The sequence below is a fragment of the Quisquiliibacterium sp. genome (genome assembly GCF_982640115.1).
This window is the reverse complement of the sequence record NZ_CEXFHW010000006.1, coordinates 1-48,390: the sequence shown is the minus strand read 5'-3', so window position 1 is coordinate 48,390 and position 48,390 is coordinate 1. Positions and strand designations below refer to the sequence as shown.

The window sequence follows — 48,390 nt, the reverse complement described above, 5'->3', positions numbered from 1 at the left end:
ACCGCCGCGAGCAGGTGCAGGCCGACGGCGAGGCTGTGCAGCCAGCGCCGCGCCACCCGGCGCGCCAGCAAGGGCATGGCGAGCACGGTCAGCAGCGAGCACACCCCCACCGCGAGATAGACCTGCGAGACCGCGACCGCATCCTGCGAGAGGCGGTAGAGCACCAGCGGGAACACCGACAGGGTGGTGCCGCGGACGATCGCCTCGAAGCCGCCGACGATCGCGAAGTCCCGGACCGAAGGGCCCGCCATGCGGCTAGCCCGCCGGCGCAGGCACCGCCGGTGGCGGTCGCTGACCCAGCCCCGAGATGAGCTGGATGGTGCCCATGGTGAGGCCCATGCCCACGCCGATCTGCCAGGCGAGCTGGTAGTTGCCAAAGGCGTCGAAGAGCCAGCCACCGCCGAAGGCACCCACCGCGCTGCCGAGCTGGTGGCTGGTGAAGGCCAGACCCTGGATCATGGCCTGCCAGCGCAGCCCGAACATCTCGGCCACCAGGCCGGACACCAGCGGGCTCACGCCCAGCCACAGGAAGCCCATGAGCCCGGCGAACACCAGGGTGCCGCCGGCGGTGGGTGTGGACCCGAAGTACCAGGCCAGCACCAGCGAGCGTGCGATGTACAGCCCCCCGAGCAGTGCGCCCTTGGACCAGCGACCGCCGGCCCAGCCGAAGAACAGGCTGCCGGCGATGTTGAAGGCGCCGATCATGGCCAGGGCCTGCGCCCCGAGCATGGGATCGAGACCGCAGAAGGCGATGTACGAGGGCAGGTGCGTGGTGAGGAACACCAGCTGCAGCCCGCACACGCAGTAGGCCAGCGACATGACGAGGAAGGGCCGGTAGCGCAGCGCGATGCGGGCCGCCTCGCGCGCGCTGCCGGCACGGCCCGCGGCGCCACCGGCCGCCGGCGGCGGCAGGGCGTCAACCCGGCCGGCCAGCCAGGCCATGGGCAGGATGGCCAGCGCGATCAGCACGAAGCCGAACACGCCGGCGCGCCAGCCGAAGGCGAGCGAGAGCGACTGTCCGATCGGCGCAGAGATCATGGCGCCGAGCGAGCCCACCGCCGAGACCAGGCCCAGCACCGTGCTGCGCAGCGCCGCGGGCACCGGACGCGAGGCCACGGCATTGGCCATGCCCGAACCGCTGCAGGCCAGGGCCAGCCCGATGAGCAGACCCGCGCCCACCACCACCCCGCCGATGCCGGTGGCAGTGGCCAGCGTGGCCAGACCGAGCACGAAGGACAGGCCGCCAACCATCAGCACCGGGCGAAAGCCGACGCGGGCCGCCCAGGCGCCGGCGAACGGCTGCAGCACGCCCCAGGCGAGGTTCTGGATGGCGATGGCCAGGGTGAAATCGGCCACCGTGATGGACAGGTCACGCACCGCCGGCGGCACGAACAGGCCGATGCTCTGGCGCAGACCCATGATCAGGGTGAGCATCAGCGCGGCGCCGAGCAGAATGGGAGCGACCGGGCGCAGCACGAGCAGGGATTGCATGGACCGATGGTACGCCGCCCGACCGCCCGAGGCGCATGCCGGTGTCACTGCCGCTGGCCCGTGCGGGCGGATGGTGTCGGGCGCTGAAACCCGGCGCGACGACGCTCGTGCAGCGGCCGGCGGAACGAGACGCGCGACGCGGCGCGCCACCGTCGGCCACGGCGCGGCGCCGCGCCGCCGGTGCACCATGCGCGACACACCACCCTCCGGAATCCGCCTCATGAGCGACCGTTTCGAACGCATCGGCTTCATCGGCCTGGGCGTGATGGGCGAGCCCATCTGCCGCAATCTCGCCCGCAAGACCGGCCTGCCGGTGACCGGATTCGATCCCGATCCTGGCCCGCTCGCCCGCCTGGCCGCCGAGGGCGTGAACAGCGCGGCGTCGGTGGCCGAGGTGGCCGCGGCCGCCGATCTGATCTTCCTGTCGCTGCCCTCGGGCGAGGTGGTCGAGGCGGTGTCGCGCCAGCCGCAGGGCCTGCTCGCGCTGGCGCGCCCCGGGCAGGTGGTGGTCGATCTCAGCACCTCGGCGGTGGCCATGACCCGGACCCTGGCCGCCGAGTTCGCGGCCCGCGGCGCGCTGCTGGTCGATGCGCCGGTGGCCCGCACCCGCGCCGCAGCCGAGGCCGGCACGCTGTCGGTGATGGTCGGCTCCGAGCCGGCCGATTTCGAGCGGCTGCGCCCGCTGATCGCCGCCTTCGCCACCGAGATCTCGCTGTGCGGGCCGGTGGGCTGTGGCCAGGTGGTCAAGATCCTGAACAACATGATCCTGTTCGAGACCGTGGTCGCGCTGTCCGAGGCCAAGGCGATCGGCGAGCGCGCTGGCGTGCCGGTCGACCGGCTCTTCGAGGTGCTGTCCAAGGGGTCGGCCGACAGCTTCGCGCTGCGCAACCACGGCATGAAGGCGATGGTGCCAGGCGACTTCCCCGAGCGGGCCTTCTCGGTGGCCTATGCCCGCAAGGACCTGCGCTATGCGCTCGAACTGGCCGCCGCCGAGGGCGTGGACGCCAGGGCCGCGCAGCTGGTGGACGCGTGGTTCGGGCGCGCCATCGCGGCCGGCGACGGCGACCGGTATCACCCGGTGATCAGCCGCCTGATCGGGGGCTGATCACCGTCGCGGCGGCATCGGGCCGGTGCAGGCCTCAGCCCGGCGGCTCGTCCAGCGAGCGCAGCCAGCGCAGCTTCTCGCCGATCCGGCTCTCCAGGCCGCGATCGGTGGGCCGGTAGAGCGCGGGCTCGGCCAGGCCCTCGGGCATGTAGTTCGCGCCGGCGGCGTAACCATGCGGCTCGTCATGCGCGTAGCGGTAGTCGCGGCCGTGGCCGAGCGATTTCATCAGCTTCGTGGGCGCATTGCGCAGATGCGGCGGCACCGGGTCGGAACCGTGACGGCCGACGAAGTCGCGGGCCTGGTTGTAGGCCACATAGGCGGCATTCGACTTGGCGGCGCAGGCCAGATAGATGACCGCCTGCGCGAGCGCCAGCTCGCCCTCGGGCGAGCCCAGACGCTCGTAGACCTCGGCCGCATCGAGCGCCAGGCGCAGCGCCCGCGGGTCGGCCAGGCCGATGTCCTCGATCGCCATGCGCACCAGCCGGCGCGCCAGGTAGCGCGGATCGGCGCCGCCATCGAGCATGCGGGTGAGCCAGTAGAGCGAGGCGTCGGGATGCGAGCCGCGCACCGACTTGTGCAGGGCCGAGATCTGGTCGTAGAAGGCGTCGCCGCCCTTGTCGAAGCGGCGCAGGCTCTGCGAGAGCATCTGCTCGAGGGCGGGCACATCCACGCGGGTGATGCCCTGGGTCGCGGCGGTGTCGGCCACCAGTTCGATGGCATTGAGCAGCCGGCGCGCATCGCCGTCAGCCCAGGCCACCAGCCGGTCACGGGCATCGGCGGCCACCGCAGGCGCGGCCTGGCCATCGGCGGCCAGACGGGCTAGCGCACGGTCGAAAAGCACCGTGAGCGCAGCGGCATCCACCGGCTGCAGCACATGCACACGGGCGCGCGAGAGCAGCGCCCCATTCACCTCGAAGGACGGGTTCTCGGTGGTGGCGCCCACGAACACGAACAGCCCGCTTTCCACATGCGGCAGGAAGGCATCCTGCTGCGCCTTGTTGAAGCGGTGGACCTCGTCGACGAAGACGATGCTGCGACGGCCCTGCCCGGCCGCCACCTCGGCCTGGGCCACCGCCTCGCGGATGTCCTTCACGCCGCCCAGCACCGCGGAGATGGGGATGAACTGCGCCTCGAAGCCCTCGGCCATCAGCCGGGCGAGCGTGGTCTTGCCCACGCCCGGCGGGCCCCAGAGGATCATGGAATGCGGCCGTCGCGATTCGAAGGCCACCCGCAGCGGCTTGCCCGGCCCGAGCAGATGCGCCTGGCCAACCACCTCATCGAGATGGCGAGGCCGCAGGCGCTCGGCCAGGGGGGCGGCGGGTCCGGGCAGCATCTCAGGCCGCCCGTGGCGCGGCGCGCCCGGTGAGGTGGCCGATGTTCAGCGCGCTGCCGATCAGCAGCAGCTGAAAAGCCGCGATGCCCGCCCACACCAGTCCGAAGCGGCCGGCGTCCATCATCAGGCCGAAGAGCGAGGGGCTCAGCGACATGCCGATGTCCAGGCCGGAGTAGACCATGCCGTAGACCCGACCGGTGGCGCCCGCCGGCGTGGCGCGCTTGACCAGCAGATCACGCGAGGGCCCGGCCAGGCCCATGCCCAGACCCATCAGCGCGAACAGCACCGGCACGGTCCAGGCTGGCCAGTCGGTGAGGCCCACCAGCAGCGCCAGCAAGGCCGAGACGCCGAGCGACACGGCCACCACCTGCGGCGCGCGCTCGGGGCGGGTGAGCAGCATGCCGCCGGCGAGCATGCCCGCCGCGCTGCCCAGCATGAAGACCGTGACGCAGGAGGCCACCCAGCCCACTGGCAGCGCGTGGAGCTGGCGCGCCGCCTCCGGGCCGAAGGTGAGCACGCCACCGAGCGCGGCCGACCACGCGAAGAAGAAGCCGAAGCTCATCCAGACCGCGGGCAGGCGCAGGAAAGCGAAGGTGCCGTCGAGCGCGCCGGAAGCCGGCCGCAGCGGCCCGGCCGAGGAGGCATCGGCGATGGCCGGGGCCGCCCCGGGCGCCGCGCCGCCCACGGGCTGCGGATCAGCCGCACGCGACACACCGCCCACCCCTTGCATGAGCACGCGCCAGCGCCACACCGCAGCGAGCACGGCCAATGCCACCAGCGCCGCGCAGACGAAGGCCGCGCGCCAGCCCAGCCACTGCGCGGTGCCGGCCAGCAGCGCCGGCGCCGCGGCCCAGCCGAGCGAACCGCTCACCCCGTGCACCGCGTAGGCCTTGCCCAGCCGCGTGGGCCCCACCCGGGCATTGAGGATGGAGTAGTCCACCGGATGGAAGGGCGCGTTGCCCACGCCGCAGAGCACCGCGCCGGCCATCAGGCCGGCATAGCCCGAGGCCCCGGCCAGCACCAGCGCGGCCAGCACGAAGGTGGCCAGCGCCGCCATCATCACCGGCCAGGCGCCGACGCGATCGACCAGGAAGCCCGACAGCGCCTGCCCCACCGCCGAGACCACGAAGAAGACCGTCACCAGCAGGCCGAGTTCGGCATAGCTCAGCGCGAACGCGTCCTTCAGCCAGGGGAAGAGCGGCGCCAGGGTGAGATGGAAGAAGTGCGAGCTGCCGTGGGCCAGGCCCACCAGCGCGATGGTGGCGCGCTCGCGGCTGGCGTCGCCGGGAGCCGCCGCGCCGATCACCGCCTGGGCGGGCGCCGACATGCCGGCCGCTCAGGTGAGCGCGCCGCGCGCGTCCACCGGCCACACCGCCTCGACCCGGCCGGCGCGATGCGCCACCAGATGGTCGTGCAGGTTGACGGTGGGGTCGCAGTGGCCGGGCACCACCTGCAGGGTGTCGCCAAGCCTCAGCGTCGCGCGGGCGCCATCAGCGCTCGGGCGCAGCACCAGATGCTCATCGGAGATCGACACCGCGCGCCAGCCCTCGGCCAGCGGCACCGGCAGGCCCGAGTCCACCGAGAAGGCCTTCAGGCCGGCATCGAGCACCACCTGGCCGGGGCGCTCGCTGATCACCTGGCAGTGCAAGGTGAGGGCCTGGCGCAGCGCTGGCGCCTGCGGATCGGGCTGGTTGGCAAAGTAGTCGGCATCCATCAGCACATACGAACCGGGCTGCACCTCGGTGTAGACCCCGGTGGCCGCCTCCAGCGGATAGGTGCCGGTGCCGGCACCGGTGATCACCGGACAGTCATGGCCGGCCGCGCGCAGCGCGTCGCGGGCAGCGGCAGCTGCCGCCGCTGCCGCGGCGATCGCCTCGCGCCGTTCCTCGGGCGTACGCCGGTGCTGGGCGCGGCCGTGATAGGCCTGCAGACCGCGCAGCCGCAGCGCCGGTGCGTGCGCCGCCACCAGCGCCGCCAGCTCGAGCACCGCCGCCTCGCCGATCACACCACAGCGGCCGCCGCCGACATCGACCTCGATCAGCACATCGATGCAGCCGCCCTCCTGAGCCAGCGCGTCGGCCAATGCCCGCACCTGCTGCGGGTGGTCCACGCACACCCCGATCAGCGCCCGTTGCGACAGGCGCGCAAGGCGGCGCAGCTTGCCTGCGCCGATCACCTGGTTGCTGACCAGCACATCCCGGATGCCGCCGGCCACGAAGACCTCGGCCTCGGCCACCTTCTGGCAGCACACGCCCACCGCCCCGGCCGCCACCTGCCGGCGGGCGATCTCCACGCACTTGTGGGCCTTGCCATGGGCACGCAGCGCCAGCCCGCTGGCCGCAACCGACGCGTGCACCGCCCGCAGGTTGGCCTCGAACGCATCGAGATCGAGCATCAGCGCGGGGGTGTCCACGGCGGCGATCGGGTCACCGACCCGGGCGGGTGCCTGCATCTCACTGCTCCACGACATCGGCACCGCGCGGCGCGGTGAACCGGAAGAGATCGGCCTCCAGGCGCGGATTGCGCTCCAGCGCCGAGAACGCGAACACGGTGGTGCGCCCGAACGCATCGCGCACCTCCATCTGCTCGGGCTGGCCGGCGCGCAGGCCGATCAGGATGCGATCGAAGCCGGCCTCGCGGCTGCGCGGCACCGCCAGCACCCAGTCGAGGCCGTCACGCGCACCGCTCTCGCTCAGCGTGAAGGCGCGGTCGAGCTCCGGGCCGCCGAAGAGCAGCGCGGCCGGGCTGGCGCCCACCGCGTCGCCCAGCCGACGCACCGTGACCTGGTTGAGGTCGCGATCGAGGAAGTGCAGCTTCTCGCCGTCGGCGACCAGCAGCTGGTCATAGGGTTTGCGCACTTCCCATCGGAAGCGGCCGGGCCGCTGGAAGGCGAACACCCCGGTGACCGTCTCGACGCCGCCGCCACTGCGCGCGGTGCGCTGGGTGAAGGCGCCGCGCGCCGACTGCGTGCCCGCGATGAAGGCGCGCAACTGGGTGAGTGCGTTGTCGGCCGCCGCAGCGCGCCCGGCCGCGAAGGTGGCCAGGCCGGCTGCCAGACCGGCGAGCAGGCGGCGCCGCGCGCGCAGGAGCCGGGCCATGGCCTCAGGACTCGTCGCGTTTGGGAACGAGGATGTCGCGGTTGCCGTTGGTGGCCATGGCCGAGACGAGGCCGGCCTTCTCCATCTGCTCAAGCAGACGGGCGGCGCGGTTGTAGCCGATGCGCAGGTGCCGCTGCACCAGCGAGATGGAGGCACGCTTGTGCTGCACCACCACCGCCACCGCCTGGTCGTACATGGCATCGGACTCGCCATCGACGCCGGCCTCCGACAGGGTCTGCTGCAGGCCGCCGAAGCCGACCGCGCTGCCGGTGTCGGCCTCGGCGGGCACGCCGCCCTCGAGCACGCCCTCGACATACTGCGGCTCGCCCAGCGACTTCCAGTGCGCGACCACCTTCTGCACCTCCTCGTCGCTGACGAAGGCGCCATGCACGCGCACCGGCACGCCACCACCGGGCATGAGGTAGAGCATGTCGCCCTGGCCGAGCAGCGACTCGGCGCCCATCTGGTCAAGGATGGTGCGCGAGTCGATCTTGGAGGACACCTGGAAGGCGATGCGGGTGGGGATGTTGGCCTTGATCAGGCCGGTGATGACATCGACCGAGGGCCGCTGGGTGGCCAGGATGAGGTGGATGCCGGCGGCGCGCGCCTTCTGGGCAAGCCGGGCGATGAGTTCCTCGACCTTCTTGCCGACCACCATCATCAGATCGGCCAGTTCGTCGATCACGACCACGATCTGCGGCAACCGGCCGAGCGGCTCGGGCGCGTCGGGCGTGAGCGAGAACGGATTGGCGATGGGTGTCTCGCGCTTCTCGGCCTCGGCGATGCGCGCGTTGTAGCCCGAGAGGTTGCGCACGCCGAGCTTGCTCAGCAGGCGGTAGCGACGCTCCATCTCGGCCACGCACCAGTTGAGCGCGTTGCCGGCGTGCTTCATGTCGGTGACCACCGGCGCGAGCAGATGCGGAATGCCCTCGTAGGAGCTCATCTCGAGCATCTTCGGGTCGATGAGGATCATGCGCACATCGGAGGGGTCGCTCTTGTAGAGCAGCGACAGCAGCATGGCGTTGATGCCCACCGACTTGCCCGAGCCGGTGGTACCGGCCACCAGCAGGTGCGGCATGCGGGCGAGGTCGGCGCACACCGGATGGCCGGCGATGTCCTTGCCCAGCGCCAGCGTGACTGCCGAGGTGCTCTCGGCATAGACCTGCGAGCCGAGGATCTCGGAGAGCCGCACCGGCTGGCGTCGCGGATTGGGCAGTTCCAGGCCCATGAGGTTCTTGCCCGGGATGGTCTCGACCACCCGCAGCGACACCAGCGAGAGCGCGCGGGCCAGGTCCTTGGCCAGGTTGACCACCTGACTTCCCTTGACCCCGGTGGCCGGCTCGATCTCGTAGCGGGTGATCACCGGGCCGGGATAGGCGGCCACCACGCGCGCGGCGACATTGAAGTCGGCGAGCTTCTTCTCGATGAGCCGCGAGGTGTATTCGAGCGTATCGGCCGGCACCGACTCCTGCAGCACCGGCGGCGGGTCGAGCAGCGAGAGCGCCGGCAGCTGGGTGTCGGCCGGCAGGTCGAAGAAGAGCGGCACCTGACGCTCGGCGCTGGCGCGCACCGAGGGTTCGATCGGCGGCGCGGCGGGCTCGATGCGCACCGGCTCGGGGTCTTCCTGGATGATGCGGCGCAGCTCCTCGACCTGCTCCTCGCGGGCTTCGGCGGCCACCTCGCCGATGCGCCGGTCGCGGCGTGCCGCGATCGCACCGGCCGCGCGCAGCCAGGCGGTCTCGAGCACCGTGCCCACCGACTCGGCAGCCTGGATCCAGGACAGCCCGGTCCAGAGACTGAGGCCGGTGGCGATCATGGCCAGCAGCAGCAGGGTGCCACCGACCGCGCCGAGATGCGTGATCACCGGATCGCCGAGCAGTCGCCCGAAGAGCCCGCCCGGGGCGAGCGGCAAGGCCATCGTCAGGGAATGCAGCCGCACCGACTCGAGCGAGGCGCAGCCCAGCAGCAGCAGCAGAAAGCCGCTCCAGCGCTCCCAGGGAAAGCGCGATGCACCGTCCTGCCCCCCCTCGGTGGCAGCGGGCGCGCGCGGCGACAGGCGCAGGCTGCGGCGGCCGGCCGCCGTGAGCGCCGCCGGCGGCGCCGGGGGCAGCGGCTCGCGCAGACGACGCCAGTCGCGCCACACCAGCAGGCCGAGCAGCGCCACGAAGAGGTAGGCGGAAACGCCGAAGAGATAGAAGAGCAGATCGGCGCACCAGGCCCCGACCCGGCCCCCGGCATTGACCACGGCCTGCCCCGAGACCGCATGGGACCAGCCGGGATCGACCCGGTCATAGGTGAACAGGATGAGCGCGAGCAGGGCCGCACCGGCGACGGTGGCGATCCAGCGGGCCTCGCGCAGCAGCCGGCGCGCCCGCTCGGGCAGCGCCAGCGCGATCGGCGGCAGCGGCAGCGGCGCCGGCGGACGGCGCGCGGCGGTGGCGGCTGCGGCGAGACGGGACATGCCGGCGCAAGCCTCAGCTGATGTAGGTGCTCAGCTTCTCGCGCAGCACCAACTGCCCGCCCGCCATGGGCACGATGTAGCCGTCGATCTCGAGCCCCTTCATCACCCGCGACACCATCTCGCGCGAGGCGCCGATCATCTTGGCGATCTCCTGGCGCGGCAGCTTGTTGCGCACCACGCGCTCGCCGTTGACCAGTTCGGAGAAATCGAGAAGCACCCGCGCCACACGCCCGTAGACATCGAGCAGGGCCAGGGTCTCGATCTTCATGTCGGCCTCGCGCAGGCGACGCACCAGCCCTCGCATGACCGCCATGCACAGCTCGGGACTCTGCATGAGGATGGTCTTGAAGGTGTCCTTGCCCACCGCCATGAACTCGCAGGTTTCCAGCGTGATGACGCTGGCCGAGCGCGGCGCGTCATCGATGAGACTCATCTCGCCAAAGAACTCGCCCGCGCCGATCACCGCCAGGATGACCTCCTTGCCCTCGGAGTCGGAGCGCTGCACCTTGGCGCGGCCGGCGAGCAGGATGTACATCGACTGCGATGCCTCGCCCTCGGCCACGATGGTGCGACCTCGCGGGTAGCTGCGACGAGCGCTGCCGGCAGCCACGCCCTCGAGCTGCGCCTCGGTGAGGCTCGAGAAGAGCGGCACCCGTCTGAGGAACGCCTTGTTTTCTTCATGCGCCATGACCACCTCGGATCCTGAGAAACCCTATAATTTTGCACCATCTGCGAGCAATTCAGAAACCCCTACTTCAATAAATCCGCCTAAGTTGATGATTTGTTGAAATTTTTACAACGGATCGAGAACCCATGCCAGCGCCCAGCCACCATCGCCTTCTCATTCTCGGCTCTGGCCCCGCCGGCTACACCGCCGCGGTGTATGCCGCCCGCGCCAATCTGAAGCCGGTGCTGATCACCGGTATCGCCCAGGGTGGCCAGCTGATGACCACCACCGAGGTCGACAACTGGCCGGCCGACGCGCAGGGCGTTCAGGGCCCCGATCTCATGGCCCGCTTCCAGGCCCATGCCGAGCGCTTCGGCACCGAGATGATCTTCGACCAGATCCACACGGCGCATCTCGACGAGCGGCCGGTGCGGCTGGTGGGCGATTCCGGCGAGTACACCGCCGATGCGCTGATCATCGCCACCGGCGCCTCGGCGCGCTATCTCGGGCTGCCCTCCGAGGAGGCCTTCATGGGCAAGGGCGTGTCGGCCTGCGCCACCTGCGACGGCTTCTTCTACCGCGGCCAGGATGTCTGCGTGATCGGCGGCGGCAACACCGCGGTCGAAGAGGCGCTGTACCTGTCGAACATCGCCCGCAAGGTCACGGTGGTGCATCGGCGTGACCGGTTCCGCGCCGAGCCGATCATGATCGACAAGCTGATGGAAAAGACCCGCGGCGGCAATGTCGAGATCCGCTGGCACAGCGAACTGCACGAGGTGCTCGGCGATGCCAGCGGCGTCACCGGCGCGCGTCTGCGCGATGCCCGCGACGGCGGCCTGAGCGACATCGCGCTGCAGGGCGTGTTCGTGGCCATCGGCCACACGCCCAACACAGGCATCTTCGCCGGCCAGCTCGAGATGGCCAACGGCTACATCGTCACCCGCAGCGGACTGCAGGGCCAGGCCACCGCCACCAGCGTGCCGGGCGTGTTCGCGGCCGGCGATGTGCAGGACCATGTCTACCGTCAGGCGATCACCAGTGCGGCCACCGGTTGCATGGCCGCCCTCGACGCCCAGCGCTACCTCGAGGCCCAGGAAGGCCACTGAGGGCTCGCGGCGCGTCATGAAGCAGTTCAGCGAGCTGGCGGCGCTGCGCGAGCGGCTCGCGCAGCAGGCCCGAGACGAGGCCGAGGCGCGGGAGGCGCGCCGCCGCGAACAGGCCCGGCTCGCCCGCGAAGCGGCGGTCTTTCGCGAGGCCATGGCCGACGCGGTGCCGCTCAGGCCCGCACCGCGCGCGGTGGCCGTGCGCGAGCCGGTGGCCCCCCGGCCGCTGCAGCGCGAGGCCGACGAGCGGCTGGCGCTCGCCCAGTCGATGTCCGACGAGATCGACATCGAGCGTCTGCTCGACACCGATGAGAACCTCTCCTACCGCCGCGAGGGCGTGGGCACCGATGTCGTGCGCCGGCTGCGCCGCGGGCAGTGGACGGTGCAGGGCCAGATCGACCTTCACGGCAAGCGGGTGGACGAGGCCCGCGTTGCGCTCGCCGAGTTCCTGGCCCAGGCCGTGCGCGAGCAGCGGCGCTGCCTGCGGGTGATCCATGGCAAGGGGCTCGGATCGGTCGCCCGCGAGCCGGTGCTCAAGGGCAAGGTGCTGCGCTGGCTGGTGCAGCGCGACGAGGTGCTGGCCTTCTGCCAGGCGCGCCCCAATGACGGCGGCGCGGGCGCGCTGCTGGTGCTGCTGCGCGGCGGCTGAACGCCACGCGCCCGATCCTTGCCAACGGGGCGGCCGAGCGCCGGATGCTCGGCGAGGGGAGACTGCGCGCCTTCGGCACAACCCGGAAGGCCGCGCTCCCGCGGCGATCGCCCGGACGGCGGCGGCTCAGCCCCGCAGGCCGCTCGCGGCCCGGCCTGCGCCATGCCCCGAGGCCCAGGCCCACTGGAAGTTGTAACCGCCCAGCCAGCCGGTCACATCCACCACCTCCCCGATGAAGTGCAGACCCGGCTGACGCCGCGACTGCAGGCTGCGCGGGTCGAGTTCGGCGGTGGCCACGCCGCCGACCGTGACCTCGGCCTTGCGCCAGCCCTCCGAGCCGGTGGGCGCCAGCGTCCAGCGGCGTAGCGCATCGGCCAGGGCCTGCAGGTCGCGGTTGCCAAGCTCGGCCAGGCGGGCCTGCGGGGTGAAGCGCGGATGCGACCGTGCAAGATCGTTCAACCACTGCGCGACCACCCGCTTCGGCAATCGCTGCGCCAGCACCGTGGCGAGCTGGCCGCGGGTATGTTCGCGATTGCCGCGCAGCCAGCCGAGCAGGTCCATGCCTTCGGTGTCGGGAGCGAGATCAATCTCCAGCGGTTCGCCGGGACGCCAGAAGGTCGAGGCCTGCAGCACCGCCGGGCCCGACAGGCCGCGATGGGTGAAGAGCAGATCCTCGAGGAAGGCCGGGCTGTCGGGCGCGGCCGGGCAGCGGATGCCCACCGCCTGCGAGACCCCGGCCAGCCCCGACCAGGGCGCCCATTGCTCGGGCGCGAAGGTGAGCGGCACGAGGGCCGGCCGGGGCTCGACCACCCGGTGCCCGAAGCGGCGGGCGATGCGGTGGCCGATGTCGGTGGCACCGATCTTCGGGATGGAAAGCCCACCGGTGGCCACCACCAGCGAGGCGCAGCGCACCGCCCCGGCGGCGGTCTCCACCCGGAAGCGCGCACCGACGGGATCGTCGGCAAGCGTCTCGATGGTGCCCGCCGTGCAGCCCAGCCGCCAGCGCACGCCACCGGCATCGGCCTGCGCGCGCAGCATGGCCACGATCTGCGTGGCCGGCCCGTCGCAGAAGAGCTGGCCGCGGTGCTTCTCGTGGAAGGCGATGCGATGGGCCCGAACCAGCGCGATGAACTCGGCGGGCGGATAGGCGCGCAGCGCATGCCGGGCGAAGCCGCGGTCGCTGCTCTGGTAGCGCTCGGGCAGGCCGGCATCGACATTGGTGAAATTGCAGCGGCCACCGCCCGAGATGCGGATCTTCTCGCCGGGATCAGGGCTGTGGTCGAGCACCATCACCCGCAGGCCCCGGCGCGCTGCCACCCCGGCGCAGAACAGGCCGGCCGCGCCCGCGCCGAGAACCAGGACATCGATGTCGCTCATGATCGGCGTGCCGCGCTCAGGGCAGGCGGATGCGCGGCGCCCCGGGCATGGCCTTCAGGGTTGCGACATCGGCCAGGGTGTCGAGGTCGGTGGTGAAGCCGGGATGCGCGGCCTCGAACCGGGACACCGCCCCGGCATGCGATGCGATCCAGTCACGCGGGCCGCCCGGTTCGGCGAGAAGTTCGGGCATGAGGGATGCCTCGAAGAGCACCGGGTTGCCGCGTTCGCCCGCGTGGCGCGGCACCAGGCAGCGGGCCGCGCCGCGACCGGCGAAGGCCTGCGCGAGCTCGCGCAGGTGGGCGGGCTGCAGCAGCGGCAGATCGGAGAGCGCCACCGCCACTCCGGCATGCGTCCCGGTGGCCAGCACCGGCGCAAGCGCCGCCAGCCCCGCCCGCACCGAGCCCTGCTGGCCCTCCTGCCAGGCCGGGTTTTCGATCAGGCGCAAGGGCAGCCCGTCGAGCAGCGGACGGATGCGCTCGGGCGCATGGCCGAGCACCACCAGCACCGGATCGAATCCGGCCGCCAGAAGCGTGCGCGCCGTGCGGCGAACCAGCGGCTCGCCGTCGAGTTCGATCATCAGCTTGTTCGGCCCGCCCATGCGTCGGGACTCGCCGGCCGCCAGCAGCACCGCCGCCAGCCGCGGCAGCGCACCGGCCTGCCCGGGGGTGGGGGAAACCGCGTCCATGCCCGGCTCAGCCCCAGGCCGCGAGCACCCGCTCGCGGGCCGCACCGATGCCCTTGTAGGCCACCACCGCGTCGCTCATCGAGCGCAGGCTCGCCACCAGCAAGGCGCGACGCGTGGCGTCGTGGGCCACCGTCGCGAGCGGCGCATTCATCACGCGGATGAGAAAGAGGCTCGCCTCGAAGGCAGGCAGCGGCAGCGTGACCTGTCGCTCGCAGCGCAGCCACAGTCCGGCCACCGGCCCCGCGGGATCGAGCGGCTCCCCCTCCCCCGGCCATCGGGCAAGCCGGTCGTCGGGGGCGAGAGTCCAGATGAAACGCAGGAAGGGTCCCTTGGCGAGCATGGCCTGCGACAACGCGGATGAAGCCTGCCGCAGGCGCTCGCCATCGGCCACCGGGCCATGGATGGCGCGCAGCGGCAGCCCCAGCCGCGTGAGCGGGTCCCAACCGCTGGGGAAGACCACCGAGAGGGCGAGCGCACGCAGATCGTCATCGGCCACGCCGTCGCGGCCCATCAGCACCAGGTCCTCCTGCAACCCCAGCGAGAGGGCGGCAAGGCAGCGCCGGGCGGGATCGAACCCGGCAAGCCGCTGCGCCAGCGGCTCGGCCTGCGCGCACAGGGCGCGCACCGCCTGGTCGGCGCGCCGCAGGGCGAGGCCGGCGCGCAGGATGCGCAGCTCCTCGGCGGGCTCGGCACTGGCTGCATCGGGTGAGCGCGCGAGCAGATCGGGGTGGGCTTCGGCCAGTCGGGTGGCCGCCTGCCAGATCGCGCTGACCACCCGTGGCGCGATGCCCTCGGCATCCCAGCACGCTGCGAGCGGCCGCGCCGGATGATCAAGGTGGGCGAGCTTCAGCCGCGCCGCGTGCGGGTAGTGCTCATCGGCAACCAGCAGCGGCCCTTCCAGGCGGACGAGGTCGGGCGCGACCCGGAAGGGCGCGGTGACCGGAAACGGGAATGGCTGGTGGCCCACGCAGGGCCAGCCGCCGGTGGCCGGGCCTGCCGGCGAGATCCGCGATGAGGACGGGCCGGTCGGGGGCACCGGCCATGCCCGGGATGCGGGGCTGTCCGCAAGGCCGCAGGCAGCTGCCGGGCCGGAAGGGATCAGACCGCAGCCTCGCCGGTCTCGCCGGTGCGAATGCGGATCACCTCTTCGACGTTGGAGACGAAGATCTTGCCGTCGCCGATACGGCCGGTGCGCGCCGCCTTGCAGACCGCATCGATCGCCGGCTCGACCGAGCCGTCAGCCACGATGACTTCGATCTTGACCTTGGGCAGGAAATCAACCACGTACTCGGCGCCACGATAGAGCTCGGTATGGCCCTTCTGGCGGCCAAAGCCCTTGCACTCGGTGACGGTGAGGCCGCTCACGCCGATCTCGGCCAGCGCCTCGCGGACCTCGTCGAGCTTGAAGGGCTTGATGATCGCGGTGATTCTCTTCATGGCTGTCTCCTGTTGAGCCGACGGACTGCCGCCGCCTGTTGGTGCCTGCCCGCGGATCAGTCGCGGAACCGGGAGGTGATCGGATAGCGCCAGTCGCGGCCGAACGCGCGACGGGTGACCCGGATGCCCACCGGCGCCTGACGCCGCTTGTACTCGTTGACCCGGATCAGCCGCACCACCCGCTCGACCGCCTCACGCGGGTAGCCTGCCGCGAGGATGTCGTCGCTGCTGCGGTCTTCCTCCATGTACATCCGCATGATGCCGTCGAGGATGTCGTACTCGGGAAGCGAATCCTGGTCTTTCTGATCCGGGCGCAACTCGGCGCTGGGCGGCCGGGTGATGATCCGCTCCGGAATCACCGGCGAAACCCCGTTGCGGTAGGCGCACAACCGGTAGACCAGGGTCTTGGCGATGTCCTTGATGACCGCGAAGCCGCCGGCCATGTCGCCGTACAGGGTGCAGTAGCCCACCGCCATCTCGCTCTTGTTGCCGGTGGTGAGCACGATGGAACCATGCTTGTTCGACAGCGCCATGAGCAGGGTGCCGCGGATGCGCGCCTGGATGTTCTCCTCGGTGGCATCAGGCTGGCGACCGGCGAATTCCGTGGCCAGGGTGCCGAGGAAGGCATCGAACACCGGCGCGATCGGGATCTCGTCGTAGCGCACGCCCAGCCGCGCGGCCATGTCGCGGGCATCGATCCAGGAGATGTCGGCGGTGTAGCGCGAGGGCATCATCACGGCGCGCACCCGGTCGGCGCCCAGCGCATCGACCGCCACAGCCAGCACCAGGGCGGAGTCCACCCCGCCCGAAAGACCGATGAGCGCGCCCGGAAAGCCGTTCTTGCCGAGGTAGTCGCGCACACCGAGCACCAGTGCCTGGTAGACCTGCGCCTCCAGGGAAGCCACCGGCTCGCAGCGGCCGGGCATGGCGTCGGCGGGCTCGCCCGCGCCGCCGGTGATGCCGACCATCAGCAGGTCGGGCTCGAAACCCTTCGCCTGCGCGGCGAGTTCGCCGCTGCGGCCCAGCGCGAAGGAAAAGCCGTCGAACACCAGTTCGTCCTGACCGCCCACCAGGTTGGCGGCGATCATGGGCATGCCCTGCGCGCTGACATGGGCGCGCGCCACATCGAGCCGCAGGTGCTGCTTCTCGAGGTGGTAGGGGGAGGCATTGAGCACCAGCAGCGCCTCGGCGCCAGCCTGACGCGCGGCCTGCGGGGCAGCGGCGAACCAGAAGTCTTCGCAGATGACCACCCCGAACCGCACGCCATCGACTGCGAACACCAGCGGCTGGACGCCGGGCTGGAAGTAACGCTGCTCGTCGAAGACATCGTAGTTGGGCAGCTCGCGCTTGTGGTACTCGCCCACCACGCGGCCGCGATGCAGCACCAGCGCGGCATTGCGCCGAGCACCCTCGCGGCGCAGCGGCGCACCGACCACCAGGTGCAGATCGAGGTCCTGGCACTCGGCGAGGATTCGGTCCAGCGCAGCCTCGGCGCTGGCATAGAATGAGTCGCGCAGCAGCAGGTCTTCCGGCGGATAGCCGCACAACGAGAGCTCGGGCGTGAGCAGCAGCCGCGCGCCCTGCGCCGCGGCGGCGCGGGCGGCCTCGATGATGCGGCCGGCATTGCCGCTGAAATCACCGACGATCTGATTGAGTTGCGCGGCCGCGATGAGAACGGTCATGGAGCGGGTGTGCCTGGAACGGGTCGCAAGGAACAGCGGGGAATCGGTGGCCGGGAGCTGTGCCCCCCATGAGCGTCCACTCGCCTGATTATCGCACGCGCCTGCTGGCCGGCATTGACGAAGTCGATGCCGCGCAGTGGGATGCGCTGCTGCCACCCGACCCTCCGCCCTTCGTGCGGCACGCCTTCCTGGGCGCGCTCGAGGCCACCGGCTGCGTGGGCCCGGGCACCGGCTGGACGCCCTGCCACCTGGCCCTGTTCAGCCCCGACGGCCGGCTGGCAGGCGCCACCCCGCTCTATCGCAAGACCCACTCCTGGGGCGAGTACGTGTTCGACTGGGCCTGGGCCGACGCCTACGAGCGGCACGGCCTGCGCTACTTCCCCAAGCTGCTCGGCGCCATCCCCTTCACGCCGGTGACCGGGCCGCGCCTGCTCGGCCGCGATGCCCCTGCTCGCCAGGCCGTGGCCGAGGCGCTGATGGCCCACGCCCGCGGCTCGCGGCTGTCGTCGCTGCATGTGCTCTTTCCCGACGAGGCCGAGGCGGCGCTGCTCGCGCAGGCAGGCTGTCTGGTGCGTCAGGCGGTGCAGTTCCATTGGCACAACCACGGCTATCGCTGCTTCGACGATTTCCTCGCGGCGCTCTCGCAGCCCAAGCGCAAGAAGATCCGGGCCGAACGACGCAAGGTGGCCGAGCAGGGCATCACCCTGCGCCGGCTGACGGGCGCGGCGATCACCGACGCGCACTGGCGCTTCTTCGATCGCTGCTACCAGTCCACCTACCAGGCGCACGGCTCCTCACCCTACCTGAACCTGGCGTTCTTCCAGACCCTCGGACGGCTGATGCCCGAGGCACTGGTCATGGCGGTGGCCGAGCGGGCCGGCGAGCCGATCGCCGCCAGCCTGCTGATGCGCAGCCGCGATCGCCTGTACGGCCGCTACTGGGGCGCGGTGGCACCCGCGCCCTTCCTGCACTTCGAGTGCGCCTACTACCAGGCGATCGAGGCCGCCATCGAACTGGGCATCGGGGTGATCGAGGGCGGCGCCCAGGGCGAGCACAAGATGGCCCGTGGCTTCCTGCCGGTGGCCACCCGGTCGGCGCACTGGCTGCGCGAGCCGGCCTTTGCCGACGCCGTGGAGCGATTCCTGGCCCGCGAGGGTTCGATGGTGGATGCGTATCTCGACGAACTGAACGAGCGTTCGCCGTTCGGCCGCGCCGGAAACCCGACGGGCAGCGCCGGCTAGAACCGCGGCTTCTCGTCGGCGCGCCGGTAGGCGCGCACGCCGTTCATGATCTCGGCGTGGGCTTCCTCGGGACCGCCCCAGCCCAGCACCTTGACCCACTTGCCGGCCTCGAGGTCCTTGTAATGCTCGAAGAAGTGCTGGATGGTGGCCAGGCGCTCCGGTGCGAGGTCATCGTGCTTGCGCCAGTGCTTGTAGATGGGCAGGATCCGGTCGATCGGCACCGCCAGCAGCTTGGAATCGCCGCCCGCCTCGTCCTCCATGCGCAGCACACCGAGGGCGCGGCAGCGGATCACCGCGCCCACCGCCACCGGAAAGGGCGTGATCACCAGCACATCCACCGGATCGCCGTCATCGGCGATGGTGTGCGGGATGTAGCCGTAATTGCAGGGGTAGTGCATGGAGGTCATCATGAACCGGTCCACGAACAGCGCCCCGGTCTGCTTGTCGACCTCGTACTTGATCGGGTCGGCCGCCATCGGGATCTCGATGATCACGTTGAAGTCGTTGGGGATGTCGCGGCCGGAATCGACCCGATCGAGATTCATGGCAGGGCTCCGCTCAGATGTGCTCAACCGGGCATGATAACCCGCCCGCCCAACCACCCGAATCCGCCATGACCCCAGACACCCTCCACGGCCAGCACCTCATCGACAACCAGCGGCGCGCCGCCGTGAGCGGCGAGACCCTGCCGGTGATCGATCCCTCCACCGGCCAGACCTGCGGCAGCATCGCCCGCGGCCAGGCCGCCGACATCGATCTGGCCGTGGGTGCGGCAAGGCGCGCTGCCGACGGCGAGTGGGGCCGGATGGCACCCGCCACACGCTCCCGGCTGCTGCTGCGCCTGGCGGCGGTGGTGGAATCGGAGCGGGAATCGCTGGCCCAGATCGAATCCCTCGACACCGGCAAGCCGATCGGCCAGGCCCGCGCCGATGCCGGCGCGCTGGCGCGCTACTTCGAGTACTACGCCGGCGCGGCCGACAAGCTGCATGGCCAGACCATTCCCTACCAGCCGGGCTACACCGTGCTCACGGTGCGCGAGCCGCACGGGGTCACCGGCCACATCATTCCCTGGAACTACCCCATGCAGATCTTCGGGCGTTCGGTGGGCGCGGCCCTGGCCACCGGGAACGCCTGCGTGGTCAAGCCCGCCGAGGATGCCTGCCTGTCGCTGCTGCGGGTGGCCGAGCTCGCCGCCCAGGCCGGTCTGCCGGCCGGCGCGCTGAACATCGTCACCGGGCTGGGCGCCGAGGCCGGCCAGGCGCTGGCCGAGCACCCGGGCGTCGACCACCTCTCGTTCACCGGCTCGACCACCACCGGCCGCAAGGTGGCCCAGGCCGCGGCCCAGCATCACTGCCCGGTCACGCTCGAGCTCGGCGGCAAGTCGCCGCAACTGGTGTTCGAGGATGCCGATCTCGATGCCGCGCTGCCGGTGCTCGTGGCCGCCATCATCCAGAACGCCGGTCAGACCTGCTCCGCGGGCAGCCGGGTGCTGGTGCACCAGTCGCTGCACGAAACCCTGGTGGAGCGCCTCGCGCAGCGCTTCGCCGCCCTGCGTGCCGGTCCGGCCCACGCCGACCTCGACCTCGGTCCGCTGGTCTCGCGCCGGCAACTGCAGCGGGTATGGGACTTCCTGTCCGACGCCCAGAGCAGCGGCCTGAGCGTGGCCGCCCAGGGCACGGTGGTCGAGAGCGCGCCTGCCGGCGGCTTCTACCAGGCGCCGGTGCTGCTCGACCGGGTGCCGGCCAACAACCGGCTCTTCCAGGAGGAGATCTTCGGGCCGGTGCTGGTGGTCACGCCCTTTGCCGACGAGGCGCAGGCGCTGGCCCTGGCCAACGCCACCCGCTACGGGCTGGTGGCCGGGATCTGGACCCGCGATGGCGCCCGCCAGCTGCGACTGGCGCGGGCGCTGCGCGCCGGCCAGGTCTTCATCAACAATTACGGCGCCGGCGGCGGCGTCGAGCTGCCCTTCGGCGGGGTGGGCGCAAGCGGCCACGGCCGCGAGAAAGGCTTCGAGGCGCTCTACGGCTTCACCGCCCTCAAGACCGTGGCCATCCGCCACGACTGACCCGCCGGCGGCTGGCCGCCGGTTTCCCTTCCGATCAAGGATTGCCCATGAGACTCAGCAGCAAGGTCGCGATCGTCACTGGTGCCGGCTCCGGCTTCGGTGAAGGCATCGCCCGGACATTCGCCCGCGAGGGCGCGCGCGTGGTGGTCAACGATGTCGATGTCGCCAACGGCGAGCGGGTGGCCGCAGCCATCCGCGCCGAGGGCGGGCAGGCCTGCTTCGTGCGGGCCGATGTCGCCAGCGGCGACGACATGCGCGGCCTGCTCGAGGCCACGCTCAAGGCCTGGGGCGAGCTGCACATCATGGTGAACAACGCCGGTGTGTCGCACCGCAACCAGTCGCTGCTCACCGTCGAGGAAGACGAGTTCGACCGCGTCTACCGGGTCAATGTGAAGAGCCTGTACTGGAGCGCGCGGGTGATGACCCCGTACTTCAAGGAACGCGGCGGCGGCGTGTTTCTGACCATCGCCTCCACCGCCGGCGTGCGGCCGCGGCCGGGACTGGTCTGGTACAACGGCAGCAAGGGGGCGGCGATCGTCACCTCCAAGGCGATGGCCGTGGAGCTTGCGCCCTTCGGCATCCGGGTCAATGTGATCAACCCGGTGGCTGGCGAGACGCCGCTGCTGGCCACCTTCATGGGCGAGGATACGCCCGAGATCCGGGCCCGCTTCGTCAGCAGCATTCCGCTGGGCCGCTTCTCGCAGCCGCGCGACATCGCCAATGCCGCGCTGTTCCTGGTCTCGGATGACGCCGACTTCATCACCGGCGCCTGCCTGGAGGTCGACGGCGGCCGCTGCGTCTGAGACGGGGCTGCGGCGCGGCCGCTGCGTCTGGGGGGCGGGTGCCGCGCAACCGCCACCGGACGGCGCAGCCGCAAACCGTCAACGGCCATGCCGACCGGCTGCCTTCAGTCGGCGGGCGCTCGCCAGAGCGCCGCGGCTCGGTAGTGCCGGGCAGCCTCGTCGGCCTCTCCCGTGCGCTCGGCAAGCTCGGCCAGCGCGAGGCGCACCGCACGGTCGTCGCGCGCAGCCTGGCTGCGACCGAGATAGTCGGCCGCCTTGCCCCAGAGGGACTCGGCCGTGCACAGACGCCCCAGCGCAAGGGTGATGTCGGGATCATCGCCGTGCTGCTCGCGCCAGCGCTCGGCCTGCTGCAGGCGTTCGAGCGCAGGCACTTCGGTGAGCCCGGCATGGGCGTGGAGCAGGCGGGCCGAGAAGCCGGCCGCGAGCGCGCTTTCGAGCAGGCGCCGGGCATAGGCCGCGTCGCCCGCGCGGGCGAAGGCCAGCGCCGCCGCTTCGGCCACCTCGGGCAGTTCGCGCTCCTCGGCGCGCAGCTCCTGCCAGAAGGCGCGCACGCCTTCGGCGTCATCGCCACGCAGGCCGATCAGGGTGCGGCAGGCGCGCACCCGCAGACCGCGGATGGCCGCCGGATGCAGCACATCGCGCTTTTCGAGCTGGCGCAGCACCCGCAGCACCCGGGGCCAGTCGCCGGCCTGCTCGTAGGCGCGCAGCGCCACCCGCAGGGCATGGATGTGCCGCATGCCGCGCGAATGCAGACGCTCGATGCCATGGATGGCGCGGGCCGCATCCTGCTCTTCGAGGGCGAGTTCAGCGCCCGACATGAGACCGGCATGCAGCGTGCCGCGATCGGTTTCGGCCAGCGCGAGCCAACGGTCTCGGCGCTCGAATTCGCGCATGCGATGCGCCGCGCGGGCCGCCACCAGGGCCGCCGGGCCGGCAAGGCGTTCATCATCGCGGGCCTGCTGAGCCAGCCGCTCGGCGCGGCCGAATCGGCCCTCGTAGAGCGCCAGCACCGACTCGCGCAAGGCCACCACGGCGGCATCGCGCAGCCGGCGCTCACGGTACTCGCGCACCCGGGCCGGGAGATCGAGCGCGTTGGCCAGGGCCACCAGCAGCAGATGCAGGGCCGCGAAGCCGGCCACCAGCACCACCAGCGCAAGGTTGACCGAGACATCGAGCCGGTACGGCGGCCAGAAGATGGCGACATTGCCATGGTTGACCCGCATCAGCAGCGCCAGACCGACCGCAGCGCTGACCAGCAGCAGGGACCAGATGATCGCGCGCACGACAGCGTTCCGTGAGGCAGCCCGACCGGTCGACGGTCAGGGATTGTTCTCGAGGGCGGTGCGCGCGGCGCGAACCGCCGCCAGCGTGTCGCCCAGCGATGGGATGTCGGGCGCGATGCGTGCCGACTGCAGCTGGCGCAGCGCCGCGATGGCATTGGCCACCGAACGCTGATCACGGTCGTAGTGGGTGCCGAGCCAGGACAGGGCCCGTTCGAGGTCGCTGCGATAGACCGCCTCCAGGCGCGACAGCAGCGACACCCGCACCGAGAGCAGCAGCAGCCGCAGGTTCTGGCGCAGGAAGTACTGCTGATCGGGGGCGAGCAGCAGGGTATCGGGCGTGTCGGCGCGGTTGACCCGGAAGAGCTGCGAGAGCTCGGCGAGCAGCGCATCGAGGCCGCGCCGCCCGGTGGAGGCCAGACCCTCCAGGCTGAACCGGCGCTCGGCCTGGGCCGGCGCGGGATCGGCCACCCGTGCCGCGGGCGGCGCGGCGCTGGCCATCAGCGGCAGCTGGTCGACGACGGCCGTGATGGTGTCCAGGCGCAGGGCCAGACCCACCAGATCGACCGCGGGCAGCGCCTTCAGCCGATCGATGTCCCGCTGCAGCAGACGCCGCAGCCCGATCGCCTGCGGCTGGCGGATGCGCGCCAGGCGGCCGTCGGCATCGGCGAGCGCCACCAGCGCGCCCTGCACATTGCCGCTCACCACCAGCTGCTGCGAGGCGATCGCGAGGGCGTTCTCGACCTCGGCCAGCACCGAGTCGAGCGAATCATGGGAGATGCTGCGATAGAGGCTCTCGAGCTGCGCCTGCCGGCCCAGGGCCTCCGTGAGCTTGCCCTCGAGCACGGCGGCGCGCGCCTGCAGATCGCGGGCCTGATCCTGGGTGAGCCGCAGCTGGGTGTCGAGCTGCGCGGCCCGTGCGTCGGCGCTCTGCAGCCGCCGCGCCGCTTCCTGGGCGATGCCGCCGGTACGCTGCCATTGCACGAGCACCAGCAGCAACGCGAGCACCGCCAGCCCCAGCGCGATCCACGCCGGGCGGGCACGCGCCTGCGACAGGCCGGCGCGCAGGCCGGCGAGGACGCGGGAGAGCACTGGCGAGGCCACGACGCGGGCGGCCGGCTCGGGTCCGCCGGCGACGGGCGCGGGCTGACCGGCGACCGGATCGGTCGGCGTCGGGGATGGCTCGGGTGCTTGCGACAAGGCAGGAGACGAAGAATTCAGGAAGACCGGGCCGAACCGCCGGCGTCGATGCCTTCCCGAGCTCCCGATTCTAACGCGGCCAGCAGGCCGGCCTCACCCGGTTCGATCAGCCGCACGCGGGCCCAGCCCCGTTGCCGCAGCCCCTCGGCCAGTCGGGGATGCACCGTGAGCGCCAGCGCCAAGGCCCTGCCCGCCTCCGGCAGGGCCTCGGCGAGCTGCTCGATCGCGTCGCGCGCGGTGAACACGAACACCGCCGGCGGACCGTCTGCCGGCCTGACCAGCCAGTCGGCGGCGCGGCTCAGATCGGCGCGTGGCAGGCTCAGGGCCGTTGCCTGATGCACCGCCACCACGCTCAGCTGCGCGCCGCGAGCGCGCAGCGTGTCGATCCAGTCGTCGCGGCCGCGCTCGCCGCGCAGCACCATCATGCGCAGGCCCGCCGGCCGATCGAAGGGTGGCTGGGCGATCAGCGCACCGGCATCGAAGGGCGGGCTCTCGGGCAGGCACCACCGGAGCGCCAGCGCCTCGGGATCGAGCCCCCGGTCGCGCAACGCCGTCGCGGTGCCCGGTCCGATCATCGCCAGACCGGCCCGCGGCTGCCAGCCGCCGGGCTGGGCAAGCAGCACCGGCAGGGCGGCCTCGACCGCACCCGGACTGACGAAGATCAGCCAGTCGGCTTCGCGGCTGGCGGCGAGCGCCTCGGCAGCGGGGGATTGCGCCGCCAGCGGCGTCAGATGACGGACCGGCAGCGCCACGACCTCATGGCCGCGCGCGCGCAGCGCCTGCGCGAGCGCTGCGCAGCGCGGCTGCGGCTGGGTGAGGACTATCCGCACGCCCCTCACCCGCCCGCCCGCGGTCGCGCTCAGGCCGGGGCAGGCAGCAGGGCGCGGGCGCCCTGCGCGGTGAGCAGGTCGGCCACCTCGCGGCCGAGCGTCTCGGCACTGTCGATGTCATTGCCCGTGCAGCTGCGCTCGGCCTCGACCAGCTGGGTGCCATCGGTGCTGGCCACGCAGGCCCGCAGCCTGAGCCCGCCTTCGGGGCGGGCCACGCAGTAGGCGGCCAGCGGCACCCGGCAGCTGCCGCCGAGCAGGCGCGAGAGCATGCGCTCGGCGCTGACCTGGGCCCAGGTGGGCGGATGCGCCAGCGCCTGAACCCAGCCGGCGACATCGGTGCGGGCACTCAGGCACTCGATGCCGAGCGCGCCCTGACCGGCCGCCGGCAGGCTGGCCGTCTCGGGCACGATGGCGCGGATGCGATCGGCCAGGCCCAGTCGCTTGAGGCCCGCGGCCGCCAGGACGATGGCGCCGTACTCGCCGCGGTCGAGCTTGGCGAGCCGGGTATCGAGATTGCCGCGCAGGGGCTGCACATCGAGGGCCGGAAACCGGCGACGAATGAGCGCCGCCCGGCGCAGGCTGGAGGTACCCACCCGCGCACCGGCAGGCATGGCCTCGAGGCCGGCATACCGGGTGGACACGAAGGCGTCGCGCGGGTCTTCGCGCTCGAGCACCGCCGCCAGCATGAAGCCCGGCGGCAGCTCCATGGGCACATCCTTGAGGGAGTGCACCGCGAGGTCAGCCCTGCCCTCGGCCAGGGCAACCTCGAGCTCCTTGGTGAACAGGCCCTTGCCACCGATTTCGGAGAGCGCGCGGTCGAGGATGCGGTCGCCCTCGGTGGTCAGCCCATGGATGTCCACCTGTGTGCCGGGATAACGGGCCTGGAGCAGCGCCTGCACATGGCGGGCCTGCCACATGGCCAGCCGGCTCTCACGGGAGGCGATGACGAGGCGGGCGGGCGCGGCAGCGGGAGGGTTGGCAGATGGCATGGAAGACCAGGGAAGGACTGTCGCGCCCCGAGGGGATCAGGTGACCAGGTTCTTGACGGTGGACCACTGGCGCCGGCTGACCGGCAGGCGCTCGGGGATGTCACGCAGCACCACCTGCCAGTAGGGATCACCGCCCTCCTCGTCGCCCGTGGGCGTGACCCGCTCGAAGCCGGCGATGGAGGGCCGTGCGACCAGCGCATTGCGGTGGATGCGCACGAATCGGTCGATGAACTCCTCCTCGAGCGAGGTCAGCGACTCTTCGATCAGGAACTCGCGCTCGCGGGTGCGCACGGTGATGTACTTGAGCTCGGCCTTGAGATAGACCACCTGGTCGAGCGGCACCAGGATCACCCGGCCACGCTCATGCACGCTCAGGTGCCGGCGCCGGATGTTGGCCGCGCGCGCGAGCTGGTCGATGGCCTGGATCTGGTCGGCGGGCAGGCGGGTCATCGCGCGCTTGAGCGCTTCGAGGAGGCGCTGCGCACGCACCGGCTTGAGCAGGTAGTCGATGGCCCGAACCTCGAAGGCATCGACCGCGAACTCCTCGAAGGCGGTCACGAAGATCACCAGCGGCATCGGCCTGGGGGTCTCGGAGGCCGCGGCACGGGCGGACACATGGCGTGCCAGCTCGATGCCCGTCATGCCGGGCATCTGCACATCGAGCAGAACCAGCTGAGGGTTGTAGAGGTCGATCTGCGAGAGCGCCTCGGGCGCGTTGGCGGCCTCGGCCACGATGCGATGGGGAAACTCGGGGGCGAGGTCAGCCAGCAGTTCGCGCAGCCTTGCGCGAGCCACGGGCTCGTCATCAACGATAAGGACTGAAATGGCGTCGGACATCGCGGCGTCGCCTCTCTTTTCGGTAGGGGAATTCAAGCAGCACGCGGAACTGACCGTCGGCTGCGCCAGTCTTGAGTTCGGCCTCCATATCGTACAGCAGCATCAGACGCTCCCTGACATTGGAGAGCGCCATCTGGTTTCCGGATCGGGTGGGAGGCCGGTCGGGGATGGGATTGAGGATCTCGACCCTGATGCGCTCGCCCACACGGGCGATGCTGACCGAGATGAGGCCGGGCTCGGAACTCGGCTCGATGCCGTGGTGAACGGCGTTCTCGATCAGCGGTTGCAGCAGGAGCGAGGGCAGCAGCGCGTCGCCGGGCATGTCCTCGAGATGCCAGTTGACCTGCAGGCGCTCGCCAAGCCGCAACTCCTCGATGGCGATGTACTGCTGGCAGGTGACCGCCTCCTCGTCAAGAGGAACCAGTTCGCGGGTGTCGCGCATGAACACACGAAAGAGGTCGGCGAGATTCTCGAGCGTGTACTCGGCGCGGCGCGGATCGCTGCGCATCAGGCCGAGCACGGTGTTCAGGCTGTTGAAGAGGAAATGCGGCCGGATGCGCGCCTGCAGCGCCTGCAGTCGCGCATCGGCAAGCGATGGCGCGAACGACAGCGAGCGCAGCCGGAAATACTCGAAGGCCAGTGCGCTCACCGCCACCGCCGCCAGACCGCGCAGCGCCAGCCAGCCCAGCAAGCCGATGCCGCGCAACTCGGGCACGAAATAGGGCGAGGCGATCAGGCCGGCGGCCATCACGAGCACCGCGGGCACCGCCAATCCGACCATCCATTGCACCCGCAGCGATCGGCCGCTGACCACCCGCCGCACGCCGCACAACGCGATCAGGCAGGCGATGGCCACCGGTTCGAGCACACCGCAGAGCACTGCGGCCCGGGTGAGCATGTCGGCGGGGGAATCACCGGTGAGCGCCGCAAGCAGCAGCGCCGCGATATTGAGCGCGACCAGGATGCGGGCGGTGATGCCGACATTGCAGCAATCAGGGATGACGGGAATATCGGCGCCGTCGGACACGCGCCGCGAAACCACGGTACCGAGAACCGGGGGCAGCTGACTGACCGGCTGCATGCAACTCCCTCTGGTCTGGCCGCACGGGCCCGGGCGATGAACCGCGCCGAGGCCGGCGCGCCGCATTGGCCTGCCCGGAATGGCCTGAGCGAGCCACGCATATAATCCTTCGATTATGACAGATCAATTCGCCAAGAAAACCGAGGCCTGGTCGGGGCGTTTCTCGGAACCCGTCTCGGAGCTCGTGAAACGGTACACCGCGTCGGTGGGCTTCGATCAGCGCCTGGCGCTGCACGACATCCGCGGCTCGCTCGCGCACGCAGCCATGCTGCACGCATGCGGACTGATCAGCGCCGATGACCTCGCCGCCATCGAGCGCGGCATGGCGCAGATCCGTGACGAGATCGAGCAGGGCCGCTTCGTGTGGCAGCTCGACCTCGAAGACGTGCATCTGAACATCGAGAAGCGCCTGACCGAGCTGGTGGGCGATGCCGGCAAGCGCCTGCACACCGCGCGCTCACGCAACGACCAGGTGGCCACCGACATCCGCCTGTGGCTGCGCGACCAGATCGACGCGCTGGTGGTGCTGCTGGCCGAACTGCAGCGCGCACTGCTGTCGGTGGCCGAGCGCCACGCCGACACCATCATGCCGGGATTCACCCACCTGCAGGTGGCCCAACCGATCAGCTTCGGCCACCACCTGATGGCCTATGTGGAGATGTTCTCGCGCGACGCGCAGCGCCTGACCGACTGCCGCGCGCGGGTGAACCGGCTGCCGCTGGGCGCCGCGGCGCTGGCCGGCACCAGCTATCCGATCGACCGCGAGCAGGTGGCGCGCGCCCTGGGCTTTGACGGCGTCTGCGAGAACTCGCTCGATGCGGTCTCCGACCGCGACTTCGCGATCGAGTTCTGCGCTGCCGCCGCGCTGGTCATGACCCATGTGTCGCGGCTGTCGGAAGAGCTGGTGATCTGGATGTCGCCGCGGGTGGGCTTCATCGACCTGCCCGACCGATTCTGCACCGGCTCGTCGATCATGCCGCAGAAGAAGAACCCCGATGTCCCGGAGCTTGCTCGGGGCAAGACCGGCCGGGTCACCGGCCACCTGGTGTCGCTGCTCACCCTGATGAAAGGCCAGCCCCTGGCCTACAACAAGGACAATCAGGAGGACAAGGAGCCGCTCTTCGACACCGTCGACACTCTGGAGCAGACCCTGCGGATCTTCGCCGAGATGGTCGCCGGCATCGAGGTGCGCCCCGAACGCATGCGTCAGGCCGCGGCCGAGGGCTTCTCCACCGCCACCGACCTCGCCGACTACCTGGTCCGCCGTGGTCTGCCGTTCCGGGACGCGCACGAGGCCGTGGCACGGGCAGTGCGGCATGCCGCCGACCAGGGCGTGGACCTGTCGGCGCTGCCGCTGGCCAGCCTTCAGCGCTTCGCCCCCGAGATCGCCGACGATGTCTTCGCCGCCCTCACCCTGGAGGGCTCGGTGGGCTCGCGCAATCACATCGGCGGCACCGCGCCGGTGCAGGTGCGGGCCGCGATCGCCCGCGCCCGCACCCGCCTGGGCTGAACCCCACCGCCGTCGCGGGCAGGGAAAGTCCCGATAGGCCCTGAAAAGAGCCGCGGCTATAGTCGCGCGTTCCAAGAACCGCCGCCCCGCAGGGCGGCCCCATTGACCTTCCGGAGACACCCTTCCATGCAACGTCGTAATTTCCTCGGCAAGGCAGGCGTCGGCGCCGCCGCCGGCGTCCTGGCCGCCCCGGCCATCGTCCGCGCCCAGCCCACCGTGCGCTGGCGTCTGGCCTCGAGCTTCCCCAAGTCGCTCGACACCATCTACGGCGCCGCCGAGGTCGTGGCGCGTCGGGTCGCCCAGATCACGAACAACAAGTTCCAGATCACCGTGCATGCCGCCGGCGAAATCGTCCCGGGCCTGCAGGTGCTCGACGCCGTTCAGAGCGGCACCGTGGAAGCCGGCCACACCGCGCTCTACTACTATTTCGGCAAGGAGCCGAGCTGGGCCGTGGCCACCGCGATCCCCTTCGGCCTGAACGCCCGCCAGTACAACGCCTGGTGGCACCATGGCGGCGGCGAGAAGATCTTCAACGAGTTCGCCCGCAAGAGCGGCGTGGTGGCCTTCCTGAACGGCAACACCGGCGCACAGATGGGTGGCTGGTTCCGCAAGGAGATCAACACCGTCGAAGACCTGAAGGGCCTGAAGTTCCGGGTCGGCGGCTTCGCCGGTCAGGTGCTGACCAAGCTCGGCGTGGTGCCGCAGCAGATCGCCGGTGGCGACATCTACCCGGCCCTCGAGAAAGGCACCATCGACGCGGCCGAGTGGGTCGGCCCCTACGATGACGAGAAGCTCGGCTTCAACAAGGTGGCCAAGTTCTACTACTACCCCGGCTGGTGGGAAGGTGGCCCGGCGCTGCACAGCATCGTCAACCAGAAGGCGCTCGACGCCCTGCCGCCCGACTTCCGCGCCGCCTGGGAAGCCGCCAACGAGGAAGGCAATACCTTCATGATGTCGAAGTACGACGCCGGCAACCCCCAGGCGCTCAAGCGCATGGTGGCCAGCGGTACCGTGCTCAAGGCCTTCCCCCGCCCGGTGATGGAGGCCTGCTTCAAGGCCACCCAGGAGGTCTACGCCGAGACCACCGCCAAGAGCGCCGAGTTCAAGAAGCTGCACGACCACTACTTCGGTTTCCAGCGCGACCAGATCCTCTGGTTCCGGGTCACCGAGAACACCTTCGACGACTTCATGGCCAGCGCTCGCCGCTGAGCGGCGCGCACCGGGAGCGGCCTCGCCGCTGCCCGGGCCGGCAACGACACGGGGGCTTCGGCCCCCGTTTTCATGGGCACCACCAGCGCAGGAACCCCACGGCCACCGGGTGGCCGATGACCGCTGTTCCGCCCCTGGTGCAGCCGGAAATGCTGGCGCAGCCGGGGCGACAGGCGCAGCCAATGATCCGGAAAACGACAACGGGGGCCGAAGCCCCCGCTGCACACCGCCTGCCACAAGCCGCTACTTGCCGTCAGGCTTGGCGGCGTCCTTCGAGTCCTTGGCGGCATCCTCGAGCATCTGCTTCTGCAGCAGCTTGCCGAGATCCTCCTCCTCGACCGGCTTGCCGTCCTCGCCCTTGGCCGCGCCGTCCTTGCCGTCGGCGCCGGGTTTGTCGTCATCGGACTGGACCTCGATCTTGACCTTGTCGAGATCGACCGCCACCTCCTTGTCGAGCCACATGGTGACCATGCCCGGCCAGAAGATCAGGATGGCCACCAGCAGCAGCTGCAGGAACACCCAGGGTATGGCGCCAAGGTAGATGTCGGAACTCTTGACCTCCTTGGGCGCGATGCCGCGCAGATAGAACAGCGCGAAGCCGAAGGGCGGGTGCATGAACGAGGTCTGCATGTTCACGCAGAGCAGCACGCCGAACCAGATCAGGTCGATACCGAGCTTGGCCGCCACCGGCGCGAGCAGCGGGATGATGATGAAGGCGATCTCGAAGAAATCGAGGAAGAAGGCCAGGAAGAACACGAACAGGTTGACCACCACCAGAAAGCCGACCACCGTGCCGCCGGTCATGGAGATGAGCATGTGCTCGATCCAGATCGCCCCATCGACGCCCTGGAACACCAGCGAGAACACCGTGGAACCCACCAGGATGAAGATCACCATGGCAGTGATGCGGCCGGTGGACTCCATGCCCTCGCGGATGAGTTTCCAGGTCAGGCGGCGGTTGACCGCCGCCAGCACCATGGCGCCCACCGCGCCCATGGCGCCCGCCTCGGTGGGCGTGGCCAGGCCCATGAAGATGGTGCCCAGCACCAGGAAGATCAGCACCACCGAGGGCACCATGCCCCAGAGCACCTTCTTCCAGAGTGCCCAGCCGGAGATGGTGCGCGCCTCAGGGGGCAGCGGCGGCATGTAGTGCGGCTTGAGGATCGACAGCACCACGATGTAGGCGATGAAGATCAGGGTCTGGGCGATCGAGGGGCCGATGGCGCCCTTGTACATGTCGCCCACCGACTTGCCGAGCTGGTCGGCCAGCACCACCAGCACCAGCGAGGGCGGGATCACCTGGGTGATCGTGCCCGAGGCGGCGATCACGCCGGTGGCCAGCCGCATGTTGTAGCCGTAGCGCATCATGATGGGCAGCGAGATCACGCCCATGGCGATCACCGAGGCGGCCACCGTGCCGGTGATCGCGCCCAGGATGGCGCCGACGATGATGACCGCATAGGCCAGCCCCCCCGGCACCGAGCCGAAGAGCTGGCCGGTGCCCTCGAGCAGGTCTTCGGCGAGGCCGCAGCGCTCGAGGATGGCCCCCATGAAGGTGAAGAAGGGGATGGCCAGCAGCAGATCGTTGGACAGGATGCCGAAGATGCGCAGCGGCAGGTTGGCCATGTACTGCGCCGGGAAGAAGCCGAGCTCGATGGAGATGACGCCGGCGAACAGGCCGAGCGCCGCCAGCGAGAACGCGACCGGGAACCCGATCAGCATGACTATGACCAGGCTGCCGAACATCAGCGGCGCCATGTTTTGCATCGTGATCATCGTGAAATGCTCTTGAAGGATTGGACTGGGCGGTCGACGATCACTGCAGCGGCCGTTCGTACTGGAGGTTCATCTCGTAGGTGCCCTGCAGGAAGCACACCCGTTTGATGATCTCGGAGATGCCCTGCAGCGAGAGCATCAGGAAGCCCAGCGGCACCATGAGCTTCACCGGCCAGCGCACCAGGCCGCCGGCGTTGCTGGACATCTCGTTGTGGATGAAGGAATCGAGGAACCACGGCCAGGACATCCAGACCATGAGCAGCGCGGCCGGCATGAGGAAGAAGATCATGCCGAAGAGGTCGATGGCCGCCTTGCGGGTGCCGGAGGAGCGGCCGTAGAGGACGTCGACCCGCACATGCTCGTTGACCCGCAACACCATGGCCGCGCCGAGCATCACATTGACCGCGAACAGGTACCACTGCAGCTCCAGCCAGGCGTTGGAGCTCTTGTCGAAGAGGTAGCGGATGCTCGCATTGCCCGCCGAGACCATGCAGGAGATGAAGGTGGCCCAGATGGCGATCCGGCCGAAGAGGTTGTTGAACCGGTCGATGGCGTGCGCAAGCGGCAGCAGGCTCTTCATGGACGATCTCGCAGGGAGCGGGTGGGTAGGCAAACACGCAACTGTAACGGTTTTGATGCAGACGCTGTCCTAGGGTTATCCCCGGCGAGGGATCCGCATCAGGGCGGCAGGCAGGCCTGCCGCAGGCGCTTCAGACCCCGGTCATCAGCCGCAGGTTCTCGACCGCGGCGCCCGAGGCGCCCTTGCCGAGGTTGTCGAGCCGCGCCACCAGCACGGCCTGCCCGCGGGCCGGATTGGCGAAGACCCGCAGCTCCATGGCATCGGTGTCATTGAGCGCTTCGGGCTCGATGCGCCCCTCGGGCTCGGCCGGCAGCACCCGGATGCCGGCGGCGTCGCGATAGCGCTCGGCCAGCACCGCATGCAGCCGCGCGCCGTCGGTGCCGGGCGCGAGCAGATCGAGGTGCAGCGGCACCATCACCCGCATGCCCTGGCGGTAGCTGCCCACCGAGGGCAGGAAGATCGGCCGGCGGCTCAGGCCGGCATGGGTCTGGATCTCGGGCAGGTGCTTGTGCTCCAGTCCCAGGCCGTAGTACTCGAACGCTGGCGCCTTGCCGGCCTCGTGGGCCTCGATCATCGAGCGCCCGCCGCCGCTGTAGCCGCTCACCGCCGGGATCGCCACCGGATAGTCCGCTGGCAGCAGCCCCGCTTCGCGCAGCGGCCGCAACAGCGCGATTGCGCCGGTGGGATAGCAACCGGGATTGGACACGCGCGCGGCGGCGCGGATCGCCTGGGCCTGCCCCGGCGCCATCTCGGCAAAGCCGTAGACCCACCCCGGGGCCACCCGGTGGGCGCTGCTCGCATCCAGCAGCCGCGGCGCGCCTGCGCCCATGGCGTCGGCCAGGGCCACGGTCTCGCGGGCGGCATCGTCGTGCAGGCACAGCACCACCACATCGACGCCGGCCATCAATTCGCGCTTGGCCTGTGGGTCCTTGCGGCGCTCGGGTGCGATCGACACCAGCTCGAAGCCCGGCTGGGCCTGAAGCCGCTCACGGATGCCCAGGCCGGTGGTGCCGGCCTCGCCGTCGATGAACACGCGGATGCTGCGGGACATGGCTGCCTGCTCCTGGAGAAAGACCGCGCAGTCTCGCGCAAAAGCCGGCGCTCGCCAAGGCGCGCGCCGGGCCAGGCACCGGCCTTCAGCGCTTGCGCGGTGGCGGCAGGTCGGTGCACACCCCCTCGGCGGCCTCGGCGGCCAGCCCGATGGATTCACCCAGCGTGGGATGCGGATGGATGGTGCGGCCGATGTCGACCGCATCGGCACCCATCTCGATGGCCAGCGCGATCTCGCCGATCAGGTCGCCGGCGTGCGTGCCGACGATGCCGCCGCCGACGATGCGATGGCTCTGGGCATCGAAGAGCAGCTTGGTGAAGCCCTCGTCGCGGCCATTGGCGATGGCCCGCCCCGAGGCCGCCCACGGGAACAGACCGCGGGTCACCTCGATGCCGCGGGTCTTCGCGTCATCTTCGGTAAGCCCCACCCAGGCCACCTCGGGGTCGGTGTAGGCCACCGAGGGGATCACGCTGGCATCGAAGTGCGACTTGCGGCCGGCGGCCGCCTCGGCCGCGACATGGCCCTCGTGGACTGCCTTGTGGGCGAGCATCGGCTGGCCGACCACATCGCCGATGGCGTAGATGTGCGGCGCGCTGGTGCGCATCTGGCTGTCCACCGGGATGAAGCCGCGGGCATCGACGCTGACGCCGGCGCGCTCGGCCGCGACCCGCCCGCCGTTGGGCGTGCGGCCGACCGCGCTCAGCACGAGGTCGTAGCACTGCGGCTCGGGCGGCGCGTTCTCGCCCTCGAACCAGACCCGGATGCCGTCGGCCTCGGCCTGCGCCCGAACGGTGCGGGTGCGCATCATCAGGCGACCGAAGCGGTGCTGGTTGAACTTCTGCCAGACCCGCACGAGATCGCGGTCGGCGCCGGTCATGAGGCCATCCTGCATCTCGACCACATCGAGCTCGGCGCCGAGCGTGGAGTAGACCGTGCCCATCTCCAGGCCGATGATGCCGCCGCCGATCACCAGCAGGCGCTTCGGGCGCGTGGCCAGCGCCAGCGCGCCGGTGGAGTCGACAATGCGCGGGTCTTCCGGCAGGAAGGGCAGCCGCACGGGCTGGCTGCCCACCGCGATGATCGCCTGCTCGAAACGGATCAGCCGGCGCGTGCCGCTGCGGGCCTGGCCGCTGCCCTCGGTGAGCTCGACCTCGACATGGTGCGCATCGACGAACGAGGCCACGCCGCGCACCACATCGACCTTGCGGGCGCGGGCCATGCCGGCGAGCCCGCCGGTGAGCTTGCCCACCACCTGATCCTTCCAGCCGCGCAGGCCGGCAAGGTCGATCTGCGGCTCGCCGAAGGCGATGCCGTGGGCGGCCAGGGCGCGGGCCTCGTCCATCAGGGAGGCGACATGCAGCAGCGCCTTGGAGGGGATGCAACCAACATTCAGACAGACCCCGCCGAGCACCGGATAGCGCTCGACGATGACCGTGCTCAGGCCGAGGTCGGCGGCCCGGAAGGCCGCCGAGTAGCCGCCCGGCCCGCCACCGATCACCAGCAGCTGGCAATGCTGATCGGGCTCGCGGCCGGTGGGCGGCGCCGGCTGAGGGGCGGCCGATACGGTGGTCGCCGCGGGCGGAACAGGCGCGGCCGGCAAGGTCGCGGTGACCGGCGGCGCGGCCGTGGCGGCCGTGGCGGCGCTGCGTGCCGGGACCGCATCGGCGGGCACGGTCGCGGCGGCATCGCCTGCCACGGGCTCGAGCAGCAGCACCAGGCTGCCCTCGGCAACCTTGTCGCCGAGCGCGACCTTCAGTTCCTTCACCACCCCGGCAGCCGAGGACGGGATCTCCATCGACGCCTTCTCGGACTCGACTGTGATCAGCGACTGCTCGGCCGCCACGGTATCGCCCGGCTTGACCAGCAGTTCGATCACCTCGACCTCGGCGAAGTCGCCGATGTCGGGGATGCGCACCTCGATCGTCTGGCTCATGGCTCGGTCCTCCCGGCGCCAGCGGCGCCGCTCACAGCATCACCCGGCGGAAATCGGCGAGCACCTGCGCGAGGTGCGCGTTGAAGCGGGCAGCGGCCGCGCCGTCGATGACGCGGTGGTCGTAGGACAGCGACAGCGGCAGGATCAGCCGCGGCGCGAACTGCTTGCCGTCCCAGACCGGCCGGGTGCTCGAGCGGCTGACCCCGAGGATGGCCACCTCCGGCGCGTTGATGATCGGCGTGAAATACGTGCCGCCGATGCCGCCGAGGCTGGAGATCGAGAAGCAGCCGCCCTGCATGTCGGCGGGCCCGAGCTTGCCCTCGCGGGCACGACCGGCCAGCTCGGCGGTCTCGCGGGCGATCTGCAGCACACCCTTGGTATCGGCATCGCGCACCACCGGCACCACCAGCCCGTTAGGCGTATCGGCCGCGAAGCCGATGTGGAAGTAGCGCTTGAGCACGAGGTTGTCGCCCTCGAGCGAGGCGTTGAACTCGGGAAAGCGCTGCAGCGCCGACACGCAGGCCTTGATCAGGAAGGCGAGCATGGTGAGCTTGGCGCCGCTCTTCTCGTTCTCGCGGTTGAGCTGCAGCCTGAAGGCCTCCAGCTCCGTGATGTCCGCGTCCTCGTGGTTGGTGACATGCGGGATCATCACCCAGTTGCGGTGCAGGTTCGCCCCCGAGATCCGGCGGATGCGCGGCAAGGGCCGGGTCTCCACCGGACCGAAGCGGGCGAAGTCCACCTTCGGCCAGGGCAGCACCGACAGGCCGCCTGCACTTGCCGCCGGCGGCGAGGCCGCCGGTGCAGGCGCCGCGGCCTGGGCCACCGCCGCCTTCACGAAGCCGCGCACATCCTCATGCAGGATGCGCTGCTTCGGACCCGTCCCGCGGACGCGGGTGAGGTCGACCCCCAGCTCACGGGCGAACTGGCGCACCGACGGCGAGGCATGGGGCTTGACCACCGGATCCGCGGCGTGCAGCTCGGCCGGCACCGGGTGTGCGCGCGGCTCCGCGGCAGCGGGCGCCGGGATCGGCGCGGGGGCCGTGGCGGGTGCCGGCGCGGGTGCCGGTATCGGCGGAGGCGGGGGCGGAGGCGAGAGCGCCGCTGCCGTCGCGGGGGCGGAGGCGCCGCTGGCGGCGGGCTCGAGCACCAGCACCACGCTGCCCTTGGCGACCTTGTCGCCCAGGCGCACCTTCAGTTCCTTCACCACACCGGCGGCCGAGGACGGGATCTCCATCGAGGCCTTGTCCGATTCCACCGTGATCAGAGACTGCTCCGCGGCCACGGTGTCACCCGGCTTGACCAGCAGCTCGATCACCTCGACCTCGGCGAAGTCGCCGATGTCGGGCACCTGCACTTCCATCGTCTGGCTCATGGTGCGGTCTCTCAGGCGGACAGGGGGTTGGCCTTGTCGGGATCGATGCCGTATCGGCTGATCGCCTCGGCCACGATGCGCGGGGGCACGCTGCCCTCATCGGCCAGCGCCTTGAGCGCGGCCACCACCACGAAGTGGCGGTTGACCTCGAAGTGCTCGCGCAGACGGGCCCGGAAATCCGAACGGCCGAAGCCATCGGTGCCCAGCACCCGGTAGTCGCGGTCGCGCGGCAGGTAGGGCCGGATCTGGTCGGCGAAGAGCTTCATGTAGTCGGTGGACGCGATCACCGGGCCGCCGTGGCCGGCGAGCTGGCGGCCCACGAAGGGCACCCGCTGCGGCTCGGTGGGATGCAGCAGGTTCCAGCGCTCGCACTCCAGGCCGTCGCGGCGCAACTCGGTGAAGCTGGTGACGCTCCAGACATCGGCAGACACCTGCCAGTCGGATTCGAGCAGCTCGGCGGCCGCGATCACCTCGCGCAGGATGGTGCCCGAGCCGAGCAGCTGCACCCGCGTGGTGCCCGGCTGGCCGGGGCGCAGCTGGTAGATGCCGCGGATGATGCCGTCCTCGTCGCCCGCCCGCAGGCCCGGGTGGGCGTAGTTCTCGTTCATGACCGTCAGGTAGTAGAAGACATTCTCCTGGCGGGTGACCATGCGGCGCAGCCCGTCGTGGATGATGACGGCGAGCTCGTGGGCGAAGGCGGGGTCATAGGACACGCAGTTGGGGATGGTGGCCGACAGCACATGGCTGTGGCCGTCCTCGTGCTGCAGGCCCTCGCCGTTCAGCGTGGTGCGACCGGCGGTGCCGCCCAGCAGGAAGCCGCGGGCCTGCATGTCGCCCGCCGCCCAGGCGAGGTCGCCGATGCGCTGGAAGCCGAACATCGAGTAGTAGATGTAGAACGGCAGCATCTGGCGGTTGTTGGTCGAGTAGGAGGTGGCCGCCGCGATCCAGGAGCTGAACGCGCCTGCCTCGTTGATGCCCTCCTCGAGGATCTGGCCGGCCTTGTCCTCCCGGTAGTACATGACCTGGTCCTTGTCCACCGGGGTGTACTTCTGGCCCTCGGGGGCATAGATGCCGAGCTGCCGGAACATGCCTTCCATGCCGAAGGTGCGGGCCTCGTCGGGAACGATGGGCACGATGCGCGGGCCGAGGGACTTGTCGCGGATCAGCGCGGTGAGCACCCGCACGAAGGCCTGGGTGGTGGAGATCTCGCGACCCTCGGGCGTGGGGTCGAGCACCGACTGCAGGGCGGTGAGCTCGGGCACCACCAGCTGCTCCTCGCACTGCCGGCGCCGCTGCGGCAGATAGCCGCCGAGCGCCCGCCGACGCTCGTGCATGTAGACCATCTCGGGCGCGTCCTCGGCCGGCTTGTAGAAGGGCAGCTCGTCGAGCTTGTCGTCGGGCACCGGGATGCCGAATCGGTCACGGAACTCGCGGATGCTCTGGGCGTCGAGCTTCTTGAGCTGGTGGGTGGGGTTCTTGGCCTCACCGGCGCGCCCCATGCCATAGCCCTTGACGGTCTTGGCCAGGATCACCGTGGGCTGGCCGCGATGACGGGTCGCCGCCGAGAAGGCCGCGTAGACCTTGTGCGGATCGTGGCCACCGCGGTTCAGGCGCCAGATGTCATCGTCGGTCATGCGCGAGACCATCTCGAGCAGCTTGGGGTGCTTGCCGAAGAAGTGGCGGCGCACATAGGCGCCGTCATTGGCCTTGTAGGCCTGGTATTCGCCGTCGACGGTCTCTTCCATCACCCGCTGCAGGATGCCGTCCTTGTCGCGGGCGAGCAGCGGATCCCAGTAAGAGCCCCAGAGCAGCTTGATGACATTCCAGCCCGAGCCGCGGAATTCGCCCTCGAGCTCCTGGATGATCTTGCCGTTGCCGCGCACCGGGCCGTCGAGCCGCTGCAGATTGCAGTTGACCACGAAGATCAGGTTGTCGAGCTTCTCGCGAGCGGCCAGGCCGATCGCGCCGAGCGACTCGGGCTCATCCATCTCGCCATCGCCGCAGAACACCCAGACCTTGCGGTTGGCGGTGTCGGCAATGCCGCGGGCGTGCAGGTACTTGAGGAAGCGCGCCTGGTAGATGGCCATCAGCGGGCCCAGGCCCATCGACACCGTGGGGAACTGCCAGAAGTCGGGCATCAGCTTGGGATGCGGATACGAGGACAGGCCCTTGCCCTGAACCTCCTGGCGGAAGTTGAGCAGCTGGTCTTCGCTCAGCCGCCCTTCCAGATAGGCGCGGCCGTAGATGCCGGGCGCGGAATGGCCCTGGAAGTAGACCAGGTCGCCGCCGTGGCCCTCGTGCGGGGCATGCCAGAAGTGGTTCATGCCCGCGCCGATCATGGTGGCCAGCGAGGCGAAGGATGCGATGTGGCCGCCGAGGTCGCCGCCATCGGGCGGGTTGTGGCGATTGGCCTTGACCACCATGGCCATCGCATTCCAGCGGATGTAGCTGCGGATGCGCTCCTCGAACTCGGCATTGCCGGGCGAGCGCTCTTCCAGGTGGACCGGGATGGTGTTGATGTAGGCGGTGTTGGCCGAGAACGGAATGAACGCGCCGGAGCGGCGCGCCTTCTCGGTCAGCGACTCGAGCAGGAAGTGCGCGCGCTGCGGGCCTTCGCGATCGATGACGGCCTCGAGCGCATCGAGCCACTCCTGGGTTTCGGCAGGGTCGGCGTCGGCGGGGTTGCCGGCGCCAGGCAGGGATTCGGGAACAGCGGACATGGTCTCCCCCATCATGGGCGGTGCGGGCGGGCCTCGAAGGGTGGCCCTGTCCGGCGGATTCTAGGTAGGCGGCACGGTGCCCACAAGACAAATTTGCACCATACGCAAATGCTTTCCGCATTGTGACATTTGCGATTGCGCCATGCGGAGTGCCCCCCGTACACTGCGCCGCCATGCAGCCCCGCACCCAGGACAGCTCGCCCCCGGCCGAACTCCGGGCGATCAAGTGGTTCACGCTGACCCACGCGGCAGGTCTGCTGGCCTTCGGGCTGCTCATGGGTGGCTTCTTCTGGTACCTGCACCATGTGATGGAGGATCAGCAGCGGCAGGCCTTGTACCGCGACATCGAATGGGCGCAGCAGTCGATCCGGCTGGGGCTGCGCGAGCACCAGGACGAGATCGCCGGCAGTGCCGTCGACTGGGCGCTGGCGCGCCGCGGCCCGCCGGCACCGGCCCGCGACTTCCTCACCCGTCATCCCGATCTTGCCTATCTCGCCTTCGTGGGCCCGGAGCGCGAGGTGCGCTGGCTGATCGCCGCACGCGGTGTGCCCGGCGTGGCCATGCGGACACCCGGCACCCGCCTGGAAGACTCCGCCGGCTTCGGCAGCTTCCACGAGGCCCGCGACGAACGCCGCCCGCTCTACACCGCCCCGTTTCTCGGAGACGAGAACGAGGTGCTGGTGGAGCTTCACACCCCGATACTGCGCGAAGGGGTCTTCGCCGGGGTGCTGGTGGCCGGCTACTCGCTGCGCCGCATCCTCACCGTGTACCTCTCGCCCGAGGTTCGGGAACGCTACCAGGTCTCGCTCACCGACCAGGGCGGCAACGAGCTGGTGAGCTCATCGCCAAGACGCATCCACGAGGCCAACCTCAGCTACGAACTGCCGCTCGATCCGCCCGGCCGCGGGGTGCGGCTGCGCGCCTTCGTGTTCGACTCGCGCCCGCGGCTGCTGGAGCGCAGCCTGATGCTGGCGGTGATCGGCCTGAGCCTGGCCAGCGCGATCAGCCTGGCGCTGCTGTGGCGTCATGCGCGCCGGCGCCTGACGGCGGAGGCCGAGCGCGACCGGCTGTTCCGCCTCTCGGGCGACCTGATGTGCGTGATCGACGCCACCGGCCGGTTCGGCCGCGTGAACCCTGCCTTCTCGACGCTGTTCGGTCCGCTGGCCGAGCGACGCTCCCTCACCGACCTTGCGCACCCGCACGACCGGCAGGCGGTGGCGCGGGCGCTGCTCAAGGCGGCCGAGCGCGCCCCCGATGGCGCCGACTTCGAGGCGCGCTTCGAGCATCCGCAAGGCTGGCGATGGCTGCAGTGGTCTCTGCGCGGCGATCCCGAGGGCAGCACCGGTCATGTCTACGGCGTGGCCCACGATGTCACCAGCCGCAAGAACACCGAGACCGCGCTCGCGGCGGAGACCTCGTTTCGCCAGGCCATGGAAGACTCGATGCTCACCGGCATGCGCGCCTTCGACATGGAAGGGCGGGTGATCTATGTGAACCGCGCCTTCTGCGAGATGACCGGTTATCCGCGCGACGAACTGGTCGGGCGCACCGCCCCCTATCCCTACTGGCCGGCCGATGACCACGAGGCCCAGTACGCCAATCTCGACATGATCCTGGCCGGGCGTGCGCCCTCCTCCGGGTTCGAGGTGCGGATCCAGCGCCGGGACGGCAGCGGCTTCGATGCCCGCATGTATGTCTCGCCGCTGGTCGACCGCGAGCGGCGCCAGACCGGCTGGATGAGCTCGATCACCGACATCACCGAACCCAAGCGCATCCGCGAGGCGCTGGCCTCCGCCCACGAGCGATTCACCACCGTGCTCGACGAGCTCGATGCGGCGATCTGGGTGCTGCCCGATGCGCCGGGCGCCGTCGAGCCGCTGTTCGCGAACCATGCCTTCCGGGCGATCTTCGGCGACGACGCCGAGGCGCCCGCGGGACTTGCCGGCGCCGCCGCAGGTCATCCCGACGGCCTGCCCTGCGAAGTGGCCCATGCCGGCTCCGGCCGCTGGTTCGAGGTGCGCTCGCGCGGCATCCGCTGGGTGGACGGGCGTCAGGCGCGGATGCTCATGGCCAGCGATGTCACCCGCCGCCATGCCGCCGAGGACCGCCAGCGCGAACAGGAGGAGAAGCTCGGCCTGACCTCGCGTCTGGTGACCATGGGCGAGATGGCCTCCTCGCTCGCCCACGAGCTGAACCAGCCGCTCACCGCCATCGCCAACTACTGCATGGGCCTGTCGGCGCGGATCCGCACCCGTCAGCGCGGCGGCCAGCCCCCCGAGCCCGACGAGACCCTGGAGGCTCTGGGCAAGACCGCCGCGCAGGCCGAGCGCGCCGGCATGGTGATCCGCCGCATCCGCGAGTTCGTCAAGCGCAGCGAACCGGAGCGGCGCCCCTGCGAGGCCGCCGCGATCATCGACGAGACCCTCGGCCTGGCCGAGATCGAGGCCCGCAAGCACGGCATCCGCATCGCGGTCGACCTCGCGCCGGCCCTGCCCACGCTGCTGGCCGATCCCATCCTCGTCGAACAGGTGCTGCTCAACCTGATCCGCAATGCGCTCGAGGCGATGCAGGGTCAGCGTCGGCGCGAGTTGCGGGTGGGCGTCAGCCGGCGCGCCGACTGGGTGGAGTTCGCGGTGAGCGACACCGGACCGGGCCTGTCGGCCGAGGCGGCTGCCAAGCTGTTCGAACCGTTCTTCACCACCAAGCAGGAGGGCATGGGCATGGGCCTGAACATCTGCCGCTCGATCGTCGAATCCCACCAGGGCCGGCTCTGGACCGAGCCGGCGTCCGGTGGCGGCTGCGTCTTCCGGTTCACCCTGCCGGTGCCGGGCGAGGCCGAGCTTGCGAGGGCGGCCTGATGAGCGCAGCTGCCCTGCGCGAGGACGCGATGGTCGAGGGACTGGTGCATGTGGTCGACGACGACGAGGCGGTGCGCGACTCGCTGCGCTGGCTGCTCGAGGCCAACGGCTTCAGGGCCCGCGTGCACGACAGTGCCGAGGCCTTCCTGGCGAGCGAGCCGCAGCGCGAGCCCTTCGCCTGCCTGATCCTCGATGTGCGCATGCCCGGCATGAGCGGGCTGGAACTTCACGAGGAGATCCTGCGCCGCGGTCTCGCGCTGCCGCTGCTCTTCATCACCGGCCACGGCGATGTGCCGATGGCCGTGGCCAGCATGAAGCGCGGCGCGGTCGACTTTCTGGAAAAGCCCTTCAACGACGCCCACCTGTGCGCCGCCGTGCGGCGCTGCCTCGCCCGCAGCGCAGCGGCCCAGCGCGACGCCGATGCCGCCCGCCAGGCCCGCGAGCGGGTCGATCGGCTCACGCAGCGCGAATCGCAGGTGCTCGAACTGATCGTTGCCGGTCGGCTGAACAAGCAGATCGCCGATGACCTGAGCATCAGCATCAAGACGGTGGAGGCGCACCGCGCCAACATCATGGACAAGCTCGAAGCCCGCACGATGGCCGAACTGATGAAGACCGCGTTGCAGGCGGCCGAGGCTGCGGCCGGGCGGTGATGCGCCCGAAGCGGGACACGCGCTGCGGATCGTGCTATAGTCCTTGGCTGTGCGCCCGTAGCTCAGTTGGATAGAGTACCTGGCTACGAACCAGGGGGTCGTGGGTTCGAATCCTGCCGGGCGCGCCATAACAAGAACGGGCATTGCGCAAGCAATGCCCGTTCGCTTTTGCGGGCCCGCCTGAGGCGGGCCGGTGGGGCCGGCCTCAGGGCGCCCTGCCCCCGCGCACCACCCGGAACCCGTACACATCGTAGCGACGGTTCGCGGCGTTCTTGATGCGGGTGCCCGAGCGCGCCAGTGCAGGAATGCTGATCCAGGCGCCACCCTTGAGCACCCGGGTGAGACAGCCCGGCGTCGTGCGCGCCGTGCCGTCGGTGGAGCCACCGGCGTGGTTGTCGTGCCAGCAGTCCTCGGTCCACTCGCGGGCATTGCCGATCATGTCGTGCAGCCCGAAGGCATTGGGCGCATAGCGCGCCACTGGCGCGGTGCGGGCATGGCCATCGTCGCAGGTGTGCAGCGGCCAGTTCGGTGGCAGGGCGCGGGTGGGTCGCAGCGATTCATCGGCCACGTTGGCATGCTCGCAGGCACGATCGGGCGATTCTCCCCAGTGACGGGCCGTGCTGCTGCCCGACCGGGCGGCATACTCCCACTGCGCCTCGGAGGGCAGCCGGTAGGCGCGGCCGGTCTTGCGCGACAGCCAGCGAACATAGGCCTGGGCATCGTCCCAGCTCACGCAGACCACCGGATGGCTGTCATCCTGCACGAAGCCGGGATTGCGCCAGTCGCGACCGGCGCGCTCCTCGTACTTGCCGGCCTCGTTGGTCCAGCACCGATCGGCCGGCGGATGGCGGGTCTCTTCCACGAAGGCGGCGTACTGGCCGCGGGTGACCTCGGTGCGGCCAATCGCAAAGCCGGGCAGCGTCACCCGGCGCGGCGGGTCCTCGCTCTCCTGGCGCCCTTCCTCGCCCGCCGGGCTGCCCATCAGGAAGCTCCCACCGGGCACCGGGACCATGTCGGGGCATACCGGGCAGTCGCGGGATGCCTGGGCGGCCGGGCGCGACGGCGGGGCCGGCCGGGGCGCGTCGCCAGACGCCGCCCAAGCGGCCAGTGGCGCAGCCAACCAGGCCACCACCAGCAGGGCCACGACGCGCCCGCTTCGCGCGGAACGGGACAGGGGGACAGGAAGACCGATCACGCGCGAAAGGATACCGCCCGGCCGCACGGCGGGCCGATCGGGCCACGGATTGCGCCTGCGCTGCCGCCGGCGAGGGGCATCCCGGTGCGCCCCGCCGAAGCGCGGTAAGGTGGCGGCCCTGACGCATCCAAACCATCCATGGACACGCCATCCCCTTCCCCCGACGCCGACCTTGGCGTGCCGGTATCGCAGAAGATCCGCGAGCGCCTGAAGGCCGCGCGCGAGCGCTTCCACGCCAACGACAACATCGCCGGGTTCATCGAGCCGCATGAACTGCCGCTGCTGCAGGCCGAGGTCGAGTCGCGCATGCTGGCGGTGCTCGAAAGCCTGGTGATCGATACCGACAGCGACCACAACACCCGCGAGACCGCCGCACGCGTGGCCAAGATGTACGTGCGCGAGGTGTTTGGCGGCCGCTATCAGCCCATGCCCTCGGTGACCGAATTCCCGAATGTCGAGCGGCTCAACGAGCTGATGATCGTGGGTCCGATCACCGTGCGCAGCGCCTGTTCCCACCACTTCTGCCCGATCATGGGACGGGTCTGGATCGGCGTGCTGCCCAACGAGCACTCCAACCTGATCGGTCTGTCCAAGTACGCCCGCCTGGCCGAGTGGGTGATGAGCCGGCCGCAGATCCAGGAGGAGGCGGTGGCCCGTCTGGCCGATCTGCTGCAGGAGCGGGTGCAGCCCGACGGCCTTGCCCTGGTGATGGAGGCCGATCACTTCTGCATGCACTGGCGCGGCGTGCGCGACAGCGAGTCGAAGATGACCAACAGCCTGATGCGCGGCGCCTTCCTGAAGGACCCGAACCTGCGCCGCGAGTTCCTGGCGCTCATGAACCGCACCCATGCCTGAGGAGCGCCGGCCATGCTCGTGAACCTTCTCTATGCCAGCCGGGTTGCCCACGGGGCGAGCGGCGAGATCACCGAATCCATCCTGCAGCAGTCACGGGCCCGCAATCCTCGGCTCGGCATCACCGGCGTGCTCTGCCAGGGCGGCGATGTCTTCATGCAGGCGCTCGAGGGCGGACGCGCCGCGGTCAACGAGCTCTACAACCTCATTGCGCGCGACCCGCGGCACCAGCAGGTGATGCTGCTGCACTACCAGGAGGTGGCCCGGCGCCGCTTCGCGGGCTGGACCATGGGCCATGTGCGGCTCGAGAAGATCAACCCCTCGGTGCTCCTGAAGTACTCCGAGCGGCCGCAGCTCGATCCCTTCTCGGTGCCCGGCGCCGCCTCGATGGCGCTGCTCGAGGAACTGATCGACACCGCCCAGATCATCGGCCGCGCCGGCTGAGGCGGCACCGCCCTCGGAGGGGCGCCGCCCGGCCTCGCGGGTTTCGGCATCCGGACCGCGCCCGCTGCGGCTTTCGACACCGGCGCCGCGCCCGGCCACGGCTTTCGACACCGTGGCGCCACCCCGCCCACCCGGGGTTGTCATCCCTGAAATCGCGTCTCCCCTGGCCGGTGATAGCATCGACCGGCCAGTTTCACCGGCGTGAGCGCGCAGCCCGCCGTGGCGCTGCCAGCGTCGCCCGCCGGTCAACCCAGGAGACCCCCCAGCATGAGCATCCGGGCCAAGGCCTATATCGCCGGTGCCTTCGAGCACCCCACCCGCAAGGCCGAGAACAAGACGGTGGCGCAGCTGCACGCCGAGTGCGCGCGCGGTGCGCTCCAGGACGCCGGGCTGAGCCTGCGCGATGTCGATGGCTATTTCTGCGCCGGCGACGCGCCCGGCATGGGCGGACTGAGCATGGTCGACTACCTCGGCCTGAAGGTCCGGCATGTCGACTCCACGGATGTGGGCGGCTCTTCCTACCTGCTGCATGTCTCGCATGCCGCGCAGGCGATCGCCGCAGGCAAGTGCGATGTCGCGCTCGTCACCCTGGCCGGCCGGCCGCGCAGCGAATCGCACAGCGGCACGCTGCCGCGCGTGGTGGCACCCAACGTGCCCGACGCGCCCTTCGAGACCCCCTACTACCAGGTCACCGTCAACAGCTACGCCATGGTGGCCGCGCGCCACATGCACGAGTACGGCACCACCAGCGAGCAGCTCGCCTGGATCAAGGTGGCCGCCTCCCACCACGCCCAGCACAATCCCCACGCCATGCTGCGCGAGGTGGTCACGGTGGAAGATGTGCTGAACTCGCCGGTGATCGCCGATCCGCTGCACCGCATGGACTGCTGCGTGGTCAGTGACGGCGGCGGCGCGCTGGTGATCGTCAAGCCCGAGATCGCGCGCGCACTCAAGCGCCCGCTGGTGAAGATCATCGGCGCCGGCGAGTCCATCAAGGGCCAGGACGGCGGCAAGGTCGACCTCACCTATTCCGGCGCGGTGCGCTCCGGCGCCATCGCCTTCGCCGAAGCCGGCGTCAAGCCCTCGGACATCCAGTACGCCTCCATCTACGACAGCTTCACCATCACCGTGCTGGTGCAGCTGGAAGATCTCGGCTTCTGCGCCAAGGGCCAGGGCGGCCGCTTCGTGGCCGACGGCAACCTGATCTCCGGCGTGGGCAAGCTGCCCTTCAACACCGATGGCGGCGGGCTGTGCAACAACCACCCGGCCAACCGCGGCGGCATCACCAAGGTGATCGAGGCGGTGCGCCAGCTGCGCGGCGAGGCCCATCCCCGGGTGCAGGTGCCCAACTGCCAGCTCGCCCTCGCGCACGGCACCGGCGGCCTGCTCGGCAATCGCCACGGCAGCGGCACCCTCATCATGGAACGGGAGTGAACATCATGGCCACCCCTTATCAGGATCGCAAGCTCAGCGCCCCGGTTCTCTACCCCGACAGCGAACCCTTCTGGCAGGCCGCCGCCGAAGGCCGGCTGCTCATCAAGCAGTGCGCCGATTGCGGCGAGTACCACTGGTACCCGCGCCCGCTCTGCCCGCACTGCGGCAGCGACCGCACCGAGTGGAAACCGGCCGCCGGCACCGGCACCATCTACACCGTGAGCGTCACCCGCCGCGCCGGTCCCGTCGCCTTCGCGATCGGCTATGTCACCCTCGACGAAGGCGTGACCATGCTCACCAACTTCGCCGACTGCGACCTCGACACCCTGCGCATCGGCGACCGGGTGCGGGTGGTGTTCAAGCCCACCGACGGCGGGCCGCCGGTGCCGCTGTTCACCCCGGCCTGAACCCGGCAGGCACGGCAGCCATGAGCGCCACCGCGCCCTCGCGGCGCGACCGGATGCTGGTCAGCCCGCAGTGGCTGCACCAGCATCTGCGCGACACCGACCTGCGGATCATCGACTGCAGCGCGCAGCTGATCGTCCAGCCGGTGGGTGCCTCGCGCGTGGAAAGCGGCCTGCCGGCCTACCGGCAGGCGCACATTCCCGGGGCGCGCTACCTGAACATGGCCACCGATCTCTCCGATCCGCAAGGCCGCTACCCCTACACCTTCCCCGGCGATGAGCGCATTGCCGCCCTGCTCGGCGGGCTCGGCATCGCCAACCACCACCGGGTGGTGCTCTACGGCCACGGCTACTTCGGCTCGATCACCCGGGCCTGGTACGTGCTGCATGCCGCCGGCCATGAGCGCCTGTCGGTGCTCGATGGCGGCCTGGAGGGCTGGCGCGCCGAGGGGCTGCCCCTCACCGATGAGCTGCCGGCCATCCACCCCGAGATCTACACCGTGCGCCGTCGTGCGCGCCTGATCGCCGACGCGGCCGAGGTGCTGGCCAGTCTCGATGACGCCGGCACCTGCCGCCTGAATGCGCTCAGCCGCGAGCAGTTCGCCGGCAGCGGGGGCACCCACTACGGACGCCCCGGCCGCATCCCGGCCAGCGGCAGCGTACCGGCGCGCGACATGCTCGATGCCGCCACCGGCCGGCTGCTGCCTGACGAGACCTTGCGTGCGCAGCTCGATCAGGCCGGCGCCTGGCAGGCCCGCCGCGCGATCACCTACTGCGGCGGCGGCATCGCGGCGAGCACCACCGCGTTCGTGCTCGAGATGCTCGGGCATCCCGACTGGGCGCTCTACGACAACTCGCTGCTCGAGTGGTCCACCCGGCCCGAGCTGCCGATGCTCACCGGCCCCGAATCCGCCTGAGCCGGCCGCCCCAGGGGCGGCCCGGCTTTCTTCCCCATCACGCGTCACACCAGGTTCAGACCATGATC

The 48,390-nt window shown here is 70.6% G+C and carries 42 protein-coding genes and 1 tRNA gene; 16 read left to right on the top strand and 27 right to left on the bottom strand.

Annotated elements, in window-relative coordinates; genetic code table 11:
- Together AC2H6A_RS01550 and AC2H6A_RS01545 are read right to left on the bottom strand one after the other, a co-directional pair.
- A partial coding sequence (locus tag AC2H6A_RS01550) for a hypothetical protein (RefSeq protein ID WP_484271368.1) occupies positions 1–251 on the bottom strand: 251 nt, incomplete at its 3' end.
- A gap of 4 nt (positions 252–255) precedes the next feature.
- Complete coding sequence (locus AC2H6A_RS01545; RefSeq protein WP_484271367.1) at positions 256–1,491, bottom strand: MFS transporter; 1,236 nt, start codon at positions 1,489–1,491, stop codon at positions 256–258.
- Between the two features lie 220 nt (positions 1,492–1,711).
- Between AC2H6A_RS01545 and AC2H6A_RS01540 the strand changes: the two genes are divergently transcribed.
- Entirely contained in the window at positions 1,712–2,596 is an 885-nt protein-coding gene (locus AC2H6A_RS01540; protein ID WP_484271366.1) for an NAD(P)-dependent oxidoreductase, read from the top strand.
- 34 nt (positions 2,597–2,630) lie between these two features.
- Here the strand turns inward: AC2H6A_RS01540 and AC2H6A_RS01535 are convergent, their stop codons facing one another.
- From AC2H6A_RS01535 to AC2H6A_RS01510, 6 genes are read right to left on the bottom strand one after another with little or no spacing between them, the layout of a single operon-like run.
- On the bottom strand, positions 2,631–3,929 hold the full coding sequence (locus AC2H6A_RS01535) for a replication-associated recombination protein A (RefSeq protein ID WP_484271365.1): 1,299 nt from the start codon (positions 3,927–3,929) through the stop codon (positions 2,631–2,633).
- Position 3,930: 1 nt separating this feature from the next.
- Positions 3,931–5,256, bottom strand: a complete 1,326-nt coding sequence (locus AC2H6A_RS01530) for an MFS transporter (protein ID WP_484271364.1) — start codon at positions 5,254–5,256, stop codon at positions 3,931–3,933.
- A gap of 9 nt (positions 5,257–5,265) precedes the next feature.
- Positions 5,266–6,381 (bottom strand): DSD1 family PLP-dependent enzyme, encoded by a 1,116-nt coding sequence (locus AC2H6A_RS01525; RefSeq protein WP_484271363.1) that lies wholly within the window; start codon positions 6,379–6,381, stop codon positions 5,266–5,268.
- 1 nt (position 6,382) lies between these two features.
- Positions 6,383–7,027, bottom strand: coding sequence for an outer membrane lipoprotein chaperone LolA (gene lolA / locus AC2H6A_RS01520; RefSeq protein ID WP_484271362.1), 645 nt, complete (start codon positions 7,025–7,027; stop codon positions 6,383–6,385).
- A gap of 4 nt (positions 7,028–7,031) precedes the next feature.
- Complete coding sequence (locus AC2H6A_RS01515) at positions 7,032–9,488, bottom strand: DNA translocase FtsK (protein WP_484271361.1); 2,457 nt, start codon at positions 9,486–9,488, stop codon at positions 7,032–7,034.
- 13 nt (positions 9,489–9,501) lie between these two features.
- Positions 9,502–10,176, bottom strand: a complete 675-nt coding sequence (locus AC2H6A_RS01510; RefSeq protein WP_484271360.1) for a Crp/Fnr family transcriptional regulator — start codon at positions 10,174–10,176, stop codon at positions 9,502–9,504.
- 125 nt (positions 10,177–10,301) lie between these two features.
- Here AC2H6A_RS01510 and trxB point away from each other — a divergent pair, with 125 nt between their 5' ends.
- Both trxB and AC2H6A_RS01500 read left to right on the top strand, forming a co-directional pair.
- Entirely contained in the window at positions 10,302–11,261 is a 960-nt protein-coding gene (gene trxB / locus AC2H6A_RS01505; protein WP_484271359.1) for a thioredoxin-disulfide reductase, read from the top strand.
- A gap of 16 nt (positions 11,262–11,277) precedes the next feature.
- Entirely contained in the window at positions 11,278–11,907 is a 630-nt protein-coding gene (locus tag AC2H6A_RS01500) for a Smr/MutS family protein (protein ID WP_484271358.1), read from the top strand.
- Positions 11,908–12,033: 126 nt separating this feature from the next.
- On the opposite strand, the gene AC2H6A_RS01495 is transcribed toward AC2H6A_RS01500, so the two are convergent.
- The 5 genes from AC2H6A_RS01495 to AC2H6A_RS01475 form a co-directional block, all read right to left on the bottom strand.
- Positions 12,034–13,284 carry a BaiN/RdsA family NAD(P)/FAD-dependent oxidoreductase gene (locus AC2H6A_RS01495; RefSeq protein ID WP_484271357.1) on the bottom strand — a complete coding sequence of 417 codons (1,251 nt, stop codon included), beginning with the start codon at positions 13,282–13,284 and terminating at the stop codon, positions 12,034–12,036.
- A gap of 16 nt (positions 13,285–13,300) precedes the next feature.
- The gene (locus tag AC2H6A_RS01490; protein WP_484271356.1) at positions 13,301–13,969 is read right to left on the bottom strand and encodes a nucleotidyltransferase family protein; all 669 of its coding nucleotides are present in this window, start codon (positions 13,967–13,969) and stop codon (positions 13,301–13,303) included.
- A 7-nt stretch (positions 13,970–13,976) separates the two neighbouring features.
- Positions 13,977–14,936: a heme-dependent oxidative N-demethylase subunit alpha family protein gene (locus AC2H6A_RS01485; RefSeq protein ID WP_484271355.1), complete on the bottom strand. Its 960-nt coding sequence runs from the start codon at positions 14,934–14,936 to the stop codon at positions 13,977–13,979.
- A 131-nt stretch (positions 14,937–15,067) separates the two neighbouring features.
- The gene (locus AC2H6A_RS01480) at positions 15,068–15,406 is read right to left on the bottom strand and encodes a P-II family nitrogen regulator (protein WP_484271354.1); all 339 of its coding nucleotides are present in this window, start codon (positions 15,404–15,406) and stop codon (positions 15,068–15,070) included.
- A gap of 56 nt (positions 15,407–15,462) precedes the next feature.
- The gene (locus tag AC2H6A_RS01475; RefSeq protein ID WP_484271353.1) at positions 15,463–17,088 is read right to left on the bottom strand and encodes an NAD+ synthase; all 1,626 of its coding nucleotides are present in this window, start codon (positions 17,086–17,088) and stop codon (positions 15,463–15,465) included.
- Positions 17,089–17,156: 68 nt separating this feature from the next.
- On the opposite strand from AC2H6A_RS01475, the gene AC2H6A_RS01470 reads away from it, so the two are divergent.
- A complete protein-coding gene (locus AC2H6A_RS01470; protein WP_484271352.1) occupies positions 17,157–18,329 on the top strand; it encodes a GNAT family N-acetyltransferase in 1,173 nt (390 codons plus the stop codon).
- Here the strand turns inward: AC2H6A_RS01470 and ppa are convergent.
- Positions 18,326–18,874, bottom strand: coding sequence for an inorganic diphosphatase (gene ppa / locus AC2H6A_RS01465; protein ID WP_484271351.1), 549 nt, complete (start codon positions 18,872–18,874; stop codon positions 18,326–18,328). The genes AC2H6A_RS01470 and ppa overlap by 4 nt on opposite strands.
- Positions 18,875–18,942: 68 nt before the next feature.
- On the opposite strand from ppa, the gene AC2H6A_RS01460 reads away from it, so the two are divergent.
- Together AC2H6A_RS01460 and AC2H6A_RS01455 are read left to right on the top strand one after the other, a co-directional pair.
- Positions 18,943–20,394 (top strand): aldehyde dehydrogenase family protein, encoded by a 1,452-nt coding sequence (locus AC2H6A_RS01460; protein WP_484271350.1) that lies wholly within the window; start codon positions 18,943–18,945, stop codon positions 20,392–20,394.
- A 47-nt stretch (positions 20,395–20,441) separates the two neighbouring features.
- A complete protein-coding gene (locus AC2H6A_RS01455; protein ID WP_484271349.1) occupies positions 20,442–21,197 on the top strand; it encodes a glucose 1-dehydrogenase in 756 nt (251 codons plus the stop codon).
- A 104-nt stretch (positions 21,198–21,301) separates the two neighbouring features.
- Here AC2H6A_RS01455 and AC2H6A_RS01450 read toward each other — a convergent pair whose 3' ends face one another.
- The 6 genes from AC2H6A_RS01450 to AC2H6A_RS01425 form a co-directional block, all read right to left on the bottom strand.
- Complete coding sequence (locus AC2H6A_RS01450; protein ID WP_484271348.1) at positions 21,302–22,480, bottom strand: heme biosynthesis HemY N-terminal domain-containing protein; 1,179 nt, start codon at positions 22,478–22,480, stop codon at positions 21,302–21,304.
- 36 nt (positions 22,481–22,516) lie between these two features.
- A complete protein-coding gene (locus AC2H6A_RS01445; RefSeq protein WP_484271347.1) occupies positions 22,517–23,569 on the bottom strand; it encodes a uroporphyrinogen-III C-methyltransferase in 1,053 nt (350 codons plus the stop codon).
- A 125-nt stretch (positions 23,570–23,694) separates the two neighbouring features.
- Positions 23,695–24,507 (bottom strand): uroporphyrinogen-III synthase, encoded by an 813-nt coding sequence (locus AC2H6A_RS01440; protein WP_484271346.1) that lies wholly within the window; start codon positions 24,505–24,507, stop codon positions 23,695–23,697.
- Between the two features lie 29 nt (positions 24,508–24,536).
- Complete coding sequence (gene hemC / locus AC2H6A_RS01435) at positions 24,537–25,496, bottom strand: hydroxymethylbilane synthase (RefSeq protein WP_484271345.1); 960 nt, start codon at positions 25,494–25,496, stop codon at positions 24,537–24,539.
- Between the two features lie 36 nt (positions 25,497–25,532).
- Positions 25,533–26,291 (bottom strand): LytR/AlgR family response regulator transcription factor, encoded by a 759-nt coding sequence (locus AC2H6A_RS01430; RefSeq protein ID WP_484271344.1) that lies wholly within the window; start codon positions 26,289–26,291, stop codon positions 25,533–25,535.
- Between the two features lie 10 nt (positions 26,292–26,301).
- Positions 26,302–27,414, bottom strand: a complete 1,113-nt coding sequence (locus AC2H6A_RS01425; RefSeq protein ID WP_484271343.1) for a sensor histidine kinase — start codon at positions 27,412–27,414, stop codon at positions 26,302–26,304.
- A gap of 115 nt (positions 27,415–27,529) precedes the next feature.
- Here AC2H6A_RS01425 and argH point away from each other — a divergent pair, with 115 nt between their 5' ends.
- Together argH and AC2H6A_RS01415 are read left to right on the top strand one after the other, a co-directional pair.
- Entirely contained in the window at positions 27,530–28,924 is a 1,395-nt protein-coding gene (gene argH, locus AC2H6A_RS01420) for an argininosuccinate lyase (RefSeq protein WP_484271342.1), read from the top strand.
- A 126-nt stretch (positions 28,925–29,050) separates the two neighbouring features.
- Complete coding sequence (locus tag AC2H6A_RS01415; protein ID WP_484271341.1) at positions 29,051–30,133, top strand: TRAP transporter substrate-binding protein; 1,083 nt, start codon at positions 29,051–29,053, stop codon at positions 30,131–30,133.
- Positions 30,134–30,376: 243 nt separating this feature from the next.
- Here AC2H6A_RS01415 and AC2H6A_RS01410 read toward each other — a convergent pair whose 3' ends face one another.
- The 6 genes from AC2H6A_RS01410 to aceE form a co-directional block, all read right to left on the bottom strand.
- Entirely contained in the window at positions 30,377–31,906 is a 1,530-nt protein-coding gene (locus tag AC2H6A_RS01410; protein WP_484271369.1) for a TRAP transporter large permease, read from the bottom strand.
- A gap of 43 nt (positions 31,907–31,949) precedes the next feature.
- Entirely contained in the window at positions 31,950–32,489 is a 540-nt protein-coding gene (locus AC2H6A_RS01405) for a TRAP transporter small permease subunit (protein WP_484271340.1), read from the bottom strand.
- 130 nt (positions 32,490–32,619) lie between these two features.
- Positions 32,620–33,540 (bottom strand): N-acetyl-gamma-glutamyl-phosphate reductase, encoded by a 921-nt coding sequence (argC, locus tag AC2H6A_RS01400; protein ID WP_484271339.1) that lies wholly within the window; start codon positions 33,538–33,540, stop codon positions 32,620–32,622.
- Positions 33,541–33,625: 85 nt separating this feature from the next.
- Positions 33,626–35,473 (bottom strand): dihydrolipoyl dehydrogenase, encoded by a 1,848-nt coding sequence (gene lpdA, locus AC2H6A_RS01395; protein WP_484271338.1) that lies wholly within the window; start codon positions 35,471–35,473, stop codon positions 33,626–33,628.
- 31 nt (positions 35,474–35,504) lie between these two features.
- A complete protein-coding gene (gene aceF, locus AC2H6A_RS01390; RefSeq protein WP_484271337.1) occupies positions 35,505–36,845 on the bottom strand; it encodes a dihydrolipoyllysine-residue acetyltransferase in 1,341 nt (446 codons plus the stop codon).
- An 11-nt stretch (positions 36,846–36,856) separates the two neighbouring features.
- A complete protein-coding gene (gene aceE / locus AC2H6A_RS01385; protein ID WP_484271336.1) occupies positions 36,857–39,565 on the bottom strand; it encodes a pyruvate dehydrogenase (acetyl-transferring), homodimeric type in 2,709 nt (902 codons plus the stop codon).
- A 173-nt stretch (positions 39,566–39,738) separates the two neighbouring features.
- Between aceE and AC2H6A_RS01380 the strand changes: the two genes are divergently transcribed.
- The 3 genes from AC2H6A_RS01380 to AC2H6A_RS01370 all read left to right on the top strand — a co-directional run bounded on the left by AC2H6A_RS01380 (position 39,739) and on the right by AC2H6A_RS01370 (position 43,204).
- Positions 39,739–42,423: a PAS domain S-box protein gene (locus AC2H6A_RS01380; protein ID WP_484271335.1), complete on the top strand. Its 2,685-nt coding sequence runs from the start codon at positions 39,739–39,741 to the stop codon at positions 42,421–42,423.
- On the top strand, positions 42,423–43,076 hold the full coding sequence (locus tag AC2H6A_RS01375) for a response regulator transcription factor (protein WP_484271334.1): 654 nt from the start codon (positions 42,423–42,425) through the stop codon (positions 43,074–43,076). Before AC2H6A_RS01380 ends, AC2H6A_RS01375 begins: the two co-directional genes overlap by 1 nt.
- Positions 43,077–43,127: 51 nt before the next feature.
- Positions 43,128–43,204, top strand: a tRNA-Arg gene (locus AC2H6A_RS01370).
- A gap of 77 nt (positions 43,205–43,281) precedes the next feature.
- Here AC2H6A_RS01370 and AC2H6A_RS01365 read toward each other — a convergent pair.
- Positions 43,282–44,088, bottom strand: coding sequence for a formylglycine-generating enzyme family protein (locus tag AC2H6A_RS01365; RefSeq protein WP_484271333.1), 807 nt, complete (start codon positions 44,086–44,088; stop codon positions 43,282–43,284).
- Between the two features lie 321 nt (positions 44,089–44,409).
- Here AC2H6A_RS01365 and folE point away from each other — a divergent pair, with 321 nt between their 5' ends.
- The 5 genes from folE to AC2H6A_RS01340 all read left to right on the top strand — a co-directional run bounded on the left by folE (position 44,410) and on the right by AC2H6A_RS01340 (position 48,322).
- On the top strand, positions 44,410–45,126 hold the full coding sequence (gene folE, locus AC2H6A_RS01360) for a GTP cyclohydrolase I (protein WP_484271332.1): 717 nt from the start codon (positions 44,410–44,412) through the stop codon (positions 45,124–45,126).
- Positions 45,127–45,138: 12 nt separating this feature from the next.
- Complete coding sequence (locus AC2H6A_RS01355) at positions 45,139–45,567, top strand: BLUF domain-containing protein (RefSeq protein ID WP_484271331.1); 429 nt, start codon at positions 45,139–45,141, stop codon at positions 45,565–45,567.
- A gap of 267 nt (positions 45,568–45,834) precedes the next feature.
- Entirely contained in the window at positions 45,835–47,001 is a 1,167-nt protein-coding gene (locus tag AC2H6A_RS01350; RefSeq protein WP_484271330.1) for a thiolase domain-containing protein, read from the top strand.
- A gap of 5 nt (positions 47,002–47,006) precedes the next feature.
- On the top strand, positions 47,007–47,408 hold the full coding sequence (locus tag AC2H6A_RS01345) for a Zn-ribbon domain-containing OB-fold protein (RefSeq protein WP_484271329.1): 402 nt from the start codon (positions 47,007–47,009) through the stop codon (positions 47,406–47,408).
- A 20-nt stretch (positions 47,409–47,428) separates the two neighbouring features.
- Positions 47,429–48,322: a sulfurtransferase gene (locus AC2H6A_RS01340; RefSeq protein WP_484271328.1), complete on the top strand. Its 894-nt coding sequence runs from the start codon at positions 47,429–47,431 to the stop codon at positions 48,320–48,322.
- Positions 48,323–48,390: the final 68 nt, after the last annotated feature.

Coding starts and splice junctions, on each gene's coding strand:
- AC2H6A_RS01545 (WP_484271367.1), bottom strand. CDS start 1,491: ATGCAATCCCTGCTCGTGCTGCGCCCGGTCGCTCCCATTCTGCTCGGC.
- AC2H6A_RS01540 (WP_484271366.1), top strand. CDS start 1,712: ATGAGCGACCGTTTCGAACGCATCGGCTTCATCGGCCTGGGCGTGATG.
- AC2H6A_RS01535 (WP_484271365.1), bottom strand. CDS start 3,929: ATGCTGCCCGGACCCGCCGCCCCCCTGGCCGAGCGCCTGCGGCCTCGC.
- AC2H6A_RS01530 (WP_484271364.1), bottom strand. CDS start 5,256: ATGTCGGCGCCCGCCCAGGCGGTGATCGGCGCGGCGGCTCCCGGCGAC.
- AC2H6A_RS01525 (WP_484271363.1), bottom strand. CDS start 6,381: ATGCAGGCACCCGCCCGGGTCGGTGACCCGATCGCCGCCGTGGACACC.
- lolA (WP_484271362.1), bottom strand. CDS start 7,027: ATGGCCCGGCTCCTGCGCGCGCGGCGCCGCCTGCTCGCCGGTCTGGCA.
- AC2H6A_RS01515 (WP_484271361.1), bottom strand. CDS start 9,488: ATGTCCCGTCTCGCCGCAGCCGCCACCGCCGCGCGCCGTCCGCCGGCG.
- AC2H6A_RS01510 (WP_484271360.1), bottom strand. CDS start 10,176: ATGGCGCATGAAGAAAACAAGGCGTTCCTCAGACGGGTGCCGCTCTTC.
- trxB (WP_484271359.1), top strand. CDS start 10,302: ATGCCAGCGCCCAGCCACCATCGCCTTCTCATTCTCGGCTCTGGCCCC.
- AC2H6A_RS01500 (WP_484271358.1), top strand. CDS start 11,278: ATGAAGCAGTTCAGCGAGCTGGCGGCGCTGCGCGAGCGGCTCGCGCAG.
- AC2H6A_RS01495 (WP_484271357.1), bottom strand. CDS start 13,284: ATGAGCGACATCGATGTCCTGGTTCTCGGCGCGGGCGCGGCCGGCCTG.
- AC2H6A_RS01490 (WP_484271356.1), bottom strand. CDS start 13,969: ATGGACGCGGTTTCCCCCACCCCCGGGCAGGCCGGTGCGCTGCCGCGG.
- AC2H6A_RS01480 (WP_484271354.1), bottom strand. CDS start 15,406: ATGAAGAGAATCACCGCGATCATCAAGCCCTTCAAGCTCGACGAGGTC.
- AC2H6A_RS01475 (WP_484271353.1), bottom strand. CDS start 17,088: ATGACCGTTCTCATCGCGGCCGCGCAACTCAATCAGATCGTCGGTGAT.
- AC2H6A_RS01470 (WP_484271352.1), top strand. CDS start 17,157: ATGAGCGTCCACTCGCCTGATTATCGCACGCGCCTGCTGGCCGGCATT.
- ppa (WP_484271351.1), bottom strand. CDS start 18,874: ATGAATCTCGATCGGGTCGATTCCGGCCGCGACATCCCCAACGACTTC.
- AC2H6A_RS01460 (WP_484271350.1), top strand. CDS start 18,943: ATGACCCCAGACACCCTCCACGGCCAGCACCTCATCGACAACCAGCGG.
- AC2H6A_RS01455 (WP_484271349.1), top strand. CDS start 20,442: ATGAGACTCAGCAGCAAGGTCGCGATCGTCACTGGTGCCGGCTCCGGC.
- hemC (WP_484271345.1), bottom strand. CDS start 25,496: ATGCCATCTGCCAACCCTCCCGCTGCCGCGCCCGCCCGCCTCGTCATC.
- AC2H6A_RS01425 (WP_484271343.1), bottom strand. CDS start 27,414: ATGCAGCCGGTCAGTCAGCTGCCCCCGGTTCTCGGTACCGTGGTTTCG.
- argH (WP_484271342.1), top strand. CDS start 27,530: ATGACAGATCAATTCGCCAAGAAAACCGAGGCCTGGTCGGGGCGTTTC.
- AC2H6A_RS01415 (WP_484271341.1), top strand. CDS start 29,051: ATGCAACGTCGTAATTTCCTCGGCAAGGCAGGCGTCGGCGCCGCCGCC.
- AC2H6A_RS01405 (WP_484271340.1), bottom strand. CDS start 32,489: ATGAAGAGCCTGCTGCCGCTTGCGCACGCCATCGACCGGTTCAACAAC.
- argC (WP_484271339.1), bottom strand. CDS start 33,540: ATGTCCCGCAGCATCCGCGTGTTCATCGACGGCGAGGCCGGCACCACC.
- lpdA (WP_484271338.1), bottom strand. CDS start 35,473: ATGAGCCAGACGATCGAGGTGCGCATCCCCGACATCGGCGACTTCGCC.
- aceF (WP_484271337.1), bottom strand. CDS start 36,845: ATGAGCCAGACGATGGAAGTGCAGGTGCCCGACATCGGCGACTTCGCC.
- aceE (WP_484271336.1), bottom strand. CDS start 39,565: ATGTCCGCTGTTCCCGAATCCCTGCCTGGCGCCGGCAACCCCGCCGAC.
- AC2H6A_RS01380 (WP_484271335.1), top strand. CDS start 39,739: ATGCAGCCCCGCACCCAGGACAGCTCGCCCCCGGCCGAACTCCGGGCG.
- AC2H6A_RS01375 (WP_484271334.1), top strand. CDS start 42,423: ATGAGCGCAGCTGCCCTGCGCGAGGACGCGATGGTCGAGGGACTGGTG.
- AC2H6A_RS01365 (WP_484271333.1), bottom strand. CDS start 44,088: ATGGTCCCGGTGCCCGGTGGGAGCTTCCTGATGGGCAGCCCGGCGGGC.
- folE (WP_484271332.1), top strand. CDS start 44,410: ATGGACACGCCATCCCCTTCCCCCGACGCCGACCTTGGCGTGCCGGTA.
- AC2H6A_RS01355 (WP_484271331.1), top strand. CDS start 45,139: ATGCTCGTGAACCTTCTCTATGCCAGCCGGGTTGCCCACGGGGCGAGC.
- AC2H6A_RS01350 (WP_484271330.1), top strand. CDS start 45,835: ATGAGCATCCGGGCCAAGGCCTATATCGCCGGTGCCTTCGAGCACCCC.
- AC2H6A_RS01345 (WP_484271329.1), top strand. CDS start 47,007: ATGGCCACCCCTTATCAGGATCGCAAGCTCAGCGCCCCGGTTCTCTAC.
- AC2H6A_RS01340 (WP_484271328.1), top strand. CDS start 47,429: ATGAGCGCCACCGCGCCCTCGCGGCGCGACCGGATGCTGGTCAGCCCG.